This is a genomic window from Chitinophaga sp. 10T418, from assembly GCF_056394125.1.
Window position 1 is genome coordinate 230,687 of the sequence record NZ_JBFTHG010000001.1, and the last position, 57,671, is coordinate 288,357.

A 57,671-nucleotide genomic window follows, 5' to 3' on the forward strand; every position below is an offset into this window, starting at 1 on the left:
GAGCGTGGTGAGAGATCGCAGCACCAGTATGAATATCCTGCAAAGGATAGAAGGACTCGTGCCTGGTTTCGTGGTCAATAACTCCCCCAGCGCTGCTACTGACGGTACCACGTTCCAGATACGTGGACTCAGCACCATCAAAGCAGATAAGAATCCATTGTACGTAGTGGATGGTATGCCGGTGAACAATGTAACTTTCATTAATCCGCAGGATGTAGCGGATATCAGTGTGTTGAAAGATGCTACGGCTGCTTCGATCTGGGGTGCCAGGGCATCTAATGGCGTTGTTGTGATCACCACTAAAAAAGGATATGCACGCAACAAATTAAGTGTGGCATATGATGGCTTTGTGAGCTTTCAGGGAAAACCGGATTTCAGTTATTTCCCCGTATTAAACAGTCAGCAATACATACAGGCTGCTAAGGAAACTTTTGATCCGGTTAATCAGCCATATGGTATCGCCAGTACCTACACTCCCGGCGCAGGAAATCATACAGGGCTTTCTCCAGACCGGCAAATACTGTATGATATGTATAGGGGAGTGCTTTCTGCGGCACAGGGTAATGCCAGGCTGGATAGTTTATCCGGCATCAATAACCTCGATCAGATAAAGGATATCTGGTACCGGCCGGCCAGGCTAACGAATCATACCGTATCCGTATCTGGAGGCTCAGAGAAGTACACGTTTTACGGATCCATGGCCTACACTGGTACAACAGACAATACCCCTGGTAATAGCAACAATACCTATAAATTAAATGCGCGTCAGGACTTTAACTTTAATAAAAATCTGAAGGTTTTCCTGCTGACAGATATTACTAACCAGGTAGTTGCTGCCCAGCGTGCTATATCTCCGGACGCCCGCTTTTTGCCTTACCAGTTATTCACTGATGCTTCCGGTAAAAGTATTTCCATGCCATACATGGGGTACCTGAGCAATGAATCCAGGGCAGATATGGAAGTCAGAAGCAGGATTAATCTCGACTTTAATCCGGTCGATAATGTCAGCACCGGTTATACAAAAGGGAATGCATTGCTCGCACGCATCAATACAGGTATTACCATTAATCTGACACATGGTTTTCGGTTTGAGGGCATGTATGGTTATATAAAGGGGAATAACCGGACTGTTGTTTATGATGATAATACCAACTATCAGCAACGGGTGAAGGTGGTTAACTTTACGGTAGCACCAACTGCTGCCGCTATTCCTGTATATAATCTGCCTACAACCGGTGGACAGTATAATGTAGTCGGCACTAATCAGGACAACTGGATAATAAGGAATCAGCTGGTATTTGACCGTAGCTGGAAAAACAGTCGTCATCAGTTGACAGCGCTGGCGGGGCAGGAAGCACAGGAACAGAAAGTTATTTCTAATAACAACCGGCAATATGGTTACGATGAGCGGCTGCAAACATATGCACTGGTTAATTACCAGGCATTAGCGGCTACCGGGATTAAAAATCCGGTAATGGCCAATTCCTCCAATGGTTCTTTTTTAGCAGATACGATTTTCTCCCAGTCAGAAACGGTGTCTCGCTTTACTTCCTGGTATCTGAATGCTGCATATACTTTCAACCGCAAATATTCGTTGAATACCGCCTGGCGAAAGGATCAGAGTAACTTGTTTGGGAAAAATAAATCTGCCCAAAGTAAACCAGTATGGAGTGTAGGGCTCAAATGGGATATTTGTAATGAACCATTCTTTGATGCGGTAAAAGGAGTTAACAACCTGGCATTAAGAGCTACTTATGGTATTACAGGTATTTCCCCAACTCCTGGCAGTGCTTCTTCATATGATATTTTGTCTGCTGCTAATGCTCCCAATGCGCCTGGTGGGAAAAGCCTGTATGTGTCATCCCCGGCCAATCCTAATCTGACATGGGAAAGCACCAAAACCTTTAATATTGGTGTTGACTTTGCATTTTTAGGTCAACGCCTTACAGGATCGGTGGATTTATACCGAAAAAAAACAACTCACCTGCTCGGTAGCATGCCGGTAAATCCACTCACTGGATATACCAGCATATTTGGGAATACCGGAGATCTTACTAATAAAGGAATTGAACTTACACTTTCTTCTGGTAATATCATGACCAAAAATTTCAGGTGGATCACCATGCTGACTATGTCATACAATAAGAATAGGATAGATAAATTAATACAGCAATTCCCTTATACGACTGGTAGCCAGGTGATCAACAGCGCAAATTACCTCGAAGGATATCCCGCCTTCGCTCTTTGGGCATATAATTTTGCAGGGTTGGATAATATGGGAGATCCGCTGGTAAAACTGACAGATAAAACAGTCACAAAAAATCCTACCGCGGTGAAAGCAGATGATGTGGTTTATATGGGCGTTTATCAGCAACCCTGGAGTGGCGGCCTGTCCAACCTTTTCAGCTATAAATCTTTTATGCTGAACGTAAATATTATCTACAATGTAGGGCACAAAATGTTCAGGAATGTAAACCGTACCTATACCGGTTATAGCTTTATCAATAACCAGGATTTCTCCTCCGGTAATCTGCATGCAGATTTTGCCAATCGCTGGAAACAACCAGGTGATGAAGCCCATACCAATATTCCATCTTTTATAACCACAGCAGAAAACACTACCAGGCGTAATACTGATTATTATGTACTTGGTGATCTCAATGTGGTAGATGCTTCCTATGCCAAGATTCGCGATATTTCACTGTCATATTCCCTACCACCTGTCGTTCTCAAAAAGATCCGCGCAGAACAACTGACGTTTCGTCTACAAGTATCCAACCTGATGCTGTGGAAAGCCAATCACGATAATATTGATCCGGAATTTCAGGATGCAAGATTTGGCGTTCGTAGTGGTATGCCGGTGAATCAGGGTGCCATCACTATCGGCGCTCATTTAACACTCTAAAAAAATAAGGAAATGCTGATGCTGAATAAAAAAATCATTTATCCTTTTATAGTATTACTGGTCATTGCAATAGGGGGCGGATGTAAAAAAGATTTCCTGGAAATAAATCCAAAGGGAGTGTTGGTTGCTGAAAAAACATCCGACTATGATCAGCTGCTGAACTCGAGTATCTCAGTCGTCTTACAACCTCAATTAGTATCTGGCGATGAATTGGCAGGCATTGCACCCTATGTTGCCGGAGAAATGGCACCGGAGTTCCAGAAATCTTTCAGGTGGGAAGATGACGTTTATCTTCCGGATGCTTCTCAGACCGAATGGACGATGTTAATGCGCCTTATGTATCAATACAATAAGGTGATAAATGAAGTGATGGATTCCAAAGGAGGAAGCGATGCGCAAAAGCAGTCTATCCGCGCAGAAGCCCTTGCATGCCGCGCCTGGTGTAACTTTATGATGGTGAATTTTTATGGTAAGCCCTATAACGAAGCGACAGCGGCTACGGATCTGGCTATCCCCAAACTGCTGGCCGCTGATGTAACACAAACAAAATTTACACGTGCTACCGTAAAGGAAATCTATGAGCTCATTATCGATGATCTCTCTAACGCCCTGCCGAATTTACCAACMAGGCTCACTAACCGCATCAGGATGTCCCGCCCAGCCGCAGAAGGATTACTAGGTAAAGTATATGTATTCATGGGGCAATTTGATAAAGCCCTGATTCAGCTTAATGCGGCGATAAATGATTTGCCCGGCGCCAGTATTCCCGTTGGGTTGTATGATTACCAGAAAGAGTTTGCACCCGGCGGCGCTTTTACCCCCGTAAGCCCGGTGACAGGGCCTTCCAGGGGGAATCTTAATGTTGACCAGGAAGTACTTTATTTGCGGCAAACATATAACTACTTCGGGTTCGTATTTTCTTCTGTTGTGCTGAGTTCCCGGGCTGTTAATTTGTATCTGCCCGGTGATTACAGACGCGGATTTTTAACCCCCAACCCATTTGGCGATTTTACAAATGTATATCCTGATGGTATGCTCAGAGCCTGGGGCAACGGGGCCTTCACCAATATTGGTATCACTATTCCCGACATCTGTTTGTTGAGAGCAGAATGTAAATCACGCGGGAACGACCTGCCTGGCGCGGTGGCAGATATGGAAGCTTTCCGGGAGAGGAGAATGCCTGAAGGAGAAGTGGCGATACCCTTTACTGTAGCCACTGATAAGGTCGCACTGACAAAATTCATTCTGAACGAAAGGATCCGCGAATTCCCTGTGCAGGGATACCGCTGGTTTGACATGCGCCGCCTTTCGGTGGATCCTGTTTATAATTCAACAGTGGGTACTACGCATACCATATATGATATGAACGGAACCGTGACAGGCACTTATAGCCTGCGACCAGAGCGATTAACGCTTCGAATTCCGTTATACATATCTAACAGTAACCCGGATATGACACAAAATCCATAACCCTATTTTTCAAATAATAAACCAAGAATAAAATGAGACTATTTTTCATATGCCTCCTTTGTGCTATTACAATAGGATTGCAGGCACAAAAAAACACGGTGATCATTGCAAAAGTAAACGGTCTGGAAAAAGATACCGCCGTATGGGGCATCCGGGGATTTGATCAAACGGTATATCCAACTGGTGAAATATCACAAACAGCAAAGCCTGGCAGTGATCATATGGTCAGGTTCGAGTTTCAGCTGAATAATCCTCAGGAACTGTTGTTCTATACCACACATACAAGAGCGGCGGTTTTTATGGAACCGGGAGACATACTGGAGTTGAGCTATGATGCCGTAAATCCGGATTCTACATTGACATTCAGCGGAGGAGGTGCAAAAAGTTCTACCATATTAAATCAGCTGAACAATATTTATGCAACTGATTGGAATAAGCTGGATAGCACCACTACGGGCAATACTTTTGCTGCATTCTATAAGAATGTATACGCCAAACAACTGATCGTTTTACAAAAAAACAGGAAGGTGCTGCCCCCTTATTTTTATACTTATGCCGAAGCAAATATTTATGCATATAAACTTTCCGGGTTAATTAGTGTGCCGGGCCTTTTGCAAATGGTCAAACAAAAAAAGAAATCTGATTGGCTGCCGGCTGATTACTGGTCATATATTAATTTAGTTAAACTGGATAACAAGTGGTTGATTAATCCTAATTATATTAAACTGCTTAATTATTCCTATCCTGCTTTATTACTGGATAAAACCCGTATGGATAAAGGGATCTATGATGATCCACTGGAAAGAAGCGACAAGCTGCTAAGCATATACGAAATCCAAAAGGAGAAGTATAAAAAGTATCCGGAGGTTATGGCCAAAACATTGCCATCTGCCATCACCAATGTGCTCCAGAATTCCCCTGATGTTACCAGGAGAAAGGAATTGCTGGACGATTACCTGGAAAACTACTGTAAGAATGATAAAGAACGGGATGAGCTGAAAGCACTCTATGGGAGACTGGCAGCTGTTGGTGTAGGCAAAGTACCACCGCCTTTCACCCTAAAGGACGTAGACGGGAAAGATGTGTCATTGACCGATTTTAAAGGCAAGGTGATATATATTGATTTCTGGGCCAGCTGGTGTACACCCTGCAGAGCGGAGATGAAGGAAGCGGCTCCTGCATTACATAAGAAGTTTGAAGACAATAAAGACGTGGTATTTCTTTATATCAGTGTAGATGAAAATACCAATGCCTGGAAAAAAGCTATTAATGATGATAAAATAATCGGAATTCACCTGCTTTCTGATAATGGTGCGAAAGGGCGTCTGGCGCAACTGTTTAATATCAAAGGTGTTCCGCATTATATGATCATCGATAAAGAAGGAAAGGTATTTGATAATGATGCGCCCCGGCCAAGTGAAAGTAAAACAGAAGGAAGGATAAAAGACGCGTTAAAGGCTTCTTAGCCTGCTAAATGACGATTACTGTATTATTATAAACCCGGGGCACGATATGCAGTGCCCCGGGTTTTTACATTAGAACAGTCTCACCTCAATACCAAAATTCAGACTAACCTCGGGTAGAGTATATGGAATAGCTAACCAGGCATCCCTCCTGATTCTTTTTCGCCGTTCTTCATTTTCGCTTCATCTTCCCGTATTAGTTTTGTTCTGACATTAAAATATTGAACAACCTAAAACCAGGATCATGAAAGCAAATGGATTAATGGCCATCGCCTTATTATTCTCAGGTGCTGCCTTTGCACAGCAGGCATCAGTGAAAGCTACTACAAATGTAAATAGTCAGGTCAGTGCAGGAAAGACCAGTCTGGGCGCTGGTAGTACAACCACCAGCTCCTCTGTAGTTATAGTAAATCCCGGTAACAACACTACTGCGGGCAGTAATGACGCGCAGATCAGTTCTGCTGGTCGCGCAAGTATAACAAGTGTAGAAAGTGCCGGAAATATTACTGCACATCAGGCTACCGGTGCTGCTATAGCGGTAGAAAATACCGTGGGCAATACTTTGCAGACTGCCGGAACCGCCGGTCTGAAATTGGAAAACAAGGTGAGTAATACTATTAAACCCGCCACCAGCATTAATACCACATTGAACCATACCCTGAATATACAATCTGCCCCCATCCGTATTAATACGCGTATAGGAGGAGGTGCCGCCCTGGGCATCTTGTAGATTTAACTAAAAAAAGCAGATTTTTGCTACTATTTGCAGCAAAAATCTGCTACTTTTATCATGATGATTAAATTCCTTTTATCTACGCTCGTTGTTGTGCCGGCACTGCTGCTGGCAAAACCACATGCCGGTTATGGGAATATACCTACTGCTGATACACTGCAACCTGTCAGGACTACGTCCGATAAACCAATTGAAAAACCAGTTGCCAAATTGCAGGAGCATTTACCAGAGATAAAAGAAGTGCCAAAATCGAGGCGTTTAATTAAACCGATGGCTGTTCCCTCTCCATTGCCCATTAAGCCAATCCGGATCATTAAGCCGAAAATCATCCCGGGGAAAATATTCTGACCGGACAAAAGACGACCATATGAAATATATACTGATATTATCGGTTGTATGGCTATGCTGTGCTACTGCAGCACAGGCACAGACAGACACCATGCATATACCCGCAGATACCACAGCTGTAAGCAAGACGGTAACGCTGACAATGGGTTTACTATATTCCAATAATGCTAATTACTATGGGCAGACGGCGATCAAACCGATGCCTTACGCTGCGGCCAGCGCCACTTTACAGTTCCGTTCCGGGATCTATTTTTCAGGAGTGGGATACCGTTTACTGAATGATTCCGGAAGCATTGTTTCCGCCACCAGTGCAGGTGTGGGTTGGGGATTTAAGATGGGAAAGAAGTTAACAGGAGATATCAGTTATAGCCATACTTTCTTTCCTGCCAACTCCCCGTTTCTCCAGGCAGCAAATACAGATAATGCCACCGCCGCACTGAAGTACCACTACTGGATGACTTCCGGTCTGAACGTAGATTATGCATTCGGAAAACAGCAGGACCTTTTTGTAACGCTGAGTACAGAGAAACAGATCCCATTGGGTAGCTTTTCCAAAGGGAAAGACCTGATCACCCTGACGCCTTCTGTGGAAGCGGTAGGGGGCTCCCAGCATTTTTATCAGACGTATATCAAAGAAAGAAAGTTCCTGGGTTTGCCGCTGCCTGTATTGCCCGGCATTCCTGGTACTTCTGAAATGGTGACAGAAGAAGCCTCCAGGTTTGACCTCCTTTCTTACGGTATCCGGGTACCGCTGGCCTATAACAGGGCGCATTACATGATAGAAGTGGCTTATCAGCTGTCAGTGCTGAGTGACAAAGCACTCAGTGGCGCAGGCAATACCAACTCTTTTTTCAATTGTAGTTTCTATTACCAGTTTTAGTCAAATGAAAGTACTGATCATAGAAGATGAAAAGGCCATGGCCACAGAAATGCAGGTGTTCCTGGAAAAAGCACACTACCGTTGTGACCTGGCTCATACTGCCAGACTGGGACTGGAAAAAATGGAAGAGCATCAGTATGATTTCATCCTGCTGGATCTTGGGCTTCCTGATAAAGATGGACTGGTACTTCTGCAGGAGGCGCGGAAAGACTATCCACAAACATCTTATATTATTCTCACTGCACGCGGACAGTTGGAAGACCGCATAAAAGGGCTGCAGGCAGGAGCAGATGATTATCTGCCCAAACCCTTTTCCCTGCTGGAATTACTGGCCAGAATGCAAGCCATTTCGAGACGTAAATTCGGGCTAACGGATAATGAAATACCCCTCGAAGATTTTACAGTAGACCTGCATAAACGAAGCATCTTTTTTGAAAAACAGGAAATCTCTTTATCGAGAAGAGAATTTGACCTGCTTAGTTACATGCTGTTACATAAAAACAGGCCCCTCACAAGAATGCAGCTGAGTGAGCATATCTGGGGAGATTTGGCAGATGACGACTACGACTCCAATTATATAGATGTGCATATCAAAAATATACGGAAAAAATTATCGGCCTTTGCATCCGTTGAATGGCTCCAGACTATCAGACATGTAGGGTATAAAATAAAGCTCTGAGCGTGAAACTATTTACCAAACTTACACTTTTTATCACGCTGTCGAAGATGGCTATCGCTATTCTGTTCGTACTGCTGCTGCCAGTCCTGGTAGAAGATATCGCTTTCAGGTACAACGACTATTACCTGAAAGAACAAAAGAAAAAGGTCCTGGAGGTAGTATGGAAAAATGGAATTGAAGCTTATTTGCAGGGGGAAGAAAGCTATGGCAGCTACACCATGCTGAAGGAAGAATATATTTCGATGGAGCCTGGCGGTAAAGATTCGTTACCAGATACCATCGCTACCTTACAACGTGTAGTGGAAAGTGATACACTCACTTATCGCGTGTTAAGCCATGTTTTTGACTACCAACATAAAAGGTATATGCTGGAAGTCGGAAAGAAAACAGCTACCATCAGCCAATATAATCGTCCCTTGCAAAAGGTGGCCCTGTATGTATTGTTCGGGCTGATAGTACTCACCACCCTGGTAGATCTTATATTTACCAGGCTATTACTTCGCCCACTTGGTGTAATCATCAGGACGAAATTAGTGAACCGGAAATTTCCGTTTAAAGAGCACATTCCTCCCATTCATACCACTACCAAAGATTTCAGGTACCTCGACGATTCATTGATTGAACTGATGGGGAAAATCAACGAAGCCTTTGAAAAAGAACGGGAGTTTACAGCCAATGCTTCCCATGAGCTGATGACACCTATCACCATACTCCAAAACAAAATGGAGAACCTGATGGTGGAAGATTCTCCCGATGAAGAGTTGCAGAAAAAGATCACCGGCATGATGAAAACACTAAACCGGCTGAAGAAAATAGTTCATTCGTTGCTACTCATCTCCCGTATTGAGAATGACCAGTTTCCAAAAAATGATCAGCTGACGCCTGCTATGTTGATAACAGAAGTGATGGAGGAACTGGAGCACCGGTTAGAAGAAAAACAATTATCATTCACCAACAATATCTCCCATATAGTTGTACTGCATCACCTGAATCACGACCTGATATTTCAACTACTGTATAACCTGTTGAATAATGCTATAAAGTATAATACATCCGGAGGGCAAATTGTGGTGAGCGATCAAATGATTCCTGGTGAATCCTATCAGCTCATCATTAGCGATACTGGTATAGGTATCAGCGAACAGGAAATAGGCACTATCTTCCACCGGTTTAAGAAAGTAGCAAGAACGGAAGGAGAAGGCTATGGGCTGGGGCTCTCTATCGCAAGCACTATTGCCCAGTATCATAATATGAAAATTGCAGTGTCTTCTACTGTTGATGTTGGAACCACTTTTACCATCAACTTTCCACTTATCTGATTACTGCTATCTATATAGGTTTATTGCCCGAGTGTAACAGGCGTTATAATAAACCCTTTTTTACGTAAGACTTCGATGATGCCCTTGTTTTTATCGACAAAAAAATGCCCGGCGCCTACAGCTATAAAGCAATTGTCCTGCTCTAATAAGGAAACCAGCTGCGGTATCCACGCGGCATTTCTGGTTATCACCTGAAAGGGATCATTATCGCGATAAATTCTGCGTTTCTCATAATCATTCCATCCAGATTTATATTGGTTAGAAGATGCCAGCAGATCTGATTTTGCGTGCTCCTCTTCCGGACTGAGAACAGGTGCATCGAGGAAATGTACTAATTGTACTATTTGACTACTGATAGAATTACTACCTTCTGTAAAGTGGATATCTGGCAATATAGCTGCATCATCAAGTGCTATTATCTTTTTTTTGTTTTCAACAGCATGGTTCAGCAATGCCTTGTCCATACCGATCTTTTCTGTTGCTATTCCTATCTTATTCATCTGCTGAGATGTCAGTTTGGATATCATGCGCATAATCATTCGGTTTTGCTCGCCCGCAGTATGCATTTTATTCATTAGGTCAGAAGGTTTTTCTTGCCAACCCATATCAAGAAAGTGCTTGTCGACAAAAGCGATGGCGTTTCCAAAAATCTGTACTGCCGTCTTCCTGGATTTATTTGAGCTAATGCTATCTATTTGATTTCCCAATACGCTTGTATCTGGGATGGATTCACAGATGAATATGTTAGCAAGTTCAATATGCTGATAAAATTCCGGGTGACTATCTACCCAACTTTTACCCAAGGGGTGGTAGCTTCCAAGCAGGTAGGAAACTTTACCGGAATGGGGTGCTTCAATTTTCCAGTATACAGATTGTATATGCCGGTCATTTTGTTTTTGGGCTTGTGTAATGCTACTTGTTAGCAGTGTTAAGGAGCAAACTAGCAATGATGTCAATACGTTATGGAAGTTGAGGAGGGTTAATTTCATACGTTGGAGTTTCAGATGATGTTAGAATGGTTACTGAAAATACTACAAATTTTTTGGTTTTTGCAAGCGCGGCCAGATGATGGAATGTAATTTAGTTCAATAACATTTCCCGCCGCTGCTATTTCTTTTTCGGTATCGAGTCCTTATTGACATCGAGTCTGTAGTCATCCTGGGTAATACCTTTTACGCCTTTATGTTTTTTACGGGTTGGAATAGTATACACCGTATCAAAAATGCGGACAGGGTCCTTCGTTTTTGGCAAGGCCGACGAATCTATTTTGATGGGTGCTGTATTTTGTGTAGAGATAGAATCGGCAATGGTGGCGGTATTTAGCGTGTCATTTGGCAATAGTGTTTCTTTTTTTATATTAAGAGGTGGCGTGTTTTTTTCTTCTATGTTATTGATTAATGTATTGCTGTCTGTAACAGGAGAAGGCTTTTCTGTTGCAGGTAAAGGTTTTAAAGGCGTTATCTTTTCAGGTGCATTATTTTTATGATGATAATACCAGAATAGTAAAGTGACCACCACCATTATTGCGGCAAAGCCATACCAGCCTTTACCCCTATATTTTAGGGAAGGTTTTTCCGCTGGTGCATCAGGAACCGCATCCAACTGCATTTCAATGCTGTTCCAAATACTGTCGGCCATATCCGGCACAGGAATTTGCTCCAGCTTTGCTGCTATTAAATTTTCGTATGGAGTGGTTGTATTCACTAATTTTTTATAGCGGTTATTTTTTGTTGAAGAATTTTTCTTGCTTCGCTCAAATGCCATTTGCTGGTACCCTCACTGATATTTAATTGCGATGCAATTTCTTTGTGAGTATAGCCATCAATGGCATACAATACAAACACGGCATGCGTAGCTCTTGGTAGTTGTCTTACCAATTGCAGTATAGCTGCTGCATCTGTTTTTTCAATAATGCTGTTTTGGACAAATGGTTCTTCTACGGTATCTGATTCCAGGCTGGTAAAGCGGCTGCGTTGTTTTATATGATCTAATGATTCGTTGATAATGATTTTTTTCAGCCAGCCATGAAAGTTCCCTTTCGTTGCATCATAGGAGTTGATACTCCTGAACATTTTCACAAAGGCATGGCCGAGGATATCGGCCGCCTCGTGTTCATCAGTAGCATAGCGCATGGCAATAGTCATAGCAAAACCATACAGCTGCCGGTACAGTTGCTCCTGTGCTTTTCTATTGCCGCTGCGGCAATCAATGATAATATTTTCTAAATCTTGTTCCAGGAACTATTTAAATAATTTAATTACCTTATATCCCTTTGCTGTAGTCGTTTCAATACAAATCTTTTTATAATGAGCAGGGAATTACCATTTCACATCGTGTACTTTTCTGGCAAAAATAGCGGTGGCAATGGCGCCTATATTTAACCTTTCTGTTGCATCCAGTTCATTATAGAACCAGATATTCCTGTCTATTGCGTCAATAATGGCAATCACACCATCATTGGTGCTTAGCTCATAACCAGACAGCAATTTAAACGGTAGCTGTCCTGTTTTACCATTGGACAACGTTGTTTTTTTAATGCTGAGAGGTTTTATAAAAATAGTATCAGTTCCATTTGTGGCGAGTCCATTGTCATCCGGCTTAATAAAAGTAAACGGGTTTTTATCATTTTCTGCTTTCCGGTCGTAAATATTTGTCATCAACAGCTCCCAGTTTTTGTAGCCCCGGGTGGTATCAGCACTAATAATCGCTGAGAATATATATTTGTATTCCTGCAATTGCTCGAAACCATTGAGGATGCTGGGTCGGTTAATGGTTTCATATTCCAGCTTTTTTATCATCTCTTTTTCATCTGCATATATTTCCACCTTATTTTTTCCGTCTGACAAAGAGTAGCGGAATTTTGTTTTTTCCTGGGTAGTTGTTTCACTTTTCTGAATGCCAATTTGATTCAATAGCATATTTTCCAGTAAAAATCCGCGTCCACCCCAGGACCATACGGGAGAGTTGATATGCAGCCCCCTTTTTATTTTAGATGTCGAAAAGTTAGCGAATGACATTTTATTGCCTCTTGCGCCCTTCACATGTTGCATGGTGGCTTGTTCCTTGAATTTGTCGGGTATAGCCAGTTTGATTGAAGTACAACCACTCACTAACCCCGCGATGGCAAATGCTAATACTGTATTTTTCATTTTAGGTTTTAAAACGCCACAATTTATTTATTCCCATGTGGTAAGTCCTGGTACAGACCGACCTTTTTTCAGTAATACCCTGTTTTTCAGGCAATGGTTGGGTGTCTCTCAAAAAAAATATTTTTTCATTTTATCCAACCTTTTAGGTCAGTGGGAGGGTATTGCTATCAAACAAAGTTATATCTAAACCAAATATATGAAGACAACCACAATGAAATGGGCTTTAATAGCAATGACAGCAGGCTCAATGTTTTTTTCCTGCAAAAAAGAGAAAAGTAGCAGCCCCGAGTGCAGCATTAATGTGACCAGTCTTTCCGGTGCCTATAAGTTAACAGCGCTGCAATACAAGGCTTCCGCAACAGCCGTCCCAGTGGACTATTTAGCGTTTATGGAGCCCTGCGAAAAGGATGATATCATCACCCTGAAAAGTGACGGTACTTATAAGTACAACAATGCCGGTACCGTTTGTGAATCCGATAAAATCGGGGATGGTACCTGGCAGCTAAGCGGTAATACATTAACCAGTGATGGTCAGTTAAACGGTACTATTGCCAGCTACGACTGTAAAACATTGACTTATTATGTAGAAAATTCAATACAACCAGGAGATAAGCTGGTATTTACCATGGTGAAGCAATAGTTTTTTTATATTTAGAATGAGAAAGGCTGCTCGTTTCGTATGAGTGGCCTTTGTCTGGATTCTCTCGCATAATCCGGATAGCGGCCCGTCCGCATTTTGTAATACCGGAATCAGACAAAAATGGTAAATTGTATTACGAAAGGATAATATTATTAATGTAACCGCTACTTCCTTCAATTCATAAAAAGATTGCAGGGAAACCTACCTGACATGAGTAACTGGAAAAATAGAGAATTTGTAAACCCAACCGGCGTAAGCGCTAATAGCAGCATCCTGCTGGCGATAGTAAGAATTTTGTTGGGGGTATGTTTGTTATATACGGATCCCTTATCATCCCGGTTCGGATTTCTCCTTGTATTTTTTTTCCTTATTTCCGTTGCAAGGCATCTTCTTTTTTATTTCAGTAAGCCAATACCGGATAATATATACAATTTCTGGCTGGACCTGTTCACGCCGTGCCTGTATGGATTCATATTGTTTCATGTTTTATCCATCTATGATTCTTCTCTTTTGTCGCTTGGCGTCAGCATTTTTTTACCCGCCATCATGTATTGTTTTTTATTTGCCGGTGATGGCATTGGAGTGATGAGCAGAGGTGTTTTTTGGAGTGGACTGGCTGCTTATGTGATGATTTTTCTGGCCACATTAAATTATGTATTCGACTTTTCAAATCCTGTGGTGGAGAAGTATTTTTTAGTAAAGAAGTATGCTGTAACCACGCTGGCTGAAGATGGAGGCCCAGGGGGAGATGCTTACTATTTTGATCTTATTCATGTAGATAGTGTTTCCATGCCCGCACAGTGGGTAGAAGTAAACCAGAAAACCTACAATCGTTATCAGCATAGCTGGAAGTATAAAAGGATTACCCTGGACAGTACTGTATTTATAATATTGGATAAGAAAGGAAAATCAGCAGGTCGCCCTCCATATTATTTTCTATTACTGAAAACCAATGGTCCCTTTTATGCTAAAATTATGACGGAACCAGATTATGCCCGGTTTGAAAACGGAGATACTTTCCACGTTGAAAGACACAGGGGAATGCTGGGGCTAGAGTGGCTGACTTACCGCTGATAGAAATTGGATTTTTACATGGTAAGTTGATGCCAGCTTCGAAAAGGCGGATCCGGCAGCAGTGATGGCCGAAAGAACTTTATCTATATTTGCGCCTGGGTTTGATCTTATGGAACGTTATCAATACTTCAAACAATTTCACGATATCAGCATGGCAGACTATCGTTTGCTGACGGAAAACCTTAAACCCCGCTCGTTTAAGAAAGGAGAGTTCATTATCATACCCGGCCAGATTCAGAGAGAGCTTTACTTCGTAAAAAGCGGTGTTCAGATGGCTTACTTAGATGCGACCGATAAGGCCTACGTCATTGCTTTTAACTACTTCCCAAACTTATGCGCCATCGCTGAATCCTTTTCATTCCAGGTACCTTCTAAATATCATTTAACCTGTTTGACAGACAGTGAATTGGAGTCCCTCAGCTATGAGGATCTGCAAAAACTGGTGGATCAATCCCAGCAAATAGAACGACTCTTCAGACGGATGAGCGAATCCATGTTAGCAGGCATGATTGACCTCCACATTGATCTGCGCGCCATGACCATAGAAGAACGATATAAGGCATTTTGCCGGAAAAGCCCGCAGTTGCTGCACCTGGTGCCCCACAAATACATTGCTTCTTATTTAGGAATAGACCCAACGAACTTTAGCAAGTTATTCAACCATGTGAAATTCTGATGTTGGTGTACACCAAGAATTGTTTGCCTGCCGCTTGCGAACTTCGCATCAACGCAAACAATAAAAACCATGATCACTACAGCAATCAACGGAAACTATGCCAACGTCAACGGACTGAAGATGTACTATGAAGTACATGGAACCGGAAAGCCGTTGTTACTCCTGCCTGGAGCGGTGTCCGGAGTCAGTACTGCATTCGGGGACTTAATTCCTCTGCTGGCAAATGACCATCAGGTTATAGCTGTTGAATTTCAGGGCTATGGACACACGGCTGATATTCCGGAACGTCCGCTTTCTTACGAACAATTTGCAGATGACGTTATTGCGTTACTGCAAATTTTAAATATAGAACAAACGGATATTTTTGGATACAGCACCGGAGCAGGTGTAGCGCTGCTGGTAGCCATGCGCCAACCTGCGCTTGTAGGCAAGCTAATCCTGGCTTCGGTCATCTATAACAGCAGCGGGCGCCATCCTGTCCTCACAGAACTGGAAAAACTGCTTACTGCCGAAGCCATGAAAGGTACTGTCTATGAAGCAGAATATTTCAGCACCGCCCCAAGGCCGCAGGACTGGCCTAAACACCTTGCTAAAGTGACAACATTCAACCAAAAGTTTCAGGACTGGTCAGCAGATGATATTCGAAACATTCAGGCGCCTGCGTTGATTATTGCCGGTGATGCAGATATTGTTCAGCCGGAGCATGTAGTGGAATTGTATAAATTACTGGGTGGCGGTGGTGTTGGTGAGTTATCAATGCCGAAATCACAACTGGCGATATTGCCAGGAACTATGCATACGGCCTTGACAAGAAGAACCGATTTATTAATGACCATGATTCCCGCGTTTCTTAATGATCATATCAACAAAGAGTAGGCCTTGTAAAAGCCATAAACAAACCTTCCGCTTATTCATTCAATATGGCCATAACTTATTGCTTAGATATGTTTATGGCCAATTGAATTTATCATCACCAGGACAGATCTATTTAGTGAAAGGCAACCCGTGATAACATGTTGCAATTCATTTTTTATGTTAGTATGTACATACATAATGAATGTATATGAGAAGATAGGTTTTGCTTCTGAAACAGTGAAAATGGAAAATAATCAGGGTGTACGTCTGCTCTCAACAGTGTAGACGAAGCTCTCAGCTTTGTAATAGCCCAGATTGTACTCGATGGACCGCTCTGCCTGATCAAAGACATACCTTTTCCGGAACAGGATCGGGCTGTCCACATTAATCTCCAGCTTAGCAGCAATGAATTTATCGGCAGTCCTGGAGCTGATTTCCTCCTTTGACAAAGTAGCCACCACATAATGATCATGCTGCAGCATTTCATACAAGGGCTGCTTAAAATCCTCATCGCCGGTGAGGCCGATCCTGGGATGAAAATAGGAAACGAAGTAAACAAATGGCTCCTGGGAATTACCCCGCAAACGTTCCAGCTTCATCACCTTTTTATCTGTTTTGATATCGAAGAAATTCGCGACCTGCTCGTCGGGATACACCCAGCTGATATGCAATTCGTAATTCTTTATTGTAACTCCCCTGGCTTGCATTTCCTGTGTAAAGCTCATCCAGTTCATGGATTTGGAACTCATTTTCTGATGGGCCACTTTGGTACCCACTCTTTTTTTCCGCACCAGCAACTCTTCATACACCAGCTTATTGATGGCCTGGCGCAACGTAGGACGCGAAATAGCCAGCTTCCTGGCCAGCTCCATTTCATTGGGCAACAGCTTTCCAGCCTGGTATTCCGGTTGTTTTATCAGTTCCCGTAAAAGGTTTTCCACTTGTATGTGTAGTGGGGTTCCGCTTTGATGATCGATTGCTAAATTCATATATGTAGTAACATAGAAGCACTGCAAGTTAATAAATAGCCGCATTTTTTGAAGACTTTTGACGTCCACCAGGCAGTTCCACTTGATAAGAGCAGTGTGTATTTAAAGGAAATACCAATAAATATTTTAATAAAATAATATATAAATCATTTGTTGTTAATTTAAATAGGTGATCGGTAAATTTTTATTTCGAAAAAGTTTGACGCTATCGTTTTAATATGTACTTATGTATATACAAACCAAAATCTAATTACTCATTTGTCTGCACTGTTATGAAAACACGCGTCCCAACTATCCTGCGACAGAAATATCTGTGCTTTCTATTGTTCCTGTTTACAGGAAATGCCTCATTTGGTCAGACACTATTCACCGTAACAGGTAAAGTGCTGGACACAAAAGGACAAGCCATGCCAGGAGTAACCGTAAAGGTGAAACATCGGCCCGCCGGCACAGTCACCACCTCCTCCGGAGAGTATTCCATCAAACTAACAACAGCCTCCGATACATTGACCTTCTCCTCTCTGGGATACCAGCCGCAGGAGATCCCGGTGAACGGACGGCGCACTATCCTTGTAACATTACTGGATAACCGGAACGACCTGAATGATGTAGTGGTGGTCGCCTACGGCCAGCAAAAGAAACAAAGCATGGTCAGTTCTATCACTGCCATAAATCCCAAAGAAATCAAAGGGCCTACCAGCAATCTGACCACTATGCTCGCCGGACGTATATCCGGATTGGTATCGTACCAACGGAGTGGTGAACCAGGAGCAGATAATGCTTCGTTCTTTATCCGCGGCATCACCTCTTTTGGCTCAGGTAAACTGGACCCCTTAATATTAATCGATGGAATGGAATCCACCTCCACCGAACTGGCGCGTCTGCAACCGGATGATATCGCCGGCTTCTCCGTGCTCAAAGACGCCGCGGCTGCATCTCTGTACGGCGCACGGGGCGCCAACGGTGTGATACTCGTTGTTACCAAAACAGGTAAATCCGGCGTAACGAAAATGAATATTCGACTTGAAAACTCTTTCTCCTCCAACACCCGGAATATTGAGCTGGCGGATAATATCTCTTACATGGAACTGGCCAACGAAGCAGCCATCACCCGCAACAGACTGGCGCCGTTGCCTTACAGCCAGAACAAGATTGATCATACCAAAGCAGGTGACAATCCTTACCTGTATCCCAGCAACGACTGGCTTGGAACGCTGATCAAAAAATTTACGAATAACCAGCGCCTGAATCTCAACCTCTCCGGCGGTGGACAGAAAGCACAGTACTATGTAGGCGCTACCATGAACCAGGATAATGGTATCCTGAGAACGCAAAGTGATAATAACTTCAATAACAATATCAAGTTAAGGAGTTATGAGATTCGCTCTAACGTGAATCTGAAACTTACATCTACCACGGAAGCCATCATCAGAACTACCGGGAATTTCGATGACTACAACGGCCCTGTTGGTGGTGGTGCTGCTATCTTCAAAAGTGCATTGAATGCAAACCCGGTGCTGTTTCCGGCTACCTTCCCTGCCAGTGATCTGCCCAGTGTAAAACATCCTTTGTTCGGAAACACTTCCCGCGGTTCTAATGGGGAGGTGTATAGCAATCCTTACGCATCCATGGTGTCAGGGTTTCAACAATACAACACCTCTACATTAAATGTACAGCTGGAAGTAAAACAAGACCTGAGCGCTATTACGCAAGGCCTTTCCGCCAGGGTCATGGCGTATACCAAACGCTATTCCTACTTTAATCTGAGCCGGCAGTATAATCCGTTCTTCTACGCTGCCAGTCCTACAGTAAAGGATCCGGATAAATACTCGCTGTCGCTGTTAAATGAAAAAACTGCTACGGAATATCTCAACTATACGCCCGGCGATAAGATAGTGAATACGACCACCTACATGGAAGCAGCGATAAACTACAACCGTACGTTCAACCGTGTGCATAACATCGGTGGCTTGTTGATTGGTATCCGCCGGAACTATCTGAACGGAAATGCAGGTGATCTGCAACTGTCGCTTCCCTTCCGCAACCAGGGCGTTTCCGGAAGACTCACCTATGGCTATGATAACCGCTACCTGTTGGAAGGAAACTTCGGATACAACGGATCGGAACGTTTTGCAAGTAATAACCGTTACGGCTTTTTTCCTTCCATCGGCGTAGCCTGGAATGCAGGTAATGAAAAGTTCCTGGCAGGATTAACAGATGTAATATCGCAGCTGAAATTCCGTGCTACCTATGGCCTCGTAGGTAATGACCAGATCGGGAATGCTAACGACCGTTTCTTCTACTTGTCTAACGTGAGCCTCAATGACGGCAACTTCAGCTCATACTTTGGAGAAAACTACGGATATGTAAAATCTGGCGTTTCTATTTCCAGGTATCCGAATAATAACATCACGTGGGAGAAATCCCAGAAGACTAACATCGGTTTGGACCTCGGGTTGTGGAATGCGCTGACGGTGACCGTAGATGCCTATAAAGAACGCCGCAGCAGCATCCTGATGTCGCGGGCTTACATTCCATCTACCATGGGGCTTACCGCGCCAATCAGCGCCAATGTAGGCGTAGCAGAAGGCCGCGGTATAGATTTATCCATGGACTACAACAAGAACTTCGGAAAAACCTGGCTACAGGTACGGGGAACATTCACCTACGCTGCGAGTAAACTATTGGTGAACGAAGAACCACAATACGCTGATAACATGCAATATCTTTCCCGCGTAGGCCATTCGCTGGGCCAGGTATATGGACTTGTTGCAGAAAGATTATTTGTGGATGAAGAAGATGTAAAGAACTCACCCCGCCAGAATTTCGGAGAAGTAAAGGGTGGAGACATCAAATACCGCGACCTGAACGGCGATGGACAAATCTCCAAACTGGATATGGTGAATGCGCTGGGATACCCTACTACGCCGGAGATCATCTATGGATTCGGATTCTCTTTTGGGTATAAAAATTTTGATATCAGTACCTTTTTCCAGGGCTCCGCCAGATCTTCCTTTTTCATAGATCCTGCTGCTATCTCTCCTTTTGTTGTGGATGGTGGTAATCAACATGGACTGCTCAATGTTATTGCGCAGAATCACTGGTCAGAAGACAACCGTAACCTGTATGCCTTCTGGCCCAGACTGGGTCTTACGCAAAATGAAAACAACAACCAACCTTCCAATTGGTGGCTGCGCAACGGCGCTTTTCTCCGGATGAAGAGCGCAGAAATCGGCTATAATATCGGCGAGAAAGGAATGAAAAGATATCACATATCCGGGCTAAGGATCTATGCCAACGGTACCAACCTGTTCCTGATCAGTGCATTTAAATTGTGGGATCCTGAGCAAGGTGGCAACGCATTGGGCTATCCCGTTCAACGCGTGTTTAATATAGGCATCAACATTCAGTTATAGTATCCGGATAAAATCTACAACTATGCAATTATTATATACTTGTTTAACATCAGTGAAATGTATGCGCAGCCAACGTATGGTCGTATGGTCGCTGGGTATGGTGGTAATGCTTTTTACTTCGTGTAAAAAAGGATTTCTTGATATCATACCCGATAACGTACCCACGATCGAGCATGCTTTTGCCAACCGTGTGGAAGCAGAGAAATATTTATTTACCTGCTATGCTTATCTGCCGAGAGAAGGTGACCCGGACAGGAATCCAGCGTTCAGCGGTTGCGACGAGGCATGGACCTACTGGCCCATGAGCGAGGATTATTTTTACCTCGATCCTTATAACATTGCCCGCGGTAATCAGAACAGCGCCAATCCATACCTGAATTATTGGGATAATTTTGATGGAAAGTCGCTGTGGCAGGGTATCAGGACCTGTAATATTTTCCTGGAAAATGTGAGTAAAGTAATAGACCTGCAACCTTATGAAAGAGACAGATGGACTGCAGAAGCGAAATTCCTGAAGGCATATTTCCACTGGTATTTATTCAGGATGTACGGCCCTATTCCGGTGGTGGATAAAAACCTGCCCATTACGGCGTCTCCGGAGGAAGTGCGGGTGTTTCGTCAACCGGTCGATTCTGTCGTGAATTATATCGCCAGTCTGTTGGATCAAGCAGCTGCAGGTGAAAACACCGGACTACCACTGTCTATCACCAGCGCCACTACAGAACTCGGACGTATCACGAAAGTTGCAGCCCTGGCCATCAAAGCCCGGGTACTGGTAACAGCGGCCAGTCCCTTGTTCAATGGCAATAACGATTTTGCAGGCATGAAGAATAAAAATGGGCAGCTGCTTTTTAATCCGCAATACGATGCTTCCAAATGGACGAGGGCACGGGACGCCTGTAAAAGAGCTATTGATCTTGCACAGTCGGCAGGAGTGAAATTATATCACTTCAATCCTTCCATCTTTGAGGTAGATCATGCTACACAAATAGAAATGAATATTCGCAATGCCGTGTGCGAGAAATGGAACAGCGAACTGATATGGGGATTGACAACAGACGGTAACCCTACCTATTGGCTGCAAACATTTGCCTGTCCGCAATTAGATCCCAATGCATTCAACCTTAACCTGAAAGGAAAACTTGCGCCGCCTTTGAAAATAGCCGAAATGTTTTATACACAGCATGGTGTACCGATCGAGGAGGATAAAACCTGGGACTATGCAAATCGCTTTAAGCTGCGTACTGTAGCCGCAAAAGATACCGCGATGCAGGAAGGATACAGAACAGTGGGACTACATTTTGAAAGAGAACCACGGTTCTACGCAGATATGGCATTTGATGGCTCCAAATGGTTCATGAAAAACAACAACTACAATATTCAAAGTAAGCTGGAACAATATTCCGGGAAAAAACAAAGCCGTTTGTATTCTATCACTGGCTACTATACCAAAAAAATTGTGAGCTGGAATATGGTCTTTACTAATACTTCATTACAAACGGAATCATATCCCTGGCCTGTTATGCGCCTGTCAGACCTTTATCTCCTGTATGCCGAAGCACTGAATGAAACGGGAGCTTCCGCTGAAGCATTGACATATCTGAACCCGATCCGTGAAAGAGCGGGGCTACAGTCGGTAGAAACTTCATGGACTACTTATTCCAACAATCCATCGAAGTATGCGTCTGTAGCCGGACTCCGCGACATTATCCGGCAGGAGCGCAGCATAGAAATGGCATTTGAAGGCAGTCGTTTTTGGGATCTGCGCAGGTGGAAAACAGCACCGCAAGTACTGAACAGCCCTATCTATGGATGGGATATCCTGCAATCAACTTATGAAGATTATAATCGCAAGGTATTCGTGTTCAATATGCAGTTTGTGGCACCCCGCGATTATTTCTGGCCGATCAAGGAAGACAATCTGCAAATAAATCCCAACCTCGTACAAAATCCCGGTTGGTAATAGCGCTTCATTCTGTTAAAATATTTGTACCTGCGTAAATGCACTGATATGAACAAACGAACTTATTTCAATAGCATATTAATATCCCTGCTGGCTATCTGCTCCTGTAAAAAAGAGGAGCCCAGGTCCGTTCAACAAGACAGCACACCTCCGGGTATCGTTGGTAATGTAACCGTAACGAATCTCAATGGCGCAGCGAAGATCAGCTATACCTTACCGGCCGATGCTGATCTGTTATGTGTAAAAGCCCTGTACCAGACAACGAAAGGGACAAAACACGAAACCAAAGTAAGCCGCTATAACAACAGCTTATTGGTGGAAGGGTTTGGAGATACCAGTACCTACAAAGTATTGTTGTATGTGGTGGATAAAAGTGAGAACGTTTCCCCGGCCGTTGAAGTGACTGTGCACCCACTGGAACCGCCGATCTGGATAGTGAGAAGATCATTGATAATGGTGCCTGATTTTGGCGGTGTAAATGTAAAATATATCAATGGGGGAGAAGATGACCTGGCACTGGTGGTGCTGGCCAACGACTCTCTTGGCCAATTCTCTCCGGTAACTACTCAGTATACTAATCTCAAAGAGGGAAATTTCTCTACCCGGAATATGAAGGATGTACAAACGCAATTCGGCGTATACATCCGCGACCGGTGGGGGAATTTATCCGATACGCTGCAGGTGAAACTGACACCGTTATTTGAAGAGCTGCTGGATCGCAACAAAATGAAAGAAGTGATATTGCCGGGTGATGCGCCTTTAGGTTATGGTGGTAATGTGGCAGGTCTTTTTGATGGCAACACTACCAGTGGTTTTTATCATTCGGGAGACGCTGCCAGGATGCCCCAGTGGTTTACCTATGATATGGGTGTAACCGCCAAACTAAGCCGGCTGGTATGGTTCATGAGACCCGAATATTATTACTCGCTGCATAATCCCAGAGTAGTGGAAATATGGGGATCCAATAAACCTAATCCGAATGGAAGTTTTGATGATAGCTGGACATTACTGGCGACCACTACCCAGGTAAAGCCATCCGGGTTACCGGAAGGGCAGCTTTCACAGGCGGATATAGATGCCGCGTTAGCCGGGTGGACGGTCACTTTCCCGTTGAATTCACCCAAGGTGCGTTATATCCGGTTTAAAACGCTGAAGAACTGGTCTAACGGTACTTACGTGAATTTTTACGAGATCATGATGTGGGGAGATACAAAATAAATTATCTGTCAACCAAGAAATAAACAACATGAAGGATATTAAATTTTTCACTTTCTTATGGATACTCGCCATCACTGGCTTTATAGTATCCTGCACCAAAACCAGGGGCGATGCCTACAGAGACTATATGAAAGGCGGTGAGATCACTTATCCGGGTAGGGCAGATACGGTGTTGGTACGCTCGGGCCTCAACCGGATCCAGCTTTCTGTTATACTGGGTAATGATCCGTTAGTAACAAAGTTGAAAGTTTTCTGGAACAATAACAACGACTCTCTGGAGCGCGTTGTAAAACGAACAACCGGGGTCGACACGATTGATGTGGTGGTGCCCGGTCTGAAGGAGGGAGATTATAATTTTATCATTTACACCTATGATAAGGAAAACCACCGGTCGGTGATGGTGAACGCTTTTGGGGTAGCTATTGGTCAGAATTATGTTAGCACGCTCACGAACCGGACCTTGCAATCTCTTACCCAATCTGCTGATGGTAACCAGGTGATACTGAACTGGGGTGCATCTGCTGCGGGCGAACAAGGTATTGAAGTGAGTTATACCGGCGCCGATGGAACTGCCCGTAAAATAACAGTACCTGCTACCGAAACACGTACCGTACTCCCGGATTATAAAGAAAGTTCAGTGCTGACCTACAACTCAAGATACAAGCCTGACTCCACTGCATTTGAATATTTTTATCCCAAGGCAGGCACTGTTACTTTGCCGGCATTTGAAAGAGAGCTGCCCAAAGCAGGCTTTAAAGTACTTGAATTGCCTACCGATGTAAAGGATGGCGGCTACGGCTGGCTGATCAATTATCTGTGGGATGAAAATTACAATCCACCTGGTTTTGCCTCACAGTCAATTATCCCCTGCTGGTTCACTATTGATTGCGGTAAAACGGCTACACTCAGTCGCTTTAAAGTATGGCAGGCCAATGATCGCTTATATGAAAAAGAAAGCGTGAAGACCTTTGAATTATACGGTAGCAATCAGCCTGCAGCAGATGGTAGCTGGGGCAGCTGGACGAAAATCGATGCCTATGAGTCCATCAAACCATCCGGTTTGCCTGTAGGGCAAAATTCGGATGATGATGTAACTTATGCCAAAGCAGGAGAAGTGTTCAGCATCCCCGCCGGTACAGCCCCATTCCGGTATTACCGGTTTAAATTGCTAACGAACTGGGGCAAGAATGCGTTTATGACTATGGAAGAATTTACTTTTTATACACACGACAAGTAAACCACAAATGAAACGACTATTTATACTACCATGCCTCATATTGGCCATGGCAGCACACGCGCAGAAAGGAGAATTGAAGTTGTTATCCTATCCAGGCAGGGTGGAAACAGCGCAGATCAGTAATGCTATATTGGCTAAACAGATATTGGCCGACCACCGTTTGGATACCGTACAGGCGTGGGCGTTAAAAGTGCTGACCGGCTTCAACGCAGGTACAGGTTATGGCGAGATCTGGATCAGAGACTTCAACACCTTTATCAAAGGTTCTCTGAAAGTGCGCAGCAGTCAGGATGTAAAAGAGGCACTGCTGCTCTTCTTCAAGTTACAAGGTGCAGATGGTAATGTTCCTGATGGAGCTATCAATGAGAAACAAGCAAACATCGGTTATAAGTATGCTTATTCTGAATTGGCTCCAGGCTGGGCCAGCCATAAGAACACCGTAGAAACGGACCAGGAATCATCCCTGATACAAGCAGTCAGACAGTATATCGATGTGACGGGAGATAAAAGTATTCTCCAGGAAAAGATAGGCAATCAAACGGTGCTGCAAAGAATGGAAGCTGCGCTGCGTTTCGTAATGACAGAACGTTGGTCCAAAGAATATGGTCTTGTTAAAGGTGCTACCACCATAGATTGGGGCGACGTACAACCAGAGAGTGGATGGGGCGTTGCATTGAATGATAAAACCAAATGGAGTATCGACATCTACGATAACGCCATGTTCCTGTCGGCTGTCAACGATTTCCTGGCGATAAAACCTGTGTCTTATACTGCGCAGGACAATTGGAAGAATGTAGCTGCTTCTCTCCGAAAAAATATCCGCAAACATTTGTGGGATACCGGTGCCACCAAATACATCCCACATATTTATTTGAATGGGAGCCCGTTTGCACCTGACTTCAACGAGCGCGGTATACTTTACACCGGTGGCACCGCCTGTGCTATCCTGGCCGGATTACATGACAAGAAAGAGATCCGGCAGATCAACCAGCAGTTCCTGGCCGCAGCGGAAAAAGAGCCGTTCGCTACTATAGGTATGACAGTCTATCCACCGTACCCGGTAGAAGTGTTTCCTAATATGGCGGCTTATGTTTATCAGAATGCGGGCGACTGGACCTGGTTCGGTGGACGTATGATCTCCGCGTTGACTATCAATGGTATGCCGCTGGAGGCCTATGCGGAAATGAGCCCGATGCTGGACCGCGTGATCAGTAACAAAGGATTTAATGAATGGTATGATGTGCGTACCGGCAAAGCATCCGGCTCCGGCGATTTCAGAGGAGAAGCCGGCGTGTTGTATGATGCAATTAACCATCTGAAAGCCTGGGCAAGAAAAATGAAGTAACGGAGTTTAGTGAGGACTGCCGGCCATATTATTATATTATTATGTACTGCAGAATTATACCTGAAAACAGGTAGAAAAATCCCATAGAAAGTTATATTCTATGGGATTTTTTGCGTCTTATTTCAACCCTTGTGTAGGAAGATCTGGAAGCATTTAGAATTGGTGATTTCACTATTATCTGGAATGCAGGAATAAAGGAATGAAAATTGAAATGTATTTATTTTTATTGCTATGTATAGGCGTTCTGGTTATACCCCAATAAGTATATTTTTACCGGATATTAATGGATTTTTGTATTGAAGAATATATTAAATTAGCCTTATTGATTTTCCTGTTACCCGGAAGTAAATTGCCATTCTTTATTAAAAACCCAGGATAATGTCACTCCATACGTTAACTACCGTCTCTATTGCTGGCCAGCAGTTTCAGCAGTTCATATCGCTTCGCCTTGAGCAAACACTTGATAGTCATCATGACTTTGAATTGAAAATAGGTTATGACTGGTTACTAAAAATAGGCAAGAATATTCTCTCTGCCAGCAAAGCATTTCTCGGCAAAGAAGTCAACATCGTTATCAATGCTGTTCAGCAGGGTAGTGAGATGGAAGCGATGATCTTCAATGGTATTGTGATGTCTATCAGTGCCGGAAAAGATTATGATGGTACCCACGGATTTTGTATCATTCGCGGATCTGGCCCATCGGTCCTCCTGGACAATGATCCCCACATACAATGTTTTGAAGCACAATCGCTGTCCGCCATTGCTCAAACCGCACTGAAGCCCTGTTTGCCGTATACGGCTTCTCCCAAAGTGGCTCCTGAAACAACTACTAATCTCAAATATATAGTGCAGTATAAAGAATCAAATTTTGATTTTCTGCACCGTCTCTCACAGCGTTTTGGGGAATGGTTCTTTTACAACGGACAACAAATCGTATTTGGCCAATACACAGGTAAAAAAATAAACCTGGTGCATATGGTAGACCTGTTGGAATTTGAATTGCAACTAAAGGTAAAATCAAATAACCAGCTCTTCAATGGCTATGACTACCGCGAACACCAGGTAGTGCAAAAAAATACGCAGGAACAAGCCTCCGGAAATATGGATGCATATACCCAGCAGGTACAATCACTCAGCGAAAAACTATATAATAAGCCTTCTCTTTTTAAAATGACCTATGCGTTCACTACGAATGCCAAAGCAGAACTGGACCAGTTACTAACACGACAGAAAAAAGGACGGTTGGCAGATATGGTACACCTGAAAGGCAATAGTAAAAATACTGCGATACGTATAGGCGATACCGTTTCTGTAAAAGAAAATGTATATAATGAAGAAGATCACGGTGAATTTTTCATTACAGCCATCACACATTATTGCAATGGCAATGGACAATATCATAATGAATTTACCGGCATCCCGGCGGAAGTAGCCGCTCCTGCCGTTGATATTGAAAACTTTCCACATTGTGAAGCCCAAAGTGCAACAGTGGTAGATAACCACGATCCGAAAGGACTTGGTCGCATAAAAGTAAAATTCAAATGGCAGCAACAGGGTAGTACTCCCTGGTTACAGATCATTTCTCCCCACGGCGGAGGAGATAAAGGATTTTATATGGTCCCGGAAAAAGGGGAAGAAGTAATAGTGGATTTTGAAGGCGGTAACCCGGAACTACCTATGGTAATGGGAACTACCTATAACGGCAAAGCCAAAAGTAGCTTCGGTAATGCCGGTAACGATGTAAAAGCGTTCAAAACCAGGAGCGGTATTTCCTTCCTAATGAACGATGCCGCCGGTAGTGTTACCATTAATGATCCCAGCGGCAACCAGGTGATTATGCATGGCAATAAACATGTGACCATCAATGCCCCTGAGAAACTGATTATTAACTCAAAAGATATTGTCATTAATGGCTCCAACTCCATTAAAATCGGTACAGGCGCCGATCCCACACATGTAGTGATTGACACATCAGGTAATAAGATCGATATCAAAAGCGATACAAATAGTATTCATGGAAAAGACAATACTATCACCGGCACCTCTAATAAGGTGAACGGACAAAACAACCATATCCAGGGTGAAAGCAAACTGGACGGAGGAAACGTTTTCATCAACTAATATAAGTCCAGCCCATGTTTGGTAATAACAACCCGGAGAAACAACTTTTCTTTAGAAAGCCATTTTCTGAGAAATACACACTTACGATCAAAGCAGATGTATTGGCAGGTTCCATGCCTATTAAAACCACTACTGAAATCAGGTGGAATCTGCAGGTAATAAAAGTAGAGGAAGATCTGATCGAAATAGAGCTGATAACACTGGATAATGAATTGCTGGCTACCAATAACCCTGCACTGAAAGATCTGGCGCGTATGAACCAGGCTTTTGCCAGGATGTACAATGAAATACATGTATTGATAGATAGGAGCGGACGAGTAAAAAAGGTATTGAATGAAGAATTGATTAAGCGTAAATGGGCTTCTACCAAAGCAGAAATGCAGGCGATAGAAAACCAGGTAGAGGCTGTAAAAGGTATCATTATACTCAACGATGAGATCTTTACTTCTCCCGAAAAAATAGTGACAGCCGTTCAAAACAATGAATTCTTCAGCATCTACTTTCATCATGTATATGGCCGGAAACTGCCCGGCGATACGCCTGTAGAAACCAGGTGGAATCATTTTCAGCAGGCCCAGGTAGACTGGAGTTATAACATCCGGTCTAATGTTACCCTACCGGCAATGACCAACCTGTCTTCTGTAATAATAGATGTAACAGGTTATCCCGTTACACGCCTGGACAACAACTGGATAAAGAAAGCATACAGCGCTTTTCAGAATGTTGATACCAGCCATATCAAGCCACATCTTACAGAATTGGGTAAATATAATATTGACCCACAAACGGGCAGGCTAAAAGAAGCTTATCTGTTGAAAGAGGAAATAGCTCACCCACAGTTTATTTTCTCGAAAATGGAATATACCATGAAGGCTGCCAATTAATATAAACTTAGATCAATCATCCATATCTAAACCTATTGCGATGGGGGCAAAAATAACTACAGAAAAAGAGTTCTGGCAATGCAGTGGGGGCCTGATGCCTGCGCCTATGCAGAGTACTCAGCTAGTAACCAAGAAAAAAGATGGCAATAAATACATCACCATAAATGATAAAAGCACACAAAGCTTTGTTGATTTTGCCTGTAAAAAAATGATGTGGCTGATGGCCCTGATAGCCGCCATCGTAGTGGTGGCGGTAGTAGCTACAGGAGGTGCTGCGCTGATTGCCATCGGGGCTTTGGCCGGGGCCGCCGGGGCTGTACTTGGAGCAGTGGTAGGGAGTCTTATCTGCGGACAAAGAGCCGCTATTGCGCGCATCTGGATAGGTGAAAAGGCGGATTTCAAAATCCTTGAAACACCTACCGTTACAGGAGAGCATAAAATGATTTGTAATATTTTTGGTGAACAGATTTCGTATGCACCCAATGTCAAAAGCTGGTGGCAGGCGATATCGCTGGGCGCCGCCAATTTTATTGGCGGAGTACTGGAAGGTGCGATGGTAGGCGCCGCAGTAGGAGGCGGTGTTGCCTTTATGGAAGGGGGGATGGCTGCATTGGCGGAAGGAGGCATCGGCGGATTGGGGCGCAGTGCTTTACAGTTGGTCAAATCGTTGCCGGGTAACTTGTTGAAAAATTTCGTAAGTTCATGGACCACCGGGCTAGGCGCTGGTTTAAGAGCTACTACAGGCGTACAACAGGTAGCACAAACCTACGGTGAAACCGGGTCAGCCGGCGTTGGCGATTTTGGTAAAGGAGTAGTAGGTATGGAAACCGGTACTGCCGAATCTGCCCAGCGAATATTTACCGGACAGGGTACTGCCATGGACTATATTGGTATTGCGATGTGGTTTACGCCTGCGCATAAGTCGGCAGAGGAAGCCAAAAAGGGTAATAAAGGCGGAAATGAAGAACAAAGCCGGAGTAATCGGGAAGAAGGTGAAACACCTGTAAATGATGGGCCTCCACCTGAAAATGAAGCAACAGCCCGCCCTGATGGAGAAGCATTTGAAGATCCTGCACCACTTAGAAATTCAGCAATAGGAGATATAGGGGAAGCAGCAGTAGTGGAAAGATTGATTGCCGACGGTTACACTGAAATATTACAGGTACAGAATAATTCTGGTCATGGTGTAGATATCATTGGAAGAAATCCAACCAATGGACATGTTAAAGCCATTGAAGTAAAAGCGAATACTTCGCGATTAAGTGAAGCACAGCAACAAGGTGGTGAAGTATATGTGGAAGACAGGCTTAGAAGGGCTGCCAACGGTGAACGTGGCTACGGAGTTCCTCCTAATCCACCTGAACTGCCACAGCAGGCAAGACAGGCACAGAGATGGATAGAAAATGCACCTAATGTTGATTACGAAGTACATCGCGTGCCAGTAGACAGAACTACCGGCGTAGTAGGAGAGCCGGAAGTATCACCATGGGATCCACCGGCACCGGAACCCGAAGAATAACTCGTATCATTTTTGAGAAAAAATAATTTCAAAATATCATTATATGGCATTAACAGAACAAAAGGTACAAGAGGTTGTCAATGAATTAAAAGAATGGTTCAGTAAACCCAATGCAGAAGATTTCCATTTTAAAGAACCATCCAATCAGATTGAAACTATACTAACGGAATCAAAAGTGCAGAAAGCCGTAATGGTTGATTTAAAAACATTGAACAACTGGTACGGAAATAAATTTGTTTACCTGGCATTGGCAGAGAATGACCTTTCCACCGAGCCTGTTTTCTTTGCCAGCAGTTATTATGTAAGTGTCATCGCAGATATCTTTGCCCTGGGGTATCCCGGTAACCCACCTAAATTGCTGTTTACTGATCTGGCCATGTTTCTTGCCAATTGCCTGCAAGCGAAATGGTATGATAAAAGCCATGAAATAATCGATATTATCAACAAAGGCCTCAGTACCAAATTTCTTAAAGGAGGATTGAACTACGCGAAGGCGGCCTGGTTTATTACAGAAATCGCCAATAAGGCATTCAATATAAGAGCAGATTATAGCAGTTATAAGTATCCCAGTACACTTGGCGTTTATCAACAGGCATTGGACAAATGGAACACGACCGATCTTGCTGAAGTAGATAAAATGGTGTCTGAAATGTGTGATTACCATTTGAGTCAGGCTGATTTTAGTGAAGAAACTCCGCTGGAATTCAGCTTTGTAAAAGAATTTGTTTTTACCTACGAAATACTTGCCTGGTTATCTGTCAGGGAGAAAGGGGGAATCAAAAACCCTGAAAGCTTTACTCACGCGTTAATGCAGCTGCCTGTAAATAAATTGCCTGTTCAGCCAATCGCATTCAACAACGTTAAATTGTATGAGGAGATATTGAAGAAATTGAAGGAGGAGTTCCCTGCATAGCGGATTAAATAATAATCAAAGTTAGCGTGGTTAGTAATAATAATGAGCCAGTGGCGCCTCGCACCACTGGCTCATTATTATTACTAACCGGGATAGCCTTTTCGTTGAAAATTTAGTATATAGGTGCACCGGTGGTGCTAAATTATTTATTGTATCTGTGAATCCGATAGTCTGAATCTAGATAAAATGGACATTTCTGTGTGACGTAAATTTGAAAAAAACTTATCATCTTCCTTTTTATACAGTTCGGTTTTTGAAAATCATTTACCTTGCAAAAGTATTAAACCAATAATAGTCTGTATTTTTTATTGTTACGCCCGAACCTATGTCAGTACGTCGTCTGTTTAGCCTGCATGCAGTCAGGTATGCTATTGCTTGTTGTATTTTTTTATGGTCTTGTATTGTCAATGCCCAGGTAGACTTATCATCTGGTAGGGCCCAGGCCCGCTTGCCTTTATATAGTTATAGTGATGGAGATAAACTTAATACTGGAGTTAGTCTGGAATATACAGACGGCAGTGGTATTAAAGTGAATGAGGTGGCTGCTGCTGTAGGCTTGGGCTGGAGCCTGGATGCCGGAGGCTTTGTTACACGCCTTACCAGAGGTGAACCAGATGACCAGAAAGGAGGCGTGCTGGATGGTGGGGAATTGTATGCCACCGGAAATTTGTATACACCTTATTATGGCAGGCACGTTGTACCCAGAGGCTTCGGTTGGACACCACTTGATATCGGCTCTTCCGGTTTTTATAAGCATAGCGAAGAGGTAATAGCAGACCGTGTTCAGGATGAATTTGTATTTCGGTTTGCTGGTAGAAGTGGTCGCTTTGTTATTGACAGAAAGGGGATTTGTCACACGCTCGACGATTCAAAGCTCCGTATTGAGAAAGTAGAGGAAGATATGAGTGCTGGCGGTATTCTTACCCGTATCAGCAAGTTTATTATTACGGATGAAACAGGAACCAAATATACATTTAGTGAAAAAGAACTAGGTAAAATTATTACTTCTGATGTTTCGGGTAAAAGACGGGCAAACCTTACCTATAATCCTGGCCTCGCTGTTTATATTACTGTTCAGCGGAATAAGGTGAGTAATTACTATGCCGTGAATAGCTGGCAGCTAACAGAAATCAAAACGCCAGGTGCTGACAAAACAATCACCTTTACATATGACAGTTACAATGTCGATTATGTGAGTGATATAGATGCTGGTGAAACCCAATACTCTGGTAATAGTGGCGATGAGAGGATAAATTTGAAGGCGGAATCACGAATAGTGAGTACGCTGAAACGTATTACAGGTATAACACTTCCAGACAATACCAATATAAAATTTGCCTATACGGCTGCCAACCGTGTAGATCTCCCCGGCACCAAAGCGCTGGATAAAGTAGTGATTGAACGGAATGGAATTGCCAGCATAACCTATCAGTTTAACTATCAGTATTTCTCAAGAAACAATTTAAGAGATTATACTTATACCTTTCCTGCAGGAGAGCTGCCCAACGCCAGATTATGTCTGAAAAGTATACAGAAAAAAGGAATTGATAATCTCGCGGAAAATCCTTTCCTCTTTACTTATTTCATAGAAGGTAACGGTATACCTGGCCGATTAATGGGGATGTCAGATCATTGGGGATATAATAAAGGAGATCTTGAGAACTGGGATAATGATGATAATATTGTCAAAAACACAGCGTCGATTGCAGTAGGTGCAAATAGGAATGTTGGATCGGCTTTATTGATCAGGCAGGGATTACTAAAGAGTATTCAGTATCCGGGTGGAGGGTCATTAAATTACGAGTATGAGAATAACACAGCCAAGGTCGGGGCTTCAACAATGTCTACGGCGGGAGTAAGAGTAAAAAGGATAACCTACAAAGATGGCGTCAGTGCCAGCCCGGACGTAGTCAAAGAATATGATTATACACTCGAAGACGGAACTTCTTCCGGCTGGGGATATCAGATCCCTGATTATGGCTATACTACAAAAACCACGATGGTAATCCCAACTAAGGGAACTTATGTTACCTCCAGCCTGGCTTCCGATCTCGCATCAAGCGTAATTCCTGATATTGGAAAGCTGCGAATTCCTGCTACGGGGAGGCCTGTTGATAAATTGACACAGTTTAAAGCTGCCGGAATGGTGTATGGCATGCTGCTTACTTTATTTTATTATGCCTTAGCAGATGTAGTTTTTCCCGACAAGGTAACAAAGGATGTGATAAATACTGGTAATTCAAGCCTTAGCGCAAACAGGTTAAATCCATTACCTGATAACTACTCCAGGGTGATAGAATATGAAGGTACGACCACCGCCAACAGGGGGAAAACAGTATTTGAATTTACCACCGATAATGACTTTTCCATTGTTTTCCCAGGCGACCCATATGCCGGAAAAGACAGGTATATTAATAGCCTGTATGGGATGTTGAAAAAGAAAAAAGTGTATAACAGCAATAATGAATTGCTGAACGAGGAATATAACAAGTATGATTTCATCGGAAAGCAGTTGGATAACTCAGACAACTATTCTGTTATTTTTAATGTGGAGAGATCACTGGCTACGACCCGTCAATGGTTGGACGCTAGTAAAGACGCACTGATCATAACTTTTACTGATATCTATCCACTGGTTGGCCGTCCTCAACTACGTTACAAGCTGCAACGAAATTATTCAGGGGGCACGGATTTCACTGAGCTACGGACGGACTATACCTATGATGATAATTATAACCTGAAGAAGGAGATCACATTAAATAGTAGTAATGAGAAAATAGAGAAAAGAATCTACTATCCTTACGACTACAATATTCCAGGTGTTTTAACGAAATTGAATAATGATTCAGTATTGTCTATACCAGTATCAACGGAAACCTGGCAAATTGCGGATGGAAAGGAAGACCGGTTGCTCGCAATGGAAGTATCGGATCTAAAGGTTTTAAATAATGGTACCGTAAAGCCTGATAAAGTATACCGTTTGTTCAGTAAAACGCCCGTATTAAAAAGCGTGATCGGTGAATTTAATCCAGCGAAATTGATCCGGGATAATAATCTGATTATACCACAGGAGCAGTTTGTGTATGACGACAGAGGAAATATTTCGGAAAGCCTCCTGAATGGCAGGATGGAAAGCAACATCTATGATGATCTGGGTGAAATGATCATCGCCAAAGTAAGGAATGGAGCCCCTTCAGATATAGCATACAGCAGTTTTGAAAAACAGGCAAAAGGTAACTGGAAGATAACGCCTGTTGGTACAGGAGATTATATTACAGACCAGGCCCGTATAACAGGAAATAGTTGCCTGAATCTGGCCGCCGTATCTCTTGTTGAAAAGACAGGGTTAAGCATAGATAAAAAATACTTCCTGTCGTTTTGGTCAAGAGGTGGTGCCGTTACTGTAACAGGAGGAACCCGTCAAAATGAAACCAATGCTGCCACACGCAATGGCTGGACATTAACCACGATGAATATTACTGCTGCCACTACTATTACAATCAAAGGCACCGGCTATATAGACGAATTGAGATTGTTGCCTGTAGATGCAGCAATGGTGACCCAAACCTATGATGATGCCCGCAATATATCGTCTGCTACCGATGCCTTTAACATGGTAACCTATTATGAATATGACGGATTAGGAAGGGMGAAATATTTAAGGGATGCTGATAATAATATTATCCGCGCCTATGAATTCAGTTATAAATTATAAGAACCCCGTCAAATACCCTATAAATCATTCATAGAATGAGAAGATTAATAATGTTCCTCAAAGTATCCCTCTTCGGGTTACTTTTGTTTACGGGCAATCAATTATATGCGCAGTGTACGGACGCTGGTATTTATATGGCAGGATCTACAGTGACTTTTGGTGTACCAGTAGATCGATTTAAAGGAAAGACTTTCTGGAGTACACCCGGAGGCGAAATTACCGGAACTTCCACAGATGGAGCGGTTGTACATATTGTTTATGCCAACTCTGGATATTATACAGTGGGAGCAGATTATTCCCTAAACCTGGAGCCGCAAACTGCTTGTTGGGAATTCGTGGTGGTAGCTAATCTTGCCGGAGGAACGATCGGAGCTAACAACGTATCTACCTTGATGGGAGAGGTATTTGAATATTCTCAGGTAAAAAGTTTGTCGCCGGCTACTGGTGGTATGGGTGTATACAGTGGAAGGTATACTTATAGCTATCAATGGGAAGAGTCAACAGATAGTGTCATCTGGCTAGATATAGCCGGTGCCACTGGCGTCAACTGTGCAGGAAGTGACCTGGTAACCGGGAAGAAGTATTTCAGAAGAAGAGTATCTGACTATTACCAGACAGCTTATTCCAATGTATTTTCCTTCACGCCTGCCACCCGGCTGACCCCAGGACAGATAAGTGCTTCACAGACCATTAAGCCGGGGAGTTCTCCTGTACCTTTTTCTGGTAATGCAGCCACTGGTGGCAATGGGACATATGTTTATCAATGGGAGAGTTCTACAGATGGAATGAAGTGGACAACCATATCAGGTGCCACCGCTACCGGTTATCAGGCACCCGCTATGGATAAAACAACCTATTACAGAAGGAAATGCAGTGCTGATAAGCAATCCGGTTACTCCAATAGCGTTCAGCTACTTGTTGCTGATCCTGATAAGATAAATACGCCTGCCGCCAATGCGTCTACTGGTACGTCAGCAAAGGTCCCGATTCCGGATTATAGTGCTTTGCGCAGTGATACTTTCAATAAAGTAGCTACCTATGCTGTCATGAAGCCCGGTGTCACCACTCCTGCGGCCCTGCTAACATTGAACAATACAAGAGACTTCCAGAAAACTATTTCATACCGGGATGGACTAAACAGACAAGTGGAAAATGTGATATTGAATGCAGGAACAGATAATAAAGACCTGATTGGCGTGAATGCTTATGACGAGTTTGGACGTATGCCGGTGCAGCATTTGTCTTACCTCGCAGCTACCGATAACAATAATGTGGGTAGTTTCAGGTCGGACGCAGCTACAAAACAACCGGAATTCTACAACACAATTACGAATAATCAGGAAGATTATTTTTATGGGAAGCTGGAAGAAGAGGCGGCTCCGGAAAGCAGATACGCGTTGAGACTCGCTCCGGGAAAAAGCTTTGTAGGAAGTGGCATCAGCAGAAGCTCTACTTCTAGATTTAATCTGGCGAGCGATGCGGTACGCTTATGGACGGTGGGAAGTAATGATAATGATCTGCCAGTAAGCACAAGCCTGTATGCCGCTGGTACCCTGCATGTGAATATCGTTACCAATGAGCATGGTCAAAAACAATACTCCTACTATGACCGGCAGGGACGTTTAATCATGAGTACTGTTCAGGTGGGAGCTGACGCAGCAGCTGGAGAACTAAGAACGTATTATGTGTACGGGGAAGTGGGAGATGTTCGATATGTTTTGTCTCCTATGGCTGTCAAATACTGTGATACAAATAATAGTTGGGATTTTAGTGGTGCTACCGCTAAAACCATACTGGATGAATTGTGTTACAAATATCTTTATGATGAAAAAGGTCGGGTAACATCGCTAAAACAACCAGGAATCGCCGCTTCTACTGCTTATGTTTATGATAGCAGGGGTAGATGCGTGTTTCTTCAGAATGCTCTGTTAAAAGACCGCGGAGAATGGTTATTGACTTTTTATGATGGGTTGGATAGACAAACAATGTCGGCTTCCTATAAAAATGCTGCTGCAACAAGAGAAAGTTTACAATCATTGGTGAATCAATCAACGGCTACAAATAGTATTATCACCTTCTCCAATCCGCCTGCCATTAATCTCTATCTTGATAAGCGTGGAACACAATCTACCTATGAAGCCACGCAGAGTGTAGTGTTATTGGATGGATTTGAAACCAGCATTAATGATGAACTGATCATACAAGCAAATCCGAATGCTGCACCTGCCATAGAAAGCATTACGGTCCAAAACCCTGTGCCATCTGTATCTGGTTATGTACCATTAGTGGTTTATTATTATGATAACTATCAGGGACAAGGACTGAAAGCTTTTGATAATTCATATACCTTAGATGCAGGCGCAAATTTGTATGCGGATCCAACAGCAGTCTCCAATAACACACAAGGTCGCCTAACCGGTGTTAAACAGAAAGTGATGGGCCGGGAGCAGTGGATGACTTATACTTATTACTACGACGCAAAAGGTCGCATAATACAGTCACTCATCGACAATATTAGTGGCGGAACAGACGTAACCACCCAGCAGTATGATTTTAACAGTAATTTGTTATCCAGTCATGAATTACATAAAAATCCTCAAAGTACAGGCACACCGGTCCTGCGTTTACTGAATACCTACCAGTTTGATGCAAAAGGTAACATGACTCAGGTTGCCCAGCGCATCATCAATAACGGTACAGGCACTGCCAAATTATTGAGCGCAATGACCTATGATAATATGGGCCGGTTAAGAACAAAACAACTATCTGATCTGGAGACGTTGAACTACACTTATGCCTTAAATAACAAACTGAAAGGGATTAACAGTAATTATGCTAAGGATAAATCTGCCGGAAATTATTTCGGGTTGGAGATTTCCTTCGATAATGGATTTAGCACAAAAGATCTTACCGGAAATATATCAGGAGTAACCTGGAGAAGGAAAGGTAATCCGGACGAATGGCATGCCTATGGCTATACCTATGATAACTCTAACCGGTTAAGCAAAGCAGACTACTCGCAATCGACTTCCGGTAACTGGAATAATGGTGCCACAGATTATTCCACTACCATTTCCCAGTACGATGATAACGGAAATATTAAGAAGATGAAGCAACAGGGAATGCTACCTGGTAATGCCAAAACAACAATAGATGACCTTACTTATAACAATAAGAATAATGAGTGGAGTAATCAGTTAAGAGGTGTTACAGATGCTTTGGGAGATAAGCATCTTGGCGATTTCCATAATTACCAGGGTAGAACGGGGATAGATGATTACACTTATGATATAGCTGGTAATCTCATAAAAGATAAGAACAAGGGAATTACCATTACCAATAATTATTTATCAGGAAAACCAGAGATAATAAAGGTGGATGGAACAGATAAATCTGTTGAGTATTTATACGATGTGGCAGGTAATACACTGCAAAAAGTGATTAAAGATGGGGGGAATACAGTGACGTATGCTTATCTGAACGGAGCAGTTTATAAGGATAATGAATTGCTCTATATACCTCAGCCTGAAGGGCGTTTACGCCGGTCTGCCAATGGTACCCTGGTGTATGATTACTTCATAGCAGATCACCTGGGGAATGTAAGGACTGTTATTACCGATGAGACCAGCCAGCTGTATTATAAAGCCACCCATGAAGACAATCCCCAGCCGGCACCAGTAGTACCAGAAAGAGAGCTATTCAGTTTCCCCAAAAATGTGGATATCATTCCTGTTGGTCACAAGTTTTATGACTATAATGGTACTAACCGGAAATTTGTGAAATTAAACAGTAACGATCCGGAGCGCAAAATAGGCACTGGGAAAGTAATCAGGGTAATGGCCGGAGATAAGGTGGAAGTGGGCGTGATGTCTTATTACCAGCAGAATTCACCATCCAATAATACACCTAATCAGATACCCGCTGATATCGTGCAGCAGCTCATCAATACTTTGCTGGGACCCGCCGGCGTGGTAGCGAATGGCAAAAATAACCTGGTGCAAAGTAATGCGAACGGTACTATCCTTAATAAAGATGACTTCAATAATTTTGTTACCAATACACAGAACCAGAATCCACCTTCCACAGTGCCTAAAGCGTATCTCAATTATGTGTTGTTTGATGAGAGCTTTAAGCTGGTCAATGGTAGCGCGTTAAGAGTGCAAACACCAGATGCCGTAACACCACTGGCGGGGCAGATGGATATCCCCAAAAATGGATTCATGTATGTGTATGTAAGTAATGAAAGCCCTACAGATGTATTTTTTGATGATCTGGTAGTAAAACATACTACCGGCCATCTGTTACAGGAAGATAGCTATTATCCTTATGGTTTGCAGATTGCGGGGTTAAGTAGTAAGGCGTTGAATCGACTGGAGAACAGAGAATTGTTTAACGGTATTGAAAAGGTGAATGAATTTGACCTTGAGTTGTATGACGCATTTTACAGAACCCTGGACCCGCAGGTGGGACGTTGGTGGCAACAGGATCCTGAAAATCAGCAATACCTTTCACTTTCTCCCTATAACGTGAACGTGAACAATCCGGTTAATTATGTGGATCCGTTGGGTAATAAAGGAGATGATTGGTTCCAAAGAGGGAAATCCCTGATTTGGCTGAATAGTACGGCATCCCAAATGAATGTTGCCGGAGAAATATTTAACAATGTTGGTAAGAATATAAGTGTGACGTTGGGCCAGTACACCTATCAGTATATCGGCGAAAAACTGATAAACGTTACAGAAAATAATTTAATGAAGACCGGTGCCGGATTTGCGGAAAAGACCAGCCGTTTTTCATTCAGCGTACTGGGTGAACAGGCGAAAAAGGACTATGAGCGTGTGGTAAGATATTTAAGACAACGTCGCATCACTCGGGAGGAATATCACAAAGTATACAGAGGAAAAGTGCTTAGCGGAGGTTTGTCTGATGGCGGTATAGGTAAACTGTTTGGAGATATTGATCTGTTGGATCCCCTTGGTACTATGGACGCTATTGGTGATAAAGCGGAAGAAATCGGTGGTAAACTGGCGGAGGGGTGGAACTCTCCGGTGGCCCGGGTTATTATTCCGGACTACTATACACTACATCTTACAACTCAGACGTCTTCTGGGATTTTTTTAGGCGAAGATGTTAACTTTACATTGTTGCTTAGAGGAAGAGATCCGGGCTTATACGTTAATTCCAGCACTAATGGAGGGGGAACTCTTGCGGTGGGGCAAGATTGGGGGTTGAGTATTGGAAGAGGGACATATTTGGGACCAGACGTAAGTAGGCTTAATAGTTCACTGTTTGAAGGATGGAGCGCTTCGGTCGGAGGATCTGCAACTGTGAAGGGCGGTATCGGCGGCTCTCTGGGAGTATCAGTCGATCTTGGTATGGACAAAGGGCGGCCAACGTTGATGACAATTAAAATGGGCGGAAGTGTGGGGCCTGGTGTTTCCTCACCTTTCAACGGCACACTTGGAGGAAGTTATTCTACTCCACAAAAAAGAATTTTTAGTTTCGGGAAAAAATAAATGCTGCTATGGATAAATTGAATCGTACTACAAAGATTGGCTTGTCTGTTTGGGCACTTGGTGTAGTGATAATCGTAGGGATTTTAATCAGAAACTACATCAGATCTTCTGAAGAAATGAGAGTCATTCATGAAAATCTCCTGACTGGGATTATTACCAGCTATGAATTTACAGGAAGAGACGCTTATGATCTGAAAATAGAAAATAATGGGTGTTCAAAAGTAATACATTGTCCTACTTTTGGAGAGACTATTAAATCAATTCAAATAGGAGATTCGATTTATAAAGCCGCATTTTCAGATTCCGCCTATTTTTTTCGAAAAGATAGTAATGGCGTACCCCATCTTAAGAAAGTAGACGCAATCCGGTATTGAATAGGAAGATTAGAAAATCCCATAGAACTTGTGTTCTATGGGATTTTCTAATCTTCGTAGCGGGAAAGCTTGAATGTTGCCTCTGCTACTTTRCTAACTTTTAGCAATTGGAATTTTTAGTTTCAAAATGAAATAATGCTGTTATGGAAATTGAATCGTGCTACAAAAATTGGCATATCCATTTGGGTGCTTATCGTAGTTATAATTGGGTCTATTTTAGTCAGCATGCATGTCAGATTTGCAAAAAAAATGAAAATCATTCATGAAAATAGCCTGACAGGTATTATTACCGCCTATGAGTCCAGGGGAAGAGATACTTATGATCTGATCATAGAAGATAAGGGGCAGTCGAAAGTAATTCCTTGTCCCGCTTTTGGAGAGACTATTAAATCAATTCAAATAGGAGACTCTATTTATAAAGCCGCATTTTCAGATTCCGCCTATTTTTTTCGAAAAGATAGTAATGGCGTACCCCATCTTAAGAAAGTAGACACAATCCGGTTTTGAATAGGAAGATTATAAGATCGCATAGAACACAAGTTCTATGCGATCTTATAATCTTCCTGGCGGGACAGCTTGAAATGTTGCCCTTGCCAGATGCTGCTTTGCTAACTTTTAGCAATTTGTGGATTACTATGCACGCACTGAAGTACAATGCTACTTAACTCCACTTGGAAACAGCTGCGGCATTGTTGTTGGTCCTTGCACCACCAATTTCCCACCGGGCAATATCTTCATCCGATCTATGAAAACAACGCGCTTATCACCCGTTTCCGATGTGCGGCCATGGTATACACAGAGCATTTCTTTACCATCAGGAGAATACGTGATGCTATTATTGCCAGTGCCTGTTACCACGCCGCCTTGCTCAACGTTTTGTTGTAGCCTACCAACTATCAGGAGTGCCCTATCGCGCCGGCTTCATGCATAACTCCCCCCGGAAACCCTCATCTAATACTTGTTATAAGATAATCTTAGTACTTTTAATACATAGACTATATTTATAGTCATAGTAAAAGACAGAATGCATTATTATGAGAATGGCCAATATAGTTATCCTGCATCGATATCCGGGATTGGCAGCGAGAATGATTAAGACGTTGCATCATCCGCAATTTGATTTTTATGTGCACGTGGATAAAAAGGTCGATATTTTGCCCTTCGAATACCTGGCAACACTGCCTAATACCCGGTTTGTAACAGGCCGGAAAAATGTGAACTGGGCTGGATTCAGCCAGGTGGAGGCTATTGAAGCATCCCTAGATGCCATATTTTCCAGCGGCCGTTCCTACGATTGTATCAATCTCCTGAGCGGGCAGGACTACCCGATTAAACCAACAGGTGATATATACGCATTTTTCGAAGCTCACCCGGGCCTCTCTTTTCTTGCTTCGGAAACGCCCCCTTCTCCCTGGTGGGATGAGGCTTTACGGCGGGTTAGCCGGTATCATCTCATCGACTATAATTTTAGAGGGAAACACCGGTTGGAAAATATGCTTTCACTCCTCCTGCCGGAAAGGAATTTGTCGTTGCCGGTGCAGCTTTACGGAGGACCTCTGGCCGCTTACTGGACACTAAGTGCTGCTGCAGCTGCTTACCTGCACAAATCCCTGGCGGAAAGCAACCATCGGTTCTTTTTCAAACACACCTGGGCGCCTGATGAGTTTCTGATAAATACCATCCTGATGAACAGTCCTTTCAGGGAGCATATTGTGAATGATAATTACCGTTATATAGACAGGTCAAATGGCGGCGCACATCCCAAAGTACTTACGATGGCTGATCTGAGCAGTTTGCAGTCCAGCAGCCGGTTGTTTGCGAGGAAATTTGATCCGACCATAGATGCTATGGTACTGGACCGGATTGATGAAACGATCCTCTATCATAAAAAAAGGGTATAAGCCGAAGCTCCAAAAGCGTATTAACTATATAAAGCAATACAACCAATGGAAAATAAAGACGCCTGGGACTGGGAGATCAGCTCCGGCACAAAATGGTTTCAATGGCATCTGTCGGAGATCTGGCATTATAAAGATCTGCTCCTGCGGCTTGTCAGAAGAGACCTGATTGCCAACTACCAGCAAACCTTGCTGGGTCCGTTCTGGGTATTTCTGCAACCGGTGCTGACCACATTGGTATATTACCTGGTTTTTGGAAGAATAGTAAAGATCTCTACCAGCGGAATTCCTCCCATCCTCTTTTATCTTTCCGGTATACTCTTCTGGAGTTACTTTTCAGATTGCCTGAATGGTACCATGTACACCTTCCTGCAAAATGCCAATGTTTTCAGCAAGGTTTATTTCCCCCGGCTCATCGTACCTCTCAGTAATGTGATCTCCCACACGGTGAGAACCGCCATCCAGCTGCTGTTGTTTATTTTCATATACCTGTATTACTTTTCCCAGGGTGGAATCACAGCTACTTATTATATCTTATTAACGCCGGTGTTGCTGTTGATTACGGCAGGTTTTGGACTGGGAGCAGGGTTGATTGTGAGCGTACTCACCGCCCGGTACCGGGATCTGGATTATACCCTTCAGTTCCTGTTGCGACTCTTTATGTTCGCTACCCCGGTGGTATACCCCACCTCCATTGTGCCGGAGCAATACCAGATTTTGTTCTGGCTTAATCCGCTTACAGCGGTGATAGAAACTTTCCGGGCAGGGTTCTTTTCAAATGAACCAGTGTATATTATGCACCTGCTCTTTAGTTGTGGAGAAGTGCTGTTGCTGATACTGGTGGGCATCACCTTATTTAAAAAACAGGAATTAAAAGTAATGGATGTGATATGATCGCCATCAAAGCAGAAAATATTTCCAAATCTTATCGTCTTGGCACTTTAGGCGCCGGGCGTTTGCGGGAAGATATCCGCTACTGGCTGAAGAAGCAGCCGGCAAAAGATTACCTGATATGGGCATTAAAGGATGTGAGCTTCGAGGTAAACCAGGGAGAAGTGATGGGATTTATTGGCAATAATGGCGCCGGTAAGTCAACACTGCTGAAGATCATTTCCCGCATAGCAGCACCTACTTCCGGACGGGCATTTGGTAAGGGGCGGGTAGCAAGCTTGCTGGAGGTGGGCTCAGGCTTTCACGGAGAACTCTCCGGACGAGAGAATATTTTTCTTAACGGGAATATCCTGGGCATGAAAAAACGTGAGATCCAGGCCTGCTTCGATGAAATTGTTGCCTTTTCCGGCGTAGAACAGTTCATCGATACTCCTGTAAAACGTTACTCCAGCGGTATGTACATGAGACTCGCCTTTGCAGTAGCCGCTCACCTCAACCCGGAAATTCTTGTGGTTGACGAAGTACTGGCTGTGGGCGATGTGGAATTCCAACGGAAATGCCTGGGCAAAATGAAAGAAATTTCCGGCCGCAAGGGAAAAACAGTATTGTTTGTAAGTCATAATACCCAGGCGCTGCTTAATCTTTGCGATCGGGTGATCACCTTACATAAAGGTCAGCTCATCAACGAAGGTAACCCGGCAGAGGTAATTGGCAGCTACCTGAAAAACCTGCAATCGGATTATCTTCACCAGGAATATCATACTCCGGATTCAGCGCCAGGTAACGACTATATCAGGATAAAGAAAGTATCCCTGGAATATGACACGGAATTGTTCGATATCCGCACGCCCTTTATCGTCCGGTTTGAGTGCTGGTATGCTGATCCTAATCCTGGTAGCCTGATCGCCGGAATACACCTGTTTAATATGGCCGGAGAATGCATTTTCGATGTGGCGTCAAAAGGAGCGCCATTGCAACCCGGCATCATCACTGGCGAATGCCGGATACCAGGTAACTTCCTGAATGATGGGGCCTATTACCTTTCCATCGTATTTGTAAAAGATACCACCACGCGTCTTTTCTACTTTGAATGTTGTCTTTCATTTAATGTGGAGGACTATCGGGAAAATACAGCCTGGTTTGGGAAATGGATGGGGTATGTACGCCCGGATTTTCCTGTGATTTTAAATCAACAGCATGTTGTATAAAATATCTCACGTACAACTCACGGAACTGGATGGCCTGGTATTAACTGCCGGCCATCAGTATGTGGTGGTTTGGTGGAATGATATCCCGCTGGGGCATGCCTGGATCGTTCAACCGGAAGATGCGCGTGAAAAGCTTCGTGTAGCGATCCAACCGGCATTAGACTACTACCGGGAGCATGGCTCTTCATTACATACTGTCAATACCGGGGGGAGGTTGTCGGTAGTGATCTGCACCCGCAACCGGCCGCATTCACTTGCGATCTGTTTGCAATCCCTGTTATCCTGCACGGACCAGGATTTCGAACTACTGGTCATTGATAACGCACCGGATGACGATGCCACTTATGAGGTTACACGTAAATTTCCAACTGTAAAATATGTGCGTGAAAAAAGGAAAGGACTTGACATTGCACGCAATACAGGTGCCCGCACGGCTACCGGCGATCTTATTGCATATACTGATGATGATGTAAAGATCCCTGCCAATTGGATTGCTAACCTCAAAGCCTGTTTCAGCGATCCGCTGATAATGGCCGTTACAGGCCTGGTGATCCCTGCCTCACTGGATACCTATGCACAATATATTTTTGAAAAGAAATGGGGATTCAATAAAGGGTATCTGCCTCGCCTGTTCGATCACCGTTATTTTCTTGATCACAGTGCTTATGGGGTGCCTGCATGGGATGTGGGCGCCGGCGCCAACATGGCCTTTCGAAAAGACGCATTCCTGCTCGCCGGTTTTTTTGATGAACGACTCGATGTAGGGGCGTCCGGCTGCAGTGGCGATTCGGAGATGTGGTACCGGGTACTGGCGGAAGGATGGAACTGTTATTATATACCGGAACTATACGTATTTCATGAACACCGGTCATCCGATACCGGTCTGCGTCAGCAACTGTTCAGCTACATGCGCGGACATGTAAGTGCACTGCTGGTACAGTATGAAAACTATCAGCAACGCGGAGAACTGCGGCGTTTGTACAAAGGGTTGCCACACTACTATCTCAAACGACTGAAACAATGGCTGCAGCGCAACCACAATGAAAGTCTCCGACATATTATGACGGAGATAAAAGGCTGCTATTCAGGCTGGCGGTTTTATAATGCGCATAAACAATTTCAACGACAGGATATTACCGTGTTTCCATCTGCATTACAACAACCCGTTCCGATAACTGAGCACAGCATTGTTTCTGTTATTATTCCCTGTTACAATCATGCAAAGTATCTGAAACAGGCCATCGACAGTGGACTCGGACAAACCTGGAAACAGGTAGAGGTGATTGTGATCGATGATGGATCCACCGATAATACAGCGGCAGTGTGCGCGCATTATTCAACACAGATTACGTATAGACATGTAGAGCGGGTGGGATTATCTGCCGCCCGGAATATAGGGGTACAGCTTAGCAAAGGACAATTCCTGATCTTCCTGGATGCAGATGATTATTTATATGCAGGAGCAGCAGAACTGCAACTGTATTATTTCAAACTATATCCACATGCAGGATTTATTTCCGGTGCACATGACCGCGTGGATAAATCCGGCGCTTTCCTGAACACCGTATATCATAATGGTGACGGATATTTGTCGTTGTTGCAGGGGAATTACATTGGTATGGAGTCATGTATTCTTTATAGACGCGATCTTTTTTTTCATTTTCATTTTGATACGCGGCTAAGCGTTTGTGAAGATTATGATCTCAACCTCAACATTGCCCGACACCTTTTTGTTTTTCATCACAATAATAGAATTGCTGCCTACCGAATTCATGATATGAACATGTCCACGAATAAAACGCGTATGCTGAAATGGGCACGCCAGGTATTACAGAAACAGCTGCCGGCATTGCAAAATGAACAGGAAAGACTTGCTTTGCAGCAGGGCCTGAACAACTGGACATCCTATTATACTAAAAGAAACCAGCATGAAAATGAGTGAACGGATACCATATGAACCGCCGTTGATACCACCTGTTGCTCCTGGAGTACATCGTCCTCTCTGGTCGGTGATGATACCTACGTATAACTGTAGCCGTTATCTGGCGGCTACGCTGCAAAGCGTGTTGATGCAGGACCCAGGTCCAGAGCTGATGCAAATAGAAGTAGTAGACGATTGTAGCACGGATGCCGATGTAGCGGCATTGGTAGCCACCATTGGCAAAGGCCGCGTTGAATTTTATCAACAGCCTGAGAATGGTGGCAGTCTGCGGAATTTTGAAACATGTTTAAACCGCGCCAGGGGAAAGTTAATACACCTGTTGCATGGTGATGACATGGCCGGTGATGGGCTGTATGCGGTTACTGCATCACTGTTTGAACAATATCCTGAAGCAGGCGCTGTGTGTACAGGCTATTCATATATCGATGAAGATGGTAATTTTATGTGGCCGGGAAATACGCTGTTGCCAGCGCCAGGCGTTATCAGCGATTGGTTGCCTGCCATTGCAACGCAACAAAAATTGCAACCACCGGCGGTAGTAGTAAAGAGAGCTGTATATGAACATCTGGGTGGATTTTTTGGTATTCATTATGGAGAAGACTGGGAGATGTGGGTGAGAATAGCCGCGCATTACCCGGTTGCCTATACCCCTCAAACCCTTGCTGCTTACAGGGTACATAGCACTAACATTACAAGCCGGTATTTTCAGTCAGGTCAGCATATCAAGGATATAACAAAGGCCATCAACATCATACAGGCTTACCTGCCGGCACAACAGCAACGGCAGCTAAAACGAAAGGCACAACGCAACTGGTCTTTGTATTTTGCTCACACATCAGACATGGCCTATCATAAATATAATAGGCCCCGGCAGGCGCTGGAGCAGGCATTACGGTCATTTTCGCTGCATCAGAACAGGGTGACGGCTTATTTTGTGCTTAAGATATTCCTGAAGGTGTTGATACGGTATAAACAGGGCGGGCAGAAACAGGGAGGAGATACCTGATATTTGTTCATCTTACTTTTATTCGGCGACGAACGCCTGCTGGCGTTTGTCGCCGAATAAAAGCATCACCTCAGAGGTGATTAAATGTGAACATGGATTTTAATTACATGGAGCATTTAAGTCCGTTTATTTTTTTCAGTTGCGTCACCTCTTTTCGCAGCTTTTTAATTTCCTTCTCAGTTTTGGAAATTTCCTTTTTCAGGAAAAGATTTCTTGCCTCTATGTCTGCGCAGGCCTTTGTAAGAAATTCCTTGTCAGTCATGAAGATTGTTTTAAAACTGTTAATTATTATTGATAGTTGTTTTGAGATCATATCTACTAATATGCAATCCCATTTGTTCAAATAGTTTCCCCGCTATTTCTATAATCTTTTCTTTCTCCGCCTTGCTGATGGCGGATATTACCTGCTTCGGGTTTTCGGGATTCACAACATCTTTTATTCTTATTTTTCTATAAAATGTTGGTGTGCTCCAATTACACTCTTCACATACATGCTCCCGGAATATTACTGGTAATTGGCTGAACAGGGTATGCAGCGCTAGTGCTGCATTTGAATTGTTTGTCGAAACTGGAATTACAATATCTTTTTGCATTATTTAATAATTGTAGGGTTAAAGAGAAATGAAAGGAGAAGAAGAGGCTTGTAAACTAACGGGTATAAAAAATGGTGTAGGTGAGATCCTATTTTGCAAGGTCATGATGTTGAGTAAAGAGACCAATACAAACACGCTTAGTATTTTATTATCCCGCAAGAGTAATAAACTATGATGTATTCATAAGTTCGAAATCATTTTAACAAATATAGGGAAATAATACAAAACCGGACATGTCCGGTTGGTTTTTTATTTCAATAGGCATTGCTTTACTCTCAAAATGAATATGGAAAGCAAGCCACACGCCACGGAAGTAGATTTATTCGTTATTAAAAAGGTGAAAGAGATGAGAGAGAAGGAGAAAATAAGACAGATTGATCTATCCCAACATTTAGGAATGGCAGATAGCTTTATTTCCAACGTAGAAAGCAATAAGCGGAGGGATAAATATAATATCCGTCATCTTAATGAATTGGCTAAAGTTTTTAAATGCTCACCTAAAGATTTTTTACCTGATAATCCATTTTGAAATTGAGGTAATTCCTACTAGTACTAATGAAATAAATGTAACTCTAATACACATTCCATGAAAAAATGGAACTACGAATTAGGCTTAAGAAGGAAAGTTTAAAGCAATAAGAACGGGCAATTGTACCACCCTATTGAGTAGCCCATATTCCATGATGAATTTATAGAACAAGTCAAAAGCATCCACATATTGATTTGGTTGACTATGGTGTACAGCCGCTTAGAAGATGAGTAGCCAATGCTTAGCACCCGCTATGCACCTATAGAAGCACCGCAGGAGAGGTGGACTTGATGCGGGGATGACGCTCGGATGTATAACCGGGATGAAATTGAATCAGAAGAAGGATAAAGGTCAGCACTGGCCATAGCAGGGCTGCTTCAGTACCAGGCTGTAGCTGCGGAAAGAAATATACTATTCAAAGGAAGCAGGCATAAAAGGTTTATTTATCAAAATATCTCCGGAGGCAAGGATCGCTTTATTCCAGTTGAATGATAGATGGATATGTGTATGTATAGGTAAGTTTGGGAAGCAATTTCGTCCGMTTTGGGTGGATACGTTTATTCACATATTGGGGTACTTGTGGCGCTGCCACCGCAATAATATCTGCAGCCATATATTGTCTGCTGCTGGATGGGCCATCTTTATACATCGCTCTTACCTGGAAAGCTACTACCAGTGAACCCTCTCCGGGTACATCCAGCGAAACATTTGTTTCCTGGAAAGTGGTATCCGTATCTATCTTTAGCGTAACCGTTTCGCTACCCACCACCTGACGTGATGTAAAATCAATACGCGTTGCGATCACTTTTACTTCCAGCGCAGCAATATCTTTATACCCGTCGATGGTTTGTGCGGGAATCTTTAATATCCCGTTAGCTAGAAGCCGGGGAGCCACCGTAAAAAAACGATCTACTCCGGTAGGCTGATTGAAGCGGAAGCCTGTGATGGCCTCGTGATGATCGCCGGCAGCAATGAGTAGCTTGTTAAGCCGATTGATGTGGCCGCCATCACAATGGATATCCAGGTGGGGGTAGAACGCTTTACGGATAAAAGCGGCTTTCCTGCTGGCGATGCCAAAGCGCCTGGATGCGCGGCGGGTAGCAGCCGTTTGCTGCACGCTTTCAGGCATGGAGCGCAGGAAGTAGTTGCCATTGCGCTTATACCCAATGAGAGGGCCTAGTTTTCCCGTAAAGGGAAGGATAGACATTTGTTTTGCCATGGGAGATTATTTTGATTACTATAAACATAAGATAATCCGGGGGAACCAGTTTTCGGGATAGATTGAAGATTAGCTAATGGGAGTGTATGGCGTATTGTATAATATTCAACGGTAGTGTAGTGGGGATTTGAGAATGACAAACGCGAGTGTATGGGCATTTAGAGAATATTGAAAAAAGATAATCTTGAGGTTTTCAACTTGATCCTATGATGCCAGATATAGCAAATTAAACAGGTATAAAATCAGAACCTCCCATAGAATACAAGTTCTATGGGAGGTTTTAATCTGATCTCATGAATAAATTGGATGATAAGTCAGTAGATAAAGCTCCTTAATGTCGAGCGTTATAACCGCTCAATATTCTTCTGGATTCTGTGAAGCAAATCTTCAAAGGGTAATTGCCCCTTATAATAAAGGCTCTTAGTAGCCTCGTATCGCTCTTTAAATCTATTTCTTAATGCTGGTGAGCGAAGATGAAATGCTTCACATTCAGCAATGACCACTCCTTTATCTTTGCCCAAAAATCGAGCTTTTTTATGCTGTTTATAATCTTCTGTGCCAATAAATTCTTGTACTAGTGAATTGTCAAGCAGGCAATAAATATCATAATATTGCCGCATTAAATTAGGTTTCTCTTGCCCTTTTTCTTGCTCAACCCGGAATTTTGTTATGATAGTTTGGAGCTTTTCAACAAAAGTATATCCAGGATGATAGCATGCGACATCTATCGCGCGATTATCCTCCATCTTAATTCTGCTATCAACAGCTCGATCAAATGCCCATGAGCTGATGGTCAAGTTGTTGTTGGGAGTAACTGTATCAAATCCTACCTCAAGAAGAATACCCTCTTTGGCCCCTTGCACTTTGTCAGTGAAATTTTTATAAAACAATCTAATTCCACCACTATTATACGTTTTTTCATTGTCGAACGCTGTATCACGTATGACTGAAATAATCCCATCAATTTTGATTTGTTCTGCAAGCCAGTCGTAATATTGCTGCCTCGATTTTACCGCATCTTTTTTGATGTTTTTAGGATCGGATATAACCTCCAGGTGATCTGGTGGATATATTTGAATATCTATATCTTCTGAAAATCGGTCAATAATGCCATAGCCCTTTGATAAAGAAGTCCCTCCCTTCATTACAAATGAAAAGTCTTGCTTTTTCAAACCATATAAAACATGCATAATCCAGTAGTCTTTCTCAATAAGACCAGCGAGAATTCCGTTTTCTGTTTCTAATATCCTTAGAAGATCCGCAAAGTTTTTATGCTCATGAAGAAAATTAGATGACATGGGTAAGCACTTTTTGTTGATTTAAAACCGGAGCTAATACAGATTTAGTTCTGATGTTACCGTAATTAGCTAAGGAATGCTTTAGTTGCTTAAGATCCATTGAAGAGGCTTTTTTCAAAACATTTTTTAAAAGCTCCTCTTTATCTTCTGCCAGACTATCTAAATTATTAACTAAATCGACAAGCAAAAATTCTTGAGTGAGCTTTTTAGGGAAGCGATGTTTAGTGTGGAAAAAATAATTTCTCCCACCTAACAGGAACTCTCCATGCCTTTTGTGGTTGTATACAACCCGCTTGTTATATAATTGAGTCGTTCCAACACCTAAACTATTATATGCATTTGGAGAGGTCACTAAGAAATCATCATCCTTTAAAAAGCTTCGTACTAATCTTTCTTCATCAGGAGGAGCAGCACCAAAGACCGTCTTTTTAGGAACGTGATATAAACCAGTCGATAATTTCTCAACAAATCCTTCACGTAAGAGCACAGTAAGGTGACGATCAACGGCATTAGACCATTGAGCCAAGTCGGCCCGGCGATATACCCGACCTTGTTTTAAATGCTTTTTGAGTTCTTCTAGCTTTGTCATCTCTTTTTCTTCCTATCTACAAATATAGGTCAAAACAACCTACTTTGCAAGTATAATAATTGAAAATTCATGCAAATATATTGTATAAATTATTTATAACCAATTATTTGAGTGTGATGTATGAAAGTTTATCAGAGAGTAATTAGAAGGAAGGCTTAAGTAGAAATTTCAACTACAAAAAAATAATCAGAAAGAAATTCGTTAATGGAGATGATCAATAATGGGACATCAGGGTGGTGTACTATATCAACATCTAATCTTATTATTCCTGATTGAAATTTTTTCATTCAGGAAGTACTTATGAAATCAGTACCCGTCAATTCTTTCCACAAGTTCCTCAAATAAGAATTGACATTAAACATATCTTCAACATCATTACTAAGAGAGGCTTCCAGCATCGCTGAAAGCCTTTTTTAATTTCGTAGGGGCAACGGGAGGCATTGGAAACCCGTGATTTCATTATTGTCTGAAATGCAGGGGATAATCGACAGTGATTTTTTAATGTATTATAAATGAACCAACTGTATGTTTACTGCAGCATGCCTCTCTATTTTTGAAGCAACGTCCTAAATAAAGATTAAGGAAAAATACAGCATGATGATATGCTTCAATGCCTATACAGTCAGTATAGGCAACAGGCGCCATTTATTATAAAGTAGTAAAAGGTATTCAACATTTTTTGCCAGATTTTGAAACATGGCAGGATGCAGTTGTAAACATGGTGCACTATTTCAGCATGACATTAAGCGGATGGAAATCTGCCTCTTCCACAAGCTGAGTCCAGGGTATAAGACAGCACATTTATCGCTAAACATAAACTATAATATGCGACCTGAAGAATTCAAATCCAGCAACTATCTTCCTCTAAATTATTATCCATGGCCCAATCTTGTGAATTCGCATATAGAGCAAATGGGGAGGGATATGGATTCCTGGATCGATAATGATTACACCTTTCTGACGGACGAACAAAAGGTGAAATACAAGAAGATGCGGTTGCATGCCTGTACAGCCTGTATGTGGCCCGACCTGACGTATGAGCAAGCTATTCCCTGCAATAGGTTCATGCTCCAATATGTTGTTCTCGATGATCAATTGGAAGATTCCTCACTTCAGGAAATCCAGCAACAGCGGATCCGTTGTACAGCTATTCTTAAAGGTGATGAACCAGGACCAGATGAAAATGCACTTTATCAACATCTGGCGATCCTCAGAAACGAATTCCGTGCTTTCATGCCTGAAATATGGATGGAGCGTTTCATCTACTATTTTTATCAATCCTTCAGATATGGGATTGAATTAGAATATTCTTTTAAAGTAACCAATCTGCCCCCTTCCCTTAGCCTTTTCCAGGTCATTCGTGAGTTTTCCGTTCTTATGCGTCCGTATCTGATCTTTGGTGAAATTGAATCCGGCCTTGTTCTGCCGAACYATATCATTGAGCATCCCGTGATGCTAAAGATCATATCCCTGATTGTCAGAGTTGTTGCATGGCAAAACGATATTCATTCTCTGCCAAAGGAAATGGCAAAGGGAACAGAAGTGTTTAACCTGATCTTTGTGCTGCAACGGGAATATCATCTATCGTTGGAAGAAGCTTGTACAGAGGCTCTCCGTATTCATAATGCGGATTTGGAAGAAGTAATTGCCTTACATAGGGACTATCGTGAGTTTGGTGAATACCAGGAACATGTAGATAAGTTTCTTTACTATGCGGGAGTTGGGCTTCAGGGAGTAAATACATTTTATTTGCAAGAAACGGAGAGGTACCTGCACGGAGGAGTAGGGTTTGCCTGGCCTGAAGAGAAGAGTCCTCGCTGAGATGTTTTTTAAAGGGCTAAGAAATAAGCATTCATATTGCATCACCGCGCTCAAATGAAAAAAGCCGAAAACTCTTTGTAGTAAAGTGTTTGCGGCTTGTTGTCTGTAGGTGGAAATGGTAGAATATCTAACCAGATATTGAAAGCTTGTGTAATATTCAATAATCTTTCTCCCTAAAATAAATTTATACAAAATAAAAAAAAGCTCCGTAAGGAGCTTTATATAATTAATTCCTTAAAGGATGTTTGGAGCTAGTTTCTATAGATTTTAACTCTTGTTGATTTACATTTATTTGTTTTTTATCCATAGTAACCTCCTTTTTCATTTGTACCTGTTGTGTAACAACAGAGCAGTTTTTTAATAATTGACGTCCCTCTTCTTTTGCATGCTTAGCATACATCACTGTTAAACAAATATAGAATACTAGTAAAAAGAACTTTCTAGCCCTAAACCATCCTCCAGAACACCTGGGTGCTGATTTATTAAAAATATGTCGCAAATTTTACGCCAAACGCAAGGTCTGTTAATTTTAAAAGGCTTCCAAGCAGATGCCTGAAAGCCTTTTAAAATTCGTAGCCGGAACGGGCGGAATATCTAACCTCGTAATTGACGGTTTGCCAGATTTTAATACATTACCAGAAATAGCTTTGAGGAAAGAGGGAAGTCATTTCCGTTTTTTTGTAAACCCTCTGTAACGACCATGAGCTACTCGCTAAACTTTAATGACCTGGCCACTGAATCAAAAGTACTTCTATATCGGGCAGCGTCTTTTGTTTGAGTTCCAGCAGTAATAATATAGGCTACCCCATTTTTTGGGAAAATATAACTGATCAACGTTGCTTTGATGTTTCGAGGCTCCATAGAATAACTATACCAGCTCCCTTTTAATCCATTGGCTTCTATGTCACCCTCTGCGAGTATAGATGCGCTAGGGATTGCACGTTTTACAGATTCAATTGTTTTTGCTTTAAACTCATCCAAACTCAGGTTTTGCATATATTCAGTGATCACATTAATATTTGTATTTGGATCGTCTATCGTCTTTGGCGCGGATAAAAAATAATAATCTATACCACTAAAGGTCTGATGTGTGGTTGTCCAACCAGTGGGAATATAAACGGTATAGTTCAGCTTACCTACGTTCATATTTGCAGTTGGCGGAACATTGGCAACTATTTCTTCTGCGGCCTTCCGATAGTTGCTTTTATTATTACATGCTGCGGTAACAACTAACAGAAAAATAAGGGTACAAAATGTTTTCATGGTATAATTATAATAAAAGTAGATCTGAAATAAGAGAATAATCGGATTGATAACAATGGCAGCCCCTACATTTATTTCAAAGGATCAAGTAGCCTGCACATGCATTTTCTAAATTCAGACACAGTTTATTTCATTTTTGTGTCATAGTAAAAAAGGCTTCCAAGCATATGCCTGAAAGCCTTTTTTAATTTCGTAGCGAGATCGGGAGTTGAACCCGAGACCTTTGGGTTATGAATCCAACGCTCTAACCACCTGAGCTACCTCGCCTTTTTATCTCCACTTTGACCGCTGTAACTACTATCAGTAGCGCCTGCTGCTCCAAAACGGGAGTGCAAAGATAACGGCTTAAAAATGAAAATTCAAAATGTATCCAACGTTTTTTTATAATTTTTTTTAAACAGTGCCGTCAGGAGCGGGTTTATCCCACTTTTTCAGCAAGCTGTCATCAATAGATCTAACATGCAGATCCTGCTGTGGATAAGGTAATTCGATGCCCGCTTTGTTGAGGGCGTCATAGATAAATGTGAGCACATCGCTTTGCTGGGTGCCGGCAACATCCAGGTCGGAGACCCAGAAATATACCCGGAAATTGATGGAGCTGGCGCCAAATTCATATAGCTGTACCACTGGGGAGGGGGCGGTAAGTACGCCCTTCCGGTCTGTAAAAGCGGATTGTATAATGTCGGTTACCTGTTTTACATCGCTGCCGTATCCTACGCCGAGGGTGAAGGTTACGCGACGGATCCGGTTGGTTCTGGTCCAGTTAATCAGTTGTTGGGAGATGAGGTCGCCATTGGGGACAATGATTTCTGATCCGTCATAGGCGCTGATTTTGCTGGAGCGGATACCGATTTCCTTTACTACGCCAGAGCGGGTGCCGAGTTCTATCACATCACCTACTTCGAGGGGCTTTTCAAAAGCGAGGATGATACCGGATACCAGGTTGTTGACAACATTCTGCAAGCCGAAGCCAATACCTACGCCCAATGCACCGATCACGATGGTGAGCTTGTCCATCGGAATACCGGAGGCGGCAAAGGCCAGCAGTACGCCGCCGGCGAGTACTGCAAGACGCAGCAGCAGCAAGGCAGAGCCAAACTTTGTTTTCTTGGAAGGGTTGGCGCTTTGGCCGGTATTACCAAACATATAGGCGATCAGCTGGGAAGCAACAGTGGCCACCCATATCACCAGGATAAAAATAATGATGCTGCTGAAAGTAAAGTCGGAGTTGCCGATGGTATGCCGCGAAGAAAGAAAGCCGGTGATGGCGTCATAGATCGCATCGTATAAATAAACGTTACGGGTAACGATGACAAGCCAGCCTACGGCGGCAAGTATGCTGAGGAATGTTTTTAGTTTTCGCTGTACATCCTGGTAGTCCATAAAGGAGATGAAGGTGCTGGAATCTTTATTCGCTTCTACCTGCAGGTATACTGCTTCCATCAATATTTTCACGAGGGCAAACAGACTAAGGGCCATCACGGTGTTGACGACCGCGCTGGAACCTATTATTTTGGCGGTACCCACTCTGGCGAAAATAACGAGCAACAGGGAGAACGCGCTGGTAATCAAAAATAGTTGCAGCACCGGCCGGGTATATTTAGGTTGCGCAAACGTGGTGAGTGACGATTCTTTTAATAACCTGTTGGCAAGTACGATAGACAGGATGGCGCCAATCAACAGGCCCCATTGCTCTGCATAGGTGACTTCTATCAGCAGGTTATTGAGGCTGTAAATGAATAATAAGCCTATCAGCAACAGCCAGTTTTTGAATAATGTTTTAGGGAAATGAGAACGGAAAATAATGGTCAGCGCAATTGCGGCAAGCCCCCAGGTGATTTCTGTAAACAGAATAGGATAACGCACGGATAGTACTGACGACAACGTAGTAATAAATACAACGATGCTGGCTACCGGAAAGCGATATACGTATTTGGCATGCTGCAATATCGTTTCTCCTTCCTGTTCTGTATGGTTTTGCCGGATTCTTCTGATGTTGTTATAGATCCACCA

At 43.0% G+C, this 57,671-nt stretch carries 44 protein-coding genes and 1 tRNA gene (2 of these 45 running past the window's edge); 32 read left to right on the top strand and 13 right to left on the bottom strand.

The genetic code is table 11. The annotated features are described in order from the left end of the window. The 8 genes from AC1DCV_RS00885 to AC1DCV_RS00920 all read left to right on the top strand — a co-directional run. On the top strand, nt 1-2,905 hold the 3' portion of the coding sequence (locus tag AC1DCV_RS00885; protein ID WP_477021440.1) for a SusC/RagA family TonB-linked outer membrane protein. 626 nt of this gene lie to the left of the window's left edge; only the last 2,905 of its 3,531 coding nucleotides appear in the window; the start codon falls outside the window, past its left edge; it ends in the stop codon at nt 2,903-2,905. An 18-nt stretch (nt 2,906-2,923) separates the two neighbouring features. Beyond that, nucleotides 2,924-4,375 (top strand): RagB/SusD family nutrient uptake outer membrane protein, encoded by a 1,452-nt coding sequence (locus AC1DCV_RS00890; protein WP_477021441.1) that lies wholly within the window; start codon nt 2,924-2,926, stop codon nt 4,373-4,375. A gap of 32 nt (nt 4,376-4,407) precedes the next feature. Beyond that, nucleotides 4,408-5,841: a TlpA family protein disulfide reductase gene (locus AC1DCV_RS00895; RefSeq protein WP_477021442.1), complete on the top strand. Its 1,434-nt coding sequence runs from the start codon at nt 4,408-4,410 to the stop codon at nt 5,839-5,841. Between the two features lie 241 nt (nt 5,842-6,082). Continuing rightward, nucleotides 6,083-6,568 (top strand): hypothetical protein, encoded by a 486-nt coding sequence (locus tag AC1DCV_RS00900; protein ID WP_477021443.1) that lies wholly within the window; start codon nt 6,083-6,085, stop codon nt 6,566-6,568. Nucleotides 6,569-6,628: 60 nt separating this feature from the next. After that, nucleotides 6,629-6,919: a hypothetical protein gene (locus AC1DCV_RS00905; protein WP_477021444.1), complete on the top strand. Its 291-nt coding sequence runs from the start codon at nt 6,629-6,631 to the stop codon at nt 6,917-6,919. 19 nt (nt 6,920-6,938) lie between these two features. Then, complete coding sequence (locus AC1DCV_RS00910; protein WP_477021445.1) at nt 6,939-7,799, top strand: hypothetical protein; 861 nt, start codon at nt 6,939-6,941, stop codon at nt 7,797-7,799. A 4-nt stretch (nt 7,800-7,803) separates the two neighbouring features. After that, a complete protein-coding gene (locus tag AC1DCV_RS00915) occupies nt 7,804-8,478 on the top strand; it encodes a response regulator transcription factor (RefSeq protein WP_477021446.1) in 675 nt (224 codons plus the stop codon). 2 nt (nt 8,479-8,480) lie between these two features. Beyond that, nucleotides 8,481-9,797 carry a sensor histidine kinase gene (locus AC1DCV_RS00920; RefSeq protein ID WP_477021447.1) on the top strand — a complete coding sequence of 439 codons (1,317 nt, stop codon included), beginning with the start codon at nt 8,481-8,483 and terminating at the stop codon, nt 9,795-9,797. A gap of 20 nt (nt 9,798-9,817) precedes the next feature. Here the strand turns inward: AC1DCV_RS00920 and AC1DCV_RS00925 are convergent, their stop codons facing one another. The 4 genes from AC1DCV_RS00925 to AC1DCV_RS00940 all read right to left on the bottom strand — a co-directional run bounded on the left by AC1DCV_RS00925 (nt 9,818) and on the right by AC1DCV_RS00940 (nt 12,946). Then, entirely contained in the window at nt 9,818-10,786 is a 969-nt protein-coding gene (locus AC1DCV_RS00925; protein WP_477021448.1) for a TraB/GumN family protein, read from the bottom strand. A 118-nt stretch (nt 10,787-10,904) separates the two neighbouring features. Beyond that, entirely contained in the window at nt 10,905-11,561 is a 657-nt protein-coding gene (locus tag AC1DCV_RS00930) for a hypothetical protein (protein WP_477021449.1), read from the bottom strand. Further along, a complete protein-coding gene (locus tag AC1DCV_RS00935) occupies nt 11,501-12,034 on the bottom strand; it encodes an RNA polymerase sigma factor (protein WP_477022069.1) in 534 nt (177 codons plus the stop codon). The genes AC1DCV_RS00930 and AC1DCV_RS00935 overlap by 61 nt, the downstream gene beginning before the upstream one ends. An 81-nt stretch (nt 12,035-12,115) precedes the next feature. After that, nucleotides 12,116-12,946, bottom strand: a complete 831-nt coding sequence (locus tag AC1DCV_RS00940; RefSeq protein WP_477021450.1) for a hypothetical protein — start codon at nt 12,944-12,946, stop codon at nt 12,116-12,118. 196 nt (nt 12,947-13,142) lie between these two features. Here AC1DCV_RS00940 and AC1DCV_RS00945 point away from each other — a divergent pair, with 196 nt between their 5' ends. From AC1DCV_RS00945 to AC1DCV_RS00960, 4 genes are all read left to right on the top strand, one after another. Beyond that, on the top strand, nt 13,143-13,586 hold the full coding sequence (locus AC1DCV_RS00945; protein ID WP_477021451.1) for a lipocalin-like domain-containing protein: 444 nt from the start codon (nt 13,143-13,145) through the stop codon (nt 13,584-13,586). Nucleotides 13,587-13,796: 210 nt separating this feature from the next. Continuing rightward, nucleotides 13,797-14,660 carry a hypothetical protein gene (locus tag AC1DCV_RS00950; protein ID WP_477021452.1) on the top strand — a complete coding sequence of 288 codons (864 nt, stop codon included), beginning with the start codon at nt 13,797-13,799 and terminating at the stop codon, nt 14,658-14,660. A 109-nt stretch (nt 14,661-14,769) separates the two neighbouring features. Continuing rightward, nucleotides 14,770-15,336: a Crp/Fnr family transcriptional regulator gene (locus AC1DCV_RS00955; protein ID WP_477021453.1), complete on the top strand. Its 567-nt coding sequence runs from the start codon at nt 14,770-14,772 to the stop codon at nt 15,334-15,336. 69 nt (nt 15,337-15,405) lie between these two features. Further along, nucleotides 15,406-16,212, top strand: coding sequence for an alpha/beta fold hydrolase (locus AC1DCV_RS00960; RefSeq protein ID WP_477021454.1), 807 nt, complete (start codon nt 15,406-15,408; stop codon nt 16,210-16,212). A 233-nt stretch (nt 16,213-16,445) separates the two neighbouring features. Here the strand turns inward: AC1DCV_RS00960 and AC1DCV_RS00965 are convergent, their stop codons facing one another. After that, nucleotides 16,446-17,180 carry a GntR family transcriptional regulator gene (locus AC1DCV_RS00965; RefSeq protein ID WP_477021455.1) on the bottom strand — a complete coding sequence of 245 codons (735 nt, stop codon included), beginning with the start codon at nt 17,178-17,180 and terminating at the stop codon, nt 16,446-16,448. 272 nt (nt 17,181-17,452) lie between these two features. On the opposite strand from AC1DCV_RS00965, the gene AC1DCV_RS00970 reads away from it, so the two are divergent. The 18 genes from AC1DCV_RS00970 (at nt 17,453) to AC1DCV_RS01055 (ending at nt 48,346) form a co-directional block, all read left to right on the top strand. Further along, a complete protein-coding gene (locus tag AC1DCV_RS00970; RefSeq protein WP_477021456.1) occupies nt 17,453-20,596 on the top strand; it encodes a SusC/RagA family TonB-linked outer membrane protein in 3,144 nt (1,047 codons plus the stop codon). A 61-nt stretch (nt 20,597-20,657) separates the two neighbouring features. Further along, nucleotides 20,658-22,559, top strand: coding sequence for a RagB/SusD family nutrient uptake outer membrane protein (locus AC1DCV_RS00975; protein WP_477021457.1), 1,902 nt, complete (start codon nt 20,658-20,660; stop codon nt 22,557-22,559). 48 nt (nt 22,560-22,607) lie between these two features. Then, the gene (locus AC1DCV_RS00980) at nt 22,608-23,777 is read left to right on the top strand and encodes a DUF5000 domain-containing lipoprotein (protein WP_477021458.1); all 1,170 of its coding nucleotides are present in this window, start codon (nt 22,608-22,610) and stop codon (nt 23,775-23,777) included. Nucleotides 23,778-23,805: 28 nt separating this feature from the next. Further along, nucleotides 23,806-25,014, top strand: coding sequence for a DUF4998 domain-containing protein (locus tag AC1DCV_RS00985; RefSeq protein WP_477021459.1), 1,209 nt, complete (start codon nt 23,806-23,808; stop codon nt 25,012-25,014). A gap of 7 nt (nt 25,015-25,021) precedes the next feature. Beyond that, complete coding sequence (locus AC1DCV_RS00990) at nt 25,022-26,359, top strand: glucosidase family protein (protein ID WP_477021460.1); 1,338 nt, start codon at nt 25,022-25,024, stop codon at nt 26,357-26,359. A gap of 378 nt (nt 26,360-26,737) precedes the next feature. Beyond that, nucleotides 26,738-28,480 (top strand): type VI secretion system Vgr family protein, encoded by a 1,743-nt coding sequence (locus AC1DCV_RS00995; protein ID WP_477021461.1) that lies wholly within the window; start codon nt 26,738-26,740, stop codon nt 28,478-28,480. A gap of 14 nt (nt 28,481-28,494) precedes the next feature. Then, nucleotides 28,495-29,364 (top strand): hypothetical protein, encoded by an 870-nt coding sequence (locus tag AC1DCV_RS01000; protein ID WP_477021462.1) that lies wholly within the window; start codon nt 28,495-28,497, stop codon nt 29,362-29,364. 40 nt (nt 29,365-29,404) lie between these two features. Next, entirely contained in the window at nt 29,405-30,883 is a 1,479-nt protein-coding gene (locus AC1DCV_RS01005) for a hypothetical protein (RefSeq protein ID WP_477021463.1), read from the top strand. Nucleotides 30,884-30,926: 43 nt separating this feature from the next. Beyond that, nucleotides 30,927-31,796, top strand: coding sequence for a hypothetical protein (locus AC1DCV_RS01010; protein WP_477021464.1), 870 nt, complete (start codon nt 30,927-30,929; stop codon nt 31,794-31,796). Nucleotides 31,797-32,121: 325 nt separating this feature from the next. Continuing rightward, entirely contained in the window at nt 32,122-35,511 is a 3,390-nt protein-coding gene (locus tag AC1DCV_RS01015) for a hypothetical protein (protein ID WP_477021465.1), read from the top strand. A gap of 35 nt (nt 35,512-35,546) precedes the next feature. After that, the gene (locus tag AC1DCV_RS01020) at nt 35,547-41,027 is read left to right on the top strand and encodes a DUF6443 domain-containing protein (RefSeq protein ID WP_477021466.1); all 5,481 of its coding nucleotides are present in this window, start codon (nt 35,547-35,549) and stop codon (nt 41,025-41,027) included. A gap of 8 nt (nt 41,028-41,035) precedes the next feature. Then, entirely contained in the window at nt 41,036-41,401 is a 366-nt protein-coding gene (locus tag AC1DCV_RS01025) for a hypothetical protein (RefSeq protein WP_477021467.1), read from the top strand. Between the two features lie 249 nt (nt 41,402-41,650). Further along, on the top strand, nt 41,651-41,908 hold the full coding sequence (locus AC1DCV_RS01030; RefSeq protein WP_477021468.1) for a hypothetical protein: 258 nt from the start codon (nt 41,651-41,653) through the stop codon (nt 41,906-41,908). A 533-nt stretch (nt 41,909-42,441) separates the two neighbouring features. Further along, nucleotides 42,442-43,302, top strand: a complete 861-nt coding sequence (locus AC1DCV_RS01035) for a beta-1,6-N-acetylglucosaminyltransferase (protein WP_477021469.1) — start codon at nt 42,442-42,444, stop codon at nt 43,300-43,302. A gap of 45 nt (nt 43,303-43,347) precedes the next feature. After that, nucleotides 43,348-44,193, top strand: coding sequence for an ABC transporter permease (locus AC1DCV_RS01040; RefSeq protein ID WP_477021470.1), 846 nt, complete (start codon nt 43,348-43,350; stop codon nt 44,191-44,193). Next, nucleotides 44,190-45,398, top strand: coding sequence for an ABC transporter ATP-binding protein (locus tag AC1DCV_RS01045; protein ID WP_477021471.1), 1,209 nt, complete (start codon nt 44,190-44,192; stop codon nt 45,396-45,398). The genes AC1DCV_RS01040 and AC1DCV_RS01045 overlap by 4 nt, the downstream gene beginning before the upstream one ends. Continuing rightward, on the top strand, nt 45,388-47,340 hold the full coding sequence (locus AC1DCV_RS01050) for a glycosyltransferase family 2 protein (RefSeq protein WP_477021472.1): 1,953 nt from the start codon (nt 45,388-45,390) through the stop codon (nt 47,338-47,340). Before AC1DCV_RS01045 ends, AC1DCV_RS01050 begins: the two co-directional genes overlap by 11 nt. Beyond that, on the top strand, nt 47,333-48,346 hold the full coding sequence (locus AC1DCV_RS01055; RefSeq protein WP_477021473.1) for a glycosyltransferase family 2 protein: 1,014 nt from the start codon (nt 47,333-47,335) through the stop codon (nt 48,344-48,346). The genes AC1DCV_RS01050 and AC1DCV_RS01055 overlap by 8 nt, the downstream gene beginning before the upstream one ends. A gap of 103 nt (nt 48,347-48,449) precedes the next feature. Here AC1DCV_RS01055 and AC1DCV_RS01060 read toward each other — a convergent pair whose 3' ends face one another. After that, nucleotides 48,450-48,608, bottom strand: a complete 159-nt coding sequence (locus tag AC1DCV_RS01060) for a hypothetical protein (protein WP_477021474.1) — start codon at nt 48,606-48,608, stop codon at nt 48,450-48,452. Between the two features lie 19 nt (nt 48,609-48,627). Beyond that, nucleotides 48,628-48,939 carry a hypothetical protein gene (locus tag AC1DCV_RS01065; RefSeq protein ID WP_477021475.1) on the bottom strand — a complete coding sequence of 104 codons (312 nt, stop codon included), beginning with the start codon at nt 48,937-48,939 and terminating at the stop codon, nt 48,628-48,630. Between the two features lie 286 nt (nt 48,940-49,225). Here AC1DCV_RS01065 and AC1DCV_RS01070 point away from each other — a divergent pair, with 286 nt between their 5' ends. Further along, complete coding sequence (locus tag AC1DCV_RS01070; RefSeq protein WP_477021476.1) at nt 49,226-49,468, top strand: helix-turn-helix domain-containing protein; 243 nt, start codon at nt 49,226-49,228, stop codon at nt 49,466-49,468. 475 nt (nt 49,469-49,943) lie between these two features. On the opposite strand, the gene AC1DCV_RS01075 is transcribed toward AC1DCV_RS01070, so the two are convergent. The 3 genes from AC1DCV_RS01075 to AC1DCV_RS01085 form a co-directional block, all read right to left on the bottom strand. After that, nucleotides 49,944-50,687, bottom strand: a complete 744-nt coding sequence (locus AC1DCV_RS01075) for a hypothetical protein (protein WP_477021477.1) — start codon at nt 50,685-50,687, stop codon at nt 49,944-49,946. A 344-nt stretch (nt 50,688-51,031) separates the two neighbouring features. Further along, the gene (locus AC1DCV_RS01080) at nt 51,032-51,985 is read right to left on the bottom strand and encodes a nucleotidyl transferase AbiEii/AbiGii toxin family protein (protein ID WP_477021478.1); all 954 of its coding nucleotides are present in this window, start codon (nt 51,983-51,985) and stop codon (nt 51,032-51,034) included. After that, a complete protein-coding gene (locus AC1DCV_RS01085) occupies nt 51,975-52,574 on the bottom strand; it encodes a hypothetical protein (RefSeq protein WP_477021479.1) in 600 nt (199 codons plus the stop codon). The genes AC1DCV_RS01080 and AC1DCV_RS01085 overlap by 11 nt, the downstream gene beginning before the upstream one ends. A gap of 924 nt (nt 52,575-53,498) precedes the next feature. Between AC1DCV_RS01085 and AC1DCV_RS01090 the strand changes: the two genes are divergently transcribed. Next, nucleotides 53,499-54,395, top strand: a complete 897-nt coding sequence (locus AC1DCV_RS01090; RefSeq protein WP_477021480.1) for a terpene synthase family protein — start codon at nt 53,499-53,501, stop codon at nt 54,393-54,395. A 705-nt stretch (nt 54,396-55,100) separates the two neighbouring features. On the opposite strand, the gene AC1DCV_RS01095 is transcribed toward AC1DCV_RS01090, so the two are convergent. The 3 genes from AC1DCV_RS01095 to AC1DCV_RS01105 all read right to left on the bottom strand — a co-directional run. Then, nucleotides 55,101-55,658, bottom strand: coding sequence for a hypothetical protein (locus AC1DCV_RS01095; protein WP_477021481.1), 558 nt, complete (start codon nt 55,656-55,658; stop codon nt 55,101-55,103). Nucleotides 55,659-55,851: 193 nt separating this feature from the next. Then, nucleotides 55,852-55,925: transfer RNA gene (locus AC1DCV_RS01100), tRNA-Met, on the bottom strand. Nucleotides 55,926-56,051: 126 nt separating this feature from the next. Continuing rightward, a protein-coding gene (locus AC1DCV_RS01105; RefSeq protein WP_477021482.1) for a mechanosensitive ion channel family protein crosses the window boundary here: on the bottom strand, nt 56,052-57,671 show its 3' portion. The gene runs 894 nt beyond the window's last position; 1,620 of the gene's 2,514 nt are visible here — the last part of the coding sequence; its start codon lies beyond the right edge, outside the window — the gene reads right to left on this strand; its stop codon occupies nt 56,052-56,054.

What these genes read in the sequence shown, in the direction of transcription:
- AC1DCV_RS01070 (WP_477021476.1), top strand. Translation starts at nt 49,226, where the DNA reads ATGGAAAGCAAGCCACACGCCACGGAAGTAGATTTATTCGTTATTAAA.
- AC1DCV_RS01055 (WP_477021473.1), top strand. Translation starts at nt 47,333, where the DNA reads ATGAGTGAACGGATACCATATGAACCGCCGTTGATACCACCTGTTGCT.
- AC1DCV_RS01025 (WP_477021467.1), top strand. Translation starts at nt 41,036, where the DNA reads ATGGATAAATTGAATCGTACTACAAAGATTGGCTTGTCTGTTTGGGCA.
- AC1DCV_RS00965 (WP_477021455.1), bottom strand. Translation starts at nt 17,180, where the DNA reads ATGAATTTAGCAATCGATCATCAAAGCGGAACCCCACTACACATACAA.
- AC1DCV_RS01060 (WP_477021474.1), bottom strand. Translation starts at nt 48,608, where the DNA reads ATGACTGACAAGGAATTTCTTACAAAGGCCTGCGCAGACATAGAGGCA.
- AC1DCV_RS01005 (WP_477021463.1), top strand. Translation starts at nt 29,405, where the DNA reads ATGGGGGCAAAAATAACTACAGAAAAAGAGTTCTGGCAATGCAGTGGG.
- AC1DCV_RS01040 (WP_477021470.1), top strand. Translation starts at nt 43,348, where the DNA reads ATGGAAAATAAAGACGCCTGGGACTGGGAGATCAGCTCCGGCACAAAA.
- AC1DCV_RS00915 (WP_477021446.1), top strand. Translation starts at nt 7,804, where the DNA reads ATGAAAGTACTGATCATAGAAGATGAAAAGGCCATGGCCACAGAAATG.
- AC1DCV_RS00905 (WP_477021444.1), top strand. Translation starts at nt 6,629, where the DNA reads ATGATGATTAAATTCCTTTTATCTACGCTCGTTGTTGTGCCGGCACTG.
- AC1DCV_RS00940 (WP_477021450.1), bottom strand. Translation starts at nt 12,946, where the DNA reads ATGAAAAATACAGTATTAGCATTTGCCATCGCGGGGTTAGTGAGTGGT.
- AC1DCV_RS00970 (WP_477021456.1), top strand. Translation starts at nt 17,453, where the DNA reads ATGAAAACACGCGTCCCAACTATCCTGCGACAGAAATATCTGTGCTTT.
- AC1DCV_RS01000 (WP_477021462.1), top strand. Translation starts at nt 28,495, where the DNA reads ATGTTTGGTAATAACAACCCGGAGAAACAACTTTTCTTTAGAAAGCCA.
- AC1DCV_RS00910 (WP_477021445.1), top strand. Translation starts at nt 6,939, where the DNA reads ATGAAATATATACTGATATTATCGGTTGTATGGCTATGCTGTGCTACT.
- AC1DCV_RS01085 (WP_477021479.1), bottom strand. Translation starts at nt 52,574, where the DNA reads ATGACAAAGCTAGAAGAACTCAAAAAGCATTTAAAACAAGGTCGGGTA.
- AC1DCV_RS01045 (WP_477021471.1), top strand. Translation starts at nt 44,190, where the DNA reads ATGATCGCCATCAAAGCAGAAAATATTTCCAAATCTTATCGTCTTGGC.
- AC1DCV_RS01095 (WP_477021481.1), bottom strand. Translation starts at nt 55,658, where the DNA reads ATGAAAACATTTTGTACCCTTATTTTTCTGTTAGTTGTTACCGCAGCA.
- AC1DCV_RS01030 (WP_477021468.1), top strand. Translation starts at nt 41,651, where the DNA reads ATGAAAATCATTCATGAAAATAGCCTGACAGGTATTATTACCGCCTAT.
- AC1DCV_RS00950 (WP_477021452.1), top strand. Translation starts at nt 13,797, where the DNA reads ATGAGTAACTGGAAAAATAGAGAATTTGTAAACCCAACCGGCGTAAGC.
- AC1DCV_RS00960 (WP_477021454.1), top strand. Translation starts at nt 15,406, where the DNA reads ATGATCACTACAGCAATCAACGGAAACTATGCCAACGTCAACGGACTG.
- AC1DCV_RS01035 (WP_477021469.1), top strand. Translation starts at nt 42,442, where the DNA reads ATGGCCAATATAGTTATCCTGCATCGATATCCGGGATTGGCAGCGAGA.
- AC1DCV_RS00975 (WP_477021457.1), top strand. Translation starts at nt 20,658, where the DNA reads ATGCGCAGCCAACGTATGGTCGTATGGTCGCTGGGTATGGTGGTAATG.
- AC1DCV_RS01050 (WP_477021472.1), top strand. Translation starts at nt 45,388, where the DNA reads ATGTTGTATAAAATATCTCACGTACAACTCACGGAACTGGATGGCCTG.
- AC1DCV_RS00955 (WP_477021453.1), top strand. Translation starts at nt 14,770, where the DNA reads ATGGAACGTTATCAATACTTCAAACAATTTCACGATATCAGCATGGCA.
- AC1DCV_RS01010 (WP_477021464.1), top strand. Translation starts at nt 30,927, where the DNA reads ATGGCATTAACAGAACAAAAGGTACAAGAGGTTGTCAATGAATTAAAA.
- AC1DCV_RS00945 (WP_477021451.1), top strand. Translation starts at nt 13,143, where the DNA reads ATGAAGACAACCACAATGAAATGGGCTTTAATAGCAATGACAGCAGGC.
- AC1DCV_RS00930 (WP_477021449.1), bottom strand. Translation starts at nt 11,561, where the DNA reads ATGGCATTTGAGCGAAGCAAGAAAAATTCTTCAACAAAAAATAACCGC.
- AC1DCV_RS00895 (WP_477021442.1), top strand. Translation starts at nt 4,408, where the DNA reads ATGAGACTATTTTTCATATGCCTCCTTTGTGCTATTACAATAGGATTG.
- AC1DCV_RS00985 (WP_477021459.1), top strand. Translation starts at nt 23,806, where the DNA reads ATGAAGGATATTAAATTTTTCACTTTCTTATGGATACTCGCCATCACT.
- AC1DCV_RS00900 (WP_477021443.1), top strand. Translation starts at nt 6,083, where the DNA reads ATGAAAGCAAATGGATTAATGGCCATCGCCTTATTATTCTCAGGTGCT.
- AC1DCV_RS00980 (WP_477021458.1), top strand. Translation starts at nt 22,608, where the DNA reads ATGAACAAACGAACTTATTTCAATAGCATATTAATATCCCTGCTGGCT.
- AC1DCV_RS00925 (WP_477021448.1), bottom strand. Translation starts at nt 10,786, where the DNA reads ATGAAATTAACCCTCCTCAACTTCCATAACGTATTGACATCATTGCTA.
- AC1DCV_RS00995 (WP_477021461.1), top strand. Translation starts at nt 26,738, where the DNA reads ATGTCACTCCATACGTTAACTACCGTCTCTATTGCTGGCCAGCAGTTT.
- AC1DCV_RS01020 (WP_477021466.1), top strand. Translation starts at nt 35,547, where the DNA reads ATGAGAAGATTAATAATGTTCCTCAAAGTATCCCTCTTCGGGTTACTT.
- AC1DCV_RS00990 (WP_477021460.1), top strand. Translation starts at nt 25,022, where the DNA reads ATGAAACGACTATTTATACTACCATGCCTCATATTGGCCATGGCAGCA.
- AC1DCV_RS01065 (WP_477021475.1), bottom strand. Translation starts at nt 48,939, where the DNA reads ATGCAAAAAGATATTGTAATTCCAGTTTCGACAAACAATTCAAATGCA.
- AC1DCV_RS01080 (WP_477021478.1), bottom strand. Translation starts at nt 51,985, where the DNA reads ATGTCATCTAATTTTCTTCATGAGCATAAAAACTTTGCGGATCTTCTA.